General features: G+C 68.6%; 52 protein-coding genes, 1 tRNA gene and 1 pseudogene (1 of these 54 cut by a window edge). 25 read left to right on the forward strand and 29 right to left on the reverse strand.

The features are described 5' to 3' along the window. From MFF24_RS12600 to MFF24_RS12620, 5 genes are all read right to left on the reverse strand, one after another. The coding region (locus tag MFF24_RS12600; protein ID WP_238224744.1) for a GTP-binding protein at positions 1–594 on the reverse strand (594 nt) is incomplete at its 3' end. Between the two features lie 52 nt (positions 595–646). Then, positions 647–2722, reverse strand: a complete 2076-nt coding sequence (gene fusA, locus MFF24_RS12605; protein ID WP_108940084.1) for an elongation factor G — start codon at positions 2720–2722, stop codon at positions 647–649. A gap of 63 nt (positions 2723–2785) precedes the next feature. Then, positions 2786–3256, reverse strand: coding sequence for a 30S ribosomal protein S7 (gene rpsG / locus MFF24_RS12610; RefSeq protein WP_012454023.1), 471 nt, complete (start codon positions 3254–3256; stop codon positions 2786–2788). 106 nt (positions 3257–3362) lie between these two features. Beyond that, positions 3363–3734 (reverse strand): 30S ribosomal protein S12, encoded by a 372-nt coding sequence (gene rpsL, locus MFF24_RS12615; protein WP_004447775.1) that lies wholly within the window; start codon positions 3732–3734, stop codon positions 3363–3365. 389 nt (positions 3735–4123) lie between these two features. Then, complete coding sequence (locus tag MFF24_RS12620) at positions 4124–7591, reverse strand: SbcC/MukB-like Walker B domain-containing protein (protein WP_238224746.1); 3468 nt, start codon at positions 7589–7591, stop codon at positions 4124–4126. 392 nt (positions 7592–7983) lie between these two features. Here MFF24_RS12620 and MFF24_RS12625 point away from each other — a divergent pair, with 392 nt between their 5' ends. After that, a complete protein-coding gene (locus MFF24_RS12625) occupies positions 7984–8133 on the forward strand; it encodes a hypothetical protein (RefSeq protein ID WP_238224748.1) in 150 nt (49 codons plus the stop codon). An 89-nt stretch (positions 8134–8222) separates the two neighbouring features. Here MFF24_RS12625 and MFF24_RS12630 read toward each other — a convergent pair whose 3' ends face one another. After that, positions 8223–8450, reverse strand: a complete 228-nt coding sequence (locus MFF24_RS12630) for a hypothetical protein (protein WP_166059265.1) — start codon at positions 8448–8450, stop codon at positions 8223–8225. A gap of 374 nt (positions 8451–8824) precedes the next feature. Here MFF24_RS12630 and MFF24_RS12635 point away from each other — a divergent pair, with 374 nt between their 5' ends. After that, positions 8825–9766: a bifunctional helix-turn-helix transcriptional regulator/GNAT family N-acetyltransferase gene (locus MFF24_RS12635; RefSeq protein WP_238224750.1), complete on the forward strand. Its 942-nt coding sequence runs from the start codon at positions 8825–8827 to the stop codon at positions 9764–9766. A gap of 22 nt (positions 9767–9788) precedes the next feature. Here MFF24_RS12635 and MFF24_RS12640 read toward each other — a convergent pair whose 3' ends face one another. Together MFF24_RS12640 and MFF24_RS12645 are read right to left on the reverse strand one after the other, a co-directional pair. Next, positions 9789–10418, reverse strand: a complete 630-nt coding sequence (locus MFF24_RS12640; protein WP_238224751.1) for an alpha/beta hydrolase — start codon at positions 10416–10418, stop codon at positions 9789–9791. A 68-nt stretch (positions 10419–10486) separates the two neighbouring features. Beyond that, positions 10487–11416 (reverse strand): ring-cleaving dioxygenase, encoded by a 930-nt coding sequence (locus MFF24_RS12645; protein ID WP_238224752.1) that lies wholly within the window; start codon positions 11414–11416, stop codon positions 10487–10489. A 139-nt stretch (positions 11417–11555) separates the two neighbouring features. On the opposite strand from MFF24_RS12645, the gene MFF24_RS12650 reads away from it, so the two are divergent. Continuing rightward, the gene (locus MFF24_RS12650) at positions 11556–12518 is read left to right on the forward strand and encodes a LysR family transcriptional regulator (RefSeq protein WP_238224753.1); all 963 of its coding nucleotides are present in this window, start codon (positions 11556–11558) and stop codon (positions 12516–12518) included. Here MFF24_RS12650 and MFF24_RS12655 read toward each other — a convergent pair. Next, positions 12473–13108 (reverse strand): DUF4194 domain-containing protein, encoded by a 636-nt coding sequence (locus tag MFF24_RS12655; RefSeq protein ID WP_108940077.1) that lies wholly within the window; start codon positions 13106–13108, stop codon positions 12473–12475. The genes MFF24_RS12650 and MFF24_RS12655 overlap by 46 nt on opposite strands. 13 nt (positions 13109–13121) lie before the next feature. Further along, positions 13122–14534, reverse strand: coding sequence for a Wadjet anti-phage system protein JetA family protein (locus MFF24_RS12660; protein WP_133089526.1), 1413 nt, complete (start codon positions 14532–14534; stop codon positions 13122–13124). Positions 14535–14662: 128 nt separating this feature from the next. Between MFF24_RS12660 and MFF24_RS12665 the strand changes: the two genes are divergently transcribed. Both MFF24_RS12665 and MFF24_RS12670 read left to right on the forward strand, forming a co-directional pair. Further along, on the forward strand, positions 14663–15337 hold the full coding sequence (locus tag MFF24_RS12665) for an HAD family hydrolase (protein WP_238224754.1): 675 nt from the start codon (positions 14663–14665) through the stop codon (positions 15335–15337). 225 nt (positions 15338–15562) lie between these two features. Beyond that, the gene (locus MFF24_RS12670) at positions 15563–15958 is read left to right on the forward strand and encodes a hypothetical protein (protein ID WP_133089385.1); all 396 of its coding nucleotides are present in this window, start codon (positions 15563–15565) and stop codon (positions 15956–15958) included. Between the two features lie 68 nt (positions 15959–16026). Here MFF24_RS12670 and MFF24_RS12675 read toward each other — a convergent pair whose 3' ends face one another. Beyond that, on the reverse strand, positions 16027–16914 hold the full coding sequence (locus MFF24_RS12675; protein WP_238224755.1) for an HpcH/HpaI aldolase/citrate lyase family protein: 888 nt from the start codon (positions 16912–16914) through the stop codon (positions 16027–16029). Between the two features lie 189 nt (positions 16915–17103). On the opposite strand from MFF24_RS12675, the gene MFF24_RS12680 reads away from it, so the two are divergent. Next, entirely contained in the window at positions 17104–17493 is a 390-nt protein-coding gene (locus tag MFF24_RS12680) for a tautomerase family protein (RefSeq protein ID WP_238224756.1), read from the forward strand. Here MFF24_RS12680 and MFF24_RS12685 read toward each other — a convergent pair. Beyond that, the gene (locus tag MFF24_RS12685) at positions 17477–18379 is read right to left on the reverse strand and encodes a LysR substrate-binding domain-containing protein (RefSeq protein WP_238224758.1); all 903 of its coding nucleotides are present in this window, start codon (positions 18377–18379) and stop codon (positions 17477–17479) included. The two genes, MFF24_RS12680 and MFF24_RS12685, sit on opposite strands and share 17 nt — an antisense overlap. 123 nt (positions 18380–18502) lie before the next feature. Between MFF24_RS12685 and MFF24_RS12690 the strand changes: the two genes are divergently transcribed. The 4 genes from MFF24_RS12690 (at position 18503) to MFF24_RS12705 (ending at position 20877) form a co-directional block, all read left to right on the forward strand. Beyond that, on the forward strand, positions 18503–19723 hold the full coding sequence (locus MFF24_RS12690) for an MFS transporter (protein ID WP_238224759.1): 1221 nt from the start codon (positions 18503–18505) through the stop codon (positions 19721–19723). 119 nt (positions 19724–19842) lie between these two features. After that, the gene (locus tag MFF24_RS12695) at positions 19843–20208 is read left to right on the forward strand and encodes a hypothetical protein (protein WP_238224760.1); all 366 of its coding nucleotides are present in this window, start codon (positions 19843–19845) and stop codon (positions 20206–20208) included. A gap of 159 nt (positions 20209–20367) precedes the next feature. Then, the gene (locus tag MFF24_RS12700; protein WP_231346687.1) at positions 20368–20595 is read left to right on the forward strand and encodes a hypothetical protein; all 228 of its coding nucleotides are present in this window, start codon (positions 20368–20370) and stop codon (positions 20593–20595) included. Next, a complete protein-coding gene (locus MFF24_RS12705; RefSeq protein ID WP_108940067.1) occupies positions 20596–20877 on the forward strand; it encodes a hypothetical protein in 282 nt (93 codons plus the stop codon). It abuts the gene before it with no gap. A 207-nt stretch (positions 20878–21084) separates the two neighbouring features. On the opposite strand, the gene MFF24_RS12710 is transcribed toward MFF24_RS12705, so the two are convergent. The 4 genes from MFF24_RS12710 to oxlT all read right to left on the reverse strand — a co-directional run bounded on the left by MFF24_RS12710 (position 21085) and on the right by oxlT (position 25880). Continuing rightward, positions 21085–22665, reverse strand: coding sequence for an acyl--CoA ligase (locus MFF24_RS12710; RefSeq protein ID WP_238224915.1), 1581 nt, complete (start codon positions 22663–22665; stop codon positions 21085–21087). 2 nt (positions 22666–22667) lie between these two features. Continuing rightward, entirely contained in the window at positions 22668–23675 is a 1008-nt protein-coding gene (locus MFF24_RS12715) for a 2-dehydropantoate 2-reductase (RefSeq protein WP_108940066.1), read from the reverse strand. Positions 23676–23793: 118 nt separating this feature from the next. After that, positions 23794–24558, reverse strand: a complete 765-nt coding sequence (locus MFF24_RS12720; RefSeq protein WP_238224761.1) for a fumarylacetoacetate hydrolase family protein — start codon at positions 24556–24558, stop codon at positions 23794–23796. Positions 24559–24569: 11 nt separating this feature from the next. Beyond that, positions 24570–25880 carry an oxalate/formate MFS antiporter gene (oxlT, locus tag MFF24_RS12725; protein ID WP_238224762.1) on the reverse strand — a complete coding sequence of 437 codons (1311 nt, stop codon included), beginning with the start codon at positions 25878–25880 and terminating at the stop codon, positions 24570–24572. 293 nt (positions 25881–26173) lie between these two features. Here oxlT and MFF24_RS12730 point away from each other — a divergent pair, with 293 nt between their 5' ends. Further along, positions 26174–26377, forward strand: coding sequence for a CsbD family protein (locus tag MFF24_RS12730; protein ID WP_108940063.1), 204 nt, complete (start codon positions 26174–26176; stop codon positions 26375–26377). Between the two features lie 132 nt (positions 26378–26509). Then, positions 26510–26926: a CsbD family protein gene (locus MFF24_RS12735; RefSeq protein WP_238224763.1), complete on the forward strand. Its 417-nt coding sequence runs from the start codon at positions 26510–26512 to the stop codon at positions 26924–26926. On the opposite strand, the gene MFF24_RS12740 is transcribed toward MFF24_RS12735, so the two are convergent. Next, a complete protein-coding gene (locus MFF24_RS12740; RefSeq protein ID WP_238224764.1) occupies positions 26910–27854 on the reverse strand; it encodes a sensor domain-containing diguanylate cyclase in 945 nt (314 codons plus the stop codon). The genes MFF24_RS12735 and MFF24_RS12740 overlap by 17 nt on opposite strands. A 196-nt stretch (positions 27855–28050) precedes the next feature. On the opposite strand from MFF24_RS12740, the gene MFF24_RS12745 reads away from it, so the two are divergent. Continuing rightward, positions 28051–28827: a creatininase family protein gene (locus tag MFF24_RS12745; RefSeq protein WP_238224765.1), complete on the forward strand. Its 777-nt coding sequence runs from the start codon at positions 28051–28053 to the stop codon at positions 28825–28827. A 33-nt stretch (positions 28828–28860) separates the two neighbouring features. Here the strand turns inward: MFF24_RS12745 and MFF24_RS12750 are convergent. The 4 genes and pseudogenes from MFF24_RS12750 to MFF24_RS12765 form a co-directional block, all read right to left on the reverse strand. Continuing rightward, positions 28861–30125, reverse strand: a pseudogene (locus MFF24_RS12750) (glycosyltransferase). 50 nt (positions 30126–30175) lie between these two features. Beyond that, complete coding sequence (locus MFF24_RS12755; RefSeq protein WP_238224766.1) at positions 30176–31477, reverse strand: alpha/beta fold hydrolase; 1302 nt, start codon at positions 31475–31477, stop codon at positions 30176–30178. Positions 31478–31733: 256 nt separating this feature from the next. Continuing rightward, positions 31734–31809: transfer RNA gene (locus tag MFF24_RS12760), tRNA-Thr, on the reverse strand. Positions 31810–32060: 251 nt separating this feature from the next. Further along, complete coding sequence (locus MFF24_RS12765) at positions 32061–34163, reverse strand: sensor domain-containing protein (RefSeq protein ID WP_238224767.1); 2103 nt, start codon at positions 34161–34163, stop codon at positions 32061–32063. Between the two features lie 584 nt (positions 34164–34747). Between MFF24_RS12765 and MFF24_RS12770 the strand changes: the two genes are divergently transcribed. After that, positions 34748–35077, forward strand: coding sequence for a DUF167 family protein (locus tag MFF24_RS12770; RefSeq protein WP_238224769.1), 330 nt, complete (start codon positions 34748–34750; stop codon positions 35075–35077). A gap of 31 nt (positions 35078–35108) precedes the next feature. Here the strand turns inward: MFF24_RS12770 and cmk are convergent, their stop codons facing one another. Continuing rightward, positions 35109–35777, reverse strand: a complete 669-nt coding sequence (cmk, locus tag MFF24_RS12775) for a (d)CMP kinase (protein WP_166059248.1) — start codon at positions 35775–35777, stop codon at positions 35109–35111. Beyond that, positions 35774–37135 carry a 3-phosphoshikimate 1-carboxyvinyltransferase gene (gene aroA / locus MFF24_RS12780; RefSeq protein ID WP_238224771.1) on the reverse strand — a complete coding sequence of 454 codons (1362 nt, stop codon included), beginning with the start codon at positions 37133–37135 and terminating at the stop codon, positions 35774–35776. The genes cmk and aroA overlap by 4 nt, the downstream gene beginning before the upstream one ends. Before the next feature lie 417 nt (positions 37136–37552). Here aroA and MFF24_RS12785 point away from each other — a divergent pair, with 417 nt between their 5' ends. Together MFF24_RS12785 and MFF24_RS12790 are read left to right on the forward strand one after the other, a co-directional pair. Next, on the forward strand, positions 37553–37819 hold the full coding sequence (locus MFF24_RS12785) for a hypothetical protein (protein ID WP_108940053.1): 267 nt from the start codon (positions 37553–37555) through the stop codon (positions 37817–37819). A 171-nt stretch (positions 37820–37990) separates the two neighbouring features. Next, on the forward strand, positions 37991–38368 hold the full coding sequence (locus MFF24_RS12790; protein WP_238224773.1) for a TIGR02300 family protein: 378 nt from the start codon (positions 37991–37993) through the stop codon (positions 38366–38368). Between the two features lie 31 nt (positions 38369–38399). Here MFF24_RS12790 and MFF24_RS12795 read toward each other — a convergent pair whose 3' ends face one another. From MFF24_RS12795 to MFF24_RS12810, 4 genes are all read right to left on the reverse strand, one after another. After that, positions 38400–39146, reverse strand: a complete 747-nt coding sequence (locus tag MFF24_RS12795; RefSeq protein WP_238224775.1) for a ferredoxin reductase — start codon at positions 39144–39146, stop codon at positions 38400–38402. A 4-nt stretch (positions 39147–39150) separates the two neighbouring features. Continuing rightward, on the reverse strand, positions 39151–39756 hold the full coding sequence (locus MFF24_RS12800) for a sulfite oxidase-like oxidoreductase (RefSeq protein WP_238224777.1): 606 nt from the start codon (positions 39754–39756) through the stop codon (positions 39151–39153). A gap of 161 nt (positions 39757–39917) precedes the next feature. Beyond that, on the reverse strand, positions 39918–40418 hold the full coding sequence (locus MFF24_RS12805) for a hypothetical protein (protein WP_108940050.1): 501 nt from the start codon (positions 40416–40418) through the stop codon (positions 39918–39920). Between the two features lie 96 nt (positions 40419–40514). Further along, entirely contained in the window at positions 40515–41531 is a 1017-nt protein-coding gene (locus MFF24_RS12810) for a DUF2336 domain-containing protein (protein WP_238224778.1), read from the reverse strand. 960 nt (positions 41532–42491) lie between these two features. On the opposite strand from MFF24_RS12810, the gene MFF24_RS12815 reads away from it, so the two are divergent. The 3 genes from MFF24_RS12815 to MFF24_RS12825 all read left to right on the forward strand — a co-directional run bounded on the left by MFF24_RS12815 (position 42492) and on the right by MFF24_RS12825 (position 46825). Further along, positions 42492–44675, forward strand: a complete 2184-nt coding sequence (locus MFF24_RS12815; RefSeq protein WP_238224779.1) for a TonB-dependent siderophore receptor — start codon at positions 42492–42494, stop codon at positions 44673–44675. A gap of 148 nt (positions 44676–44823) precedes the next feature. Beyond that, a complete protein-coding gene (locus MFF24_RS12820) occupies positions 44824–46014 on the forward strand; it encodes a PepSY-associated TM helix domain-containing protein (protein WP_238224780.1) in 1191 nt (396 codons plus the stop codon). A gap of 82 nt (positions 46015–46096) precedes the next feature. Then, complete coding sequence (locus MFF24_RS12825; protein ID WP_108940046.1) at positions 46097–46825, forward strand: Crp/Fnr family transcriptional regulator; 729 nt, start codon at positions 46097–46099, stop codon at positions 46823–46825. A 129-nt stretch (positions 46826–46954) separates the two neighbouring features. Here the strand turns inward: MFF24_RS12825 and MFF24_RS12830 are convergent, their stop codons facing one another. After that, on the reverse strand, positions 46955–47854 hold the full coding sequence (locus tag MFF24_RS12830) for an AraC family transcriptional regulator (RefSeq protein WP_238224781.1): 900 nt from the start codon (positions 47852–47854) through the stop codon (positions 46955–46957). Between the two features lie 208 nt (positions 47855–48062). On the opposite strand from MFF24_RS12830, the gene MFF24_RS12835 reads away from it, so the two are divergent. Beyond that, entirely contained in the window at positions 48063–48803 is a 741-nt protein-coding gene (locus MFF24_RS12835) for an SDR family NAD(P)-dependent oxidoreductase (RefSeq protein WP_238224782.1), read from the forward strand. Positions 48804–49020: 217 nt separating this feature from the next. Here the strand turns inward: MFF24_RS12835 and MFF24_RS12840 are convergent, their stop codons facing one another. Further along, complete coding sequence (locus MFF24_RS12840; RefSeq protein ID WP_238224783.1) at positions 49021–50847, reverse strand: ATP-binding response regulator; 1827 nt, start codon at positions 50845–50847, stop codon at positions 49021–49023. Between the two features lie 412 nt (positions 50848–51259). Between MFF24_RS12840 and MFF24_RS12845 the strand changes: the two genes are divergently transcribed. The 5 genes from MFF24_RS12845 to MFF24_RS12865 all read left to right on the forward strand — a co-directional run. After that, positions 51260–52015, forward strand: coding sequence for a response regulator (locus tag MFF24_RS12845; RefSeq protein ID WP_238224784.1), 756 nt, complete (start codon positions 51260–51262; stop codon positions 52013–52015). Positions 52016–52188: 173 nt separating this feature from the next. Further along, positions 52189–52428 carry a hypothetical protein gene (locus MFF24_RS12850; protein WP_238224786.1) on the forward strand — a complete coding sequence of 80 codons (240 nt, stop codon included), beginning with the start codon at positions 52189–52191 and terminating at the stop codon, positions 52426–52428. 11 nt (positions 52429–52439) lie between these two features. Beyond that, positions 52440–52643 (forward strand): hypothetical protein, encoded by a 204-nt coding sequence (locus MFF24_RS12855; protein WP_133089410.1) that lies wholly within the window; start codon positions 52440–52442, stop codon positions 52641–52643. Between the two features lie 121 nt (positions 52644–52764). Continuing rightward, complete coding sequence (locus tag MFF24_RS12860; RefSeq protein WP_238224788.1) at positions 52765–55056, forward strand: sensor histidine kinase; 2292 nt, start codon at positions 52765–52767, stop codon at positions 55054–55056. Next, a protein-coding gene (locus MFF24_RS12865) for an ABC transporter substrate-binding protein (RefSeq protein WP_308445601.1) crosses the window boundary here: on the forward strand, positions 55053–56314 show its 5' portion. It continues 364 nt past the right edge of the window; the window shows 1262 of its 1626 coding nt (coding positions 1–1262); it begins with the start codon at positions 55053–55055; its stop codon lies beyond the right edge, outside the window. Before MFF24_RS12860 ends, MFF24_RS12865 begins: the two co-directional genes overlap by 4 nt.

The following is a 56314-nucleotide window of genomic DNA, read 5'->3' on the forward strand; positions in this document are numbered from 1 at the left end:
GACCGTCTCCATCAGCTTCAGCACGGCGTCGCGGCCGATCTTCGGCTCCTTGTCCTCAAGCGCCATCAGGGCCGAGCCCTTGGTGATCGGGATGTCGTCGCCGGGGAAGTCGTACTTCGAGAGCAGCTCGCGCACCTCGAGCTCGACCAGCTCGAGGAGCTCCTCGTCATCGACCATGTCGACCTTGTTGAGGAACACGACGAGCGCCGGCACGCCGACCTGGCGGGCGAGCAGGATGTGCTCGCGGGTCTGCGGCATCGGGCCGTCGGCGGCCGACACGACCAGGATCGCGCCGTCCATCTGGGCGGCACCGGTGATCATGTTCTTCACGTAGTCGGCGTGGCCGGGGCAGTCGACGTGGGCGTAGTGGCGGTTGGTGGTCTCGTACTCGACGTGGGCGGTCGAGATCGTGATGCCGCGCGCCTTCTCCTCGGGGGCCTTGTCGATCTGGTCGTAGGCCGTGAAGGTCGCCCCGCCCGACTCCGCCAGAACCTTCGTGATCGCCGCCGTCAGCGACGTCTTGCCGTGATCGACGTGTCCGATCGTGCCGATGTTGCAGTGCGGCTTGGTACGGGAGAACTTTTCCTTACCCATCAGGGCCTCCTAATCGTCTGTCTCGTGGATCGAAGAAGCTTTCGGGTCGCCGTTAGGCGTACTTGGCGATGACCTTGTCGGCCTCGCCGCGCGGCACTTCCTCGTAATGGTCGAACTGCATCGTGAAGTTGGCGCGTCCCTGCGAGAAGGAGCGCAGCTGGTTCACGTAGCCGAACATGTTGGCCAGCGGCACCATCGCGTTGATGACGTTGGCGTTGCCCCGCATGTCCTGGCCCTGGATCTGGCCGCGGCGGGAGTTGAGGTCGCCGATGACCGAGCCGGTATACTCTTCCGGCGAGACGACTTCGACCTTCATCACCGGCTCGAGCAGGACCGAGCCGCCCTTCTGCAGCGCCTCGCGGAAGGCGGCGCGGGAGGCGATCTCGAAGGCGAGCGCCGAGGAGTCGACGTCGTGGTAGGCGCCGTCGATCAGCTCCACCTTCACGTCGACCACGGGGAAGCCGGCGAGCACGCCCGCGCCGAGAACCGAATTGAGGCCCTTCTCGACGCCGGGGATGTACTCCTTCGGCACCGCACCGCCGACGATCTTCGACTCGAACGCGAAACCGGCGCCCGGCTCGTTCGGCTCGACGATGAACTTCACCCGGGCGAACTGACCGGTACCACCGGTCTGCTTCTTGTGGGTGTAGTCGATCTCCTGACGACGGGTCAGCTTCTCGCGGTAGGCGACCTGCGGCTGGCCGATATTCGCGTCGACCTTGTAGGTGCGGCGCAGGATGTCGACCTTGATGTCGAGGTGGAGCTCGCCCATCCCCTTGAGGATGGTCTGGCCCGATTCCTGGTCGGTCGAAACGCGGAAGGACGGATCCTCGGCGGCGAGCTTCGAGAGCGCGATGCCGAGCTTCTCCTGGTCGGCCTTGGACTTCGGCTCGACGGCGATCTCGATGACGGGCTCGGGGAACTCCATCTTCTCGAGGATCACGGCCTTGTTCGGATCGCACAGGGTGTCACCGGTGCGGGTGTCCTTGAGGCCGGCCAGAGCGACGATGTCGCCGGCGTAAGCCTCCTTGATGTCCTCGCGGTTGTTGGCGTGCATCAGCAGCATGCGGCCGACGCGCTCCTTCTTGTCGCGCGAGGAGTTCAGGACGCTGGTGCCCGACTCGACCTTGCCCGAATAGACACGGCAGAACGTGATCGTGCCGACGTGGGGGTCGTCCATGATCTTGAAGGCGAGCATGGAGAAGGGATCTTCGTCGGTCGGCTCGCGCTTGACCGGCTCCTCGGTCTTGAAGTCGAGACCGTCGACGGCACCGCGATCCACCGGGGACGGCAGGTAATCGACGACGGCGTCGAGGAGCGGCTGCACGCCCTTGTTCTTGAAGGCCGAGCCGCACAGCACCGGATGGAAGGCGCGCAGCTGCACGGCTTTGCGCACGAGGCGGCGCAGACCGTCCTCGTCCGGCTCCACCCCGTCGAGATACGCGGTCATCGCGTCATCATCGAGCTCGACGCAAGCCTCGACCAGCTTGGTGCGGTACTCGACGGCCTGATCCTTCAGATCGGCCGGAATCTCTTCCTCGGCGAAGTTGGCGCCGAGCGCCTCGCCGGACCAAACGATCGCCTTCATCTTGATGAGGTCGATCACGCCCTTGAAGCTCGACTCCGCGCCGATCGGCAGCTGGAGGCAAACCGGCTTGCCGGCGACGCGGCCGATGATGTCGGCGACGCACTTGAAGAAGTCGGCGCCGATCTTGTCCATCTTGTTGACGAACACGACGCGCGGCACGTCGTACTTGTCGGCCTGACGCCACACGGTCTCGGTCTGCGGCTCGACGCCCTGGTTGCCGTCGAGCACGCAGACAGCGCCGTCGAGCACGCGAAGCGAGCGCTCCACCTCGATGGTGAAGTCGACGTGGCCGGGGGTGTCGATGATGTTCAGACGCTTGTCGCGCCAGAAGCAGGTGGTCGCAGCCGAGGTGATCGTGATGCCACGCTCCTGCTCCTGCTCCATCCAGTCCATCGTGGCGGCGCCCTCATGGACTTCGCCGATCTTATGGGACTTGCCGGTGTAGTAGAGGATCCGCTCGGTCGTCGTGGTCTTGCCGGCATCGATGTGGGCCATGATGCCGAAATTGCGGTAGTCCTCGATCGCGTGCGTGCGGGGCATCGGGGTCTCTCCGGGAGAAAGCGGGCTCGGAGCGCGGCCCGGTGGCCGCGCTCTACGGACGAATTACCAGCGGTAGTGCGAGAAGGCGCGGTTGGCCTCGGCCATCCGGTGGGTGTCTTCGCGCTTCTTAACGGCGTTGCCGCGGTTGTTGGCGGCGTCGAGCAGCTCGGCCGACAGGCGCTCGACCATGGTACGGTCGTTGCGGCCGCGAGCGGCCTGGATCAGCCAGCGGATGGCAAGAGCCTGACGGCGCTCGGTGCGGACCTCGACAGGGACCTGGTAGGTCGCGCCGCCGACGCGGCGGGAGCGGACTTCGATCGCCGGGGCGACGTTGTCGAGGGCGGCGCGGAACACCTCGATCGGGTTGGCGCGAGCACGGCTCTCGACGAGATCGAAAGCACCGTAGACGATGCGCTCGGCGGTCGACTTCTTGCCCTCGTACATGATGGAATTCATGAACTTGGTCAGGACGACGTCGCCGTACTTGGCGTCCGGGATGATCTCGCGCTTCTCGGCAGAGTGACGACGGGACATGTTTTCGACTCTCGAAAATATGGTCTTAAGCGCCTCGCGCAGGCCGCCTTAGCTGATCGCCGGCGACATCCTTACGAGGCCGTGGAAATGGCCGTCCGGGTAAGACTTACTTCGGACGCTTCGCACCGTACTTCGAACGGCGCTGCTTGCGGTTCTTGACGCCCTGCGTGTCGAGCACGCCGCGCAGGATGTGGTAGCGCACGCCCGGAAGGTCCTTCACGCGGCCGCCGCGGATCATGACCACGGAGTGCTCCTGAAGATTGTGGCCCTCACCGGGGATGTAGCCGATCACCTCGAAGCCGTTGGTCAGGCGCACCTTGGCGACCTTACGAAGCGCCGAGTTCGGCTTCTTCGGGGTCGTGGTGTAGACGCGCGTGCAGACGCCGCGCTTCTGCGGGCAGGCGTTGAGCGCCGGCACCTTGTTGCGCGCCTTCTGCGCCTTGCGCGGCTGGGCGATCAGCTGGTTGATCGTCGGCATCCTGTGCCCTCTTCATCCGGCCGCGCAGGGCGGCCACCGTCTGAAACCTGTCGAAGCCCCTTGCGGAGCGGTCGGTCCGCGAGCGAGCCCGCGGCAAAACGAATAGCGCCAGAGGCCGATAAAGGCCTTTGGCGATGGTGAGGCAGAGGATCACGCCGTAAAACGACGCGTTCTTACCCGCTGATCTGACGAGAACGTCAGGGTGTGATGCCGGTATCGGTCTGACGACGGTCGCCGAAGCCCCTGGCTTCGACCCGAAAGCGACTCTCGATCCACCGGAGTGGCGCGCTTCTACGCGGGAGGGTCGGCCTCGTCAATGCCCGGAGAGGATAAAGTTCGGTGAACACGTTCTCCATCAGCGGCCAAGCTAATTCTCGGCCGGAGCACCGCTATTCGGCTGCGTCCGAAAGGCGAAACGCCTCGATCCCGCGCCGGTCCGGGTTGATTTCGGCCAGCGCGCGCTTCGCGGTTTCCAGCGGATGTTCGGCGTCGATTCGGACAGATGCGAGATCCGGGCTCTTGTAGACGGTGACGACGGTGTCCATCACCTCAGTCAGCGTCGTGCGCTTGTCCTCCGGGGCGGCGATCAGGAGCTGCAGCCCCCAGGCGCGGAAGAGATCCACCAGCGACTGGCTGTTGCGCACGTCGAGCTTGGAGAAGGCCTCGTCGAGGAGGCACAGGCCGAGGCCGGGTGTCTCGTCACCGGGGCGGTCGCCGGGATAATAGGCCGAAGCCATAGAGGCGGCGATTGCCACGTAGAACGGCGCCTGCGCCTCGCCGCCCGATCCGCGCAGCGCCCGGCTCGACAGGGTGGTGCGGTTGCCCGCCCGGTCGCGCATGCCGATTTCGTAGACGAAGTAGTTGCGGTAATCGGCGAGCCGCGCCGCGCTCTCTTCGCCCTCGATCAAGGCGGTAATCTCGGCGAGCGCCGCCGCGAGCGGGCTTTTGTCCGCCCCTTCCTCCGGCCCCGGAAGAATCGCCTGCGCCGCGTCGGGCGAGCGGGCGACCTCGGTGGCGAGCGCGTGGACGGCGGCGTAGCGCCGGTCCACCTCGGCTTCGAAAGCGTAGGTCTGGCCGGTGAAGGTCTGCGAGGCGAGGCGCTCGTTCAGCGCATCGAGGCGGGCGCGCATCCGCTCGAACTTGTCGGCGAGCCGCGTCAGCAGATCCTCGGTCATAAGGCGGCGCATCTCGGCCTCGGCGCGCAGCGACTGGTCGCGGTAGCGGCGCAGCTCGTGGCCCGCCACCTCGTCGCGCTCGCGCACGGCCCAGGCATAGCCGTAGGAGGCTGGCTGCTCCCCCGAGCCCAGCGGGTTTTCGACCCGCCAGGCGGCGCAGTACTCGGCGAGGTCGCGCTCGGCGGCGCGGCCCTGGTTGCGCACACTGTCGGCGGCCTCGCGGGCGGAGGCGCGGGCTTGCGAAGCCAGCGCGGCGAGCGCCTTGGTGTCGAGTGCCGCCCGGTCGGTCCGCGCCGCGGCGATGCCGGCGGCCGTGCCCGGCATGTCGGCGGGCACGGTGCCTGTGAGGCGGATGCGCACCGTGTCGCCAGTGGTCCAGCGGCGAAGCGCGGTGCGGTAGGCCAGGAACGCGGCGCGCGCCGCCTCCTTGCCCTGCGCGACCCGCGCCTTCAGCCCGGCTTCCTCGGCGAGCAGTGCGTCGCGCTTGGGCTCCAGCACCTGCACCAGTTCGGTGAGATAGGCGGAGCGCTCCTTCTGAAGTTCCTTCAGCTCCGCCTCGATCACGCCGGCATCGGCGCGGGCGACCGTCTCCTGCTCGGTGGCGAGGCTGCGGCGGCGGCCTTCGATGGCATCCGCCTCAGCGCGCAGGGCCTCCAAATCGACCGGCGCCTCAGCAAGGCGGCTGCGCAGCAGGCTCGCGATGCGGGCAGCCTCGCGCATCACCGTGGCTTCGGCCCGCAGAACGCGCGCTTCTTCCCGCGCCTCGTCGAGACGGCGGCGGGTCTCGGCGGTGGGCCCGCGCTGGCCGCGGGTCATCATCAGCGGCACCGGGCGCACCACCGAATAGGCCATGCCCGAGGTCGAACGTCCGCTCGGCGCCACCGCCCGGCTCATGTTGCGTAGCGCCGCGTCGTCGGGTGCGAGGTCGTAGCCGCCGAGCCGCGCGGCGAGGAAAGCCTCGGCGTGGTCGCTGTCGGTCTCGATCAGCCCCATCGGCCCGTCATCGAAGCGCCGCGCGGCGCGCCGGGCCGTGTCGGTGGTCTTCACCAGAAGGCAGCGGAAGAACTGATTCTTTCGCGACTCAAGCAGGGCGAAGGCGCGGTCCAAGCGGTCGGGCTCGACTACCAGGGCCTCGCGGGCGCGGCCGAGCAGTCCTTCCAGCGCCGGGCCCCATTTCGGATCGACGATCTCGGCAAGTTCGCAGATCGGCGCGGCCTCGATGCCGAGCCGGCCCAGTTCCTCGCGAAACGCTTCCGTATCGGAGGACAGGCGCGCGGCCGAGGTGCGGCCGGCATTCACCTGCGTGTCGAGGCCGCGAACCTCGTTCTCACGCTCGCGGGCCTTGAGGGCGAGGTCTTCCGCTTCCTCCTCCAGGGCACTCGCGATGTCGGGCATCTGCGCGAGGCTGTCCAGCAGCCCCTTCAACGGCCCGTCGACCCGTAGGATGTCCTCCGGCGGCGCCTCGCGCCTGAGCCCCGAGCGGGCGCAGGCCTCGACGATGCGTGCCGCCCCCAAATCGATCCGGCGCAGGGGACCGGCAATGGCACTGAGGCGGCCGGCATCCTGCACGAGGCCGACGATGGCGGCGAGGCGGTTGGTCAAGTCGCGCCGGTCGCGGGCGGCCATGGCGAGGCCGGCATGCGAGGCGGCGAGCCGCGCCTCCGCCGCGCTGCCGACGATCAGCGCCTTGCGGGCGGCGATCTCGGTGTCGATCTCGCGCACGAAGCCCTGGCTCGTCGCCACGCTCTCGCGGGCGATGCGCAGGCGCTCCGACGTCTCGGCAAGGACGCGGCGAGCGTCCGTGTGATCGAGGATGCGGCGGCGCAGATCCGCGCTGCCTGCGCGCATCTCGTCGAGCGCGGCCGTGAGGCTCGCCCGCGCCCAGGATTCGTAGCGCTCGCAGATGCGCGAGAGGTGAGCGAGGCGCTTTTCCAGCTCCTCGATGGTCTCCAGAAGCCGCCGCCACGTCTCGATCGACTGCCGAATGCGGGCGACATCGAGCGGCTCGGCCTCCAGCACGAAGCTGCGCACGAAGGCGCTGGTGTCGAAGATCGGCTTGAACGCCACCGCGTTGGAGAAGGTGCGCAGGAACTGGCGCGGATCGGGGGTTGCCGCCCCCTCGCGCAGGGTGGCGAGCACGGCCGCGGTGAAGCGCTCGCCGGAAGTGCGGAACTCCTCGAAGCTGTCGGCCCGGCGCCGCAGGTCCGCAGCGACCTCGGCCCACGGGGCGACGAAGCTGCCCTCGCTCGTCTCGCGTACGTAATCGGCGATCTCGAAGCGGTGGCCGATGGCGACGAAGCGGGAGAGCGTCTCCTCCTTCTGTTCCTCGGAGCGGGCGGCCAGCGCCAGCCCGACGGTGACGACGCGCCCGCTCTGCGGGTTCTCGAACACGAGCGCGATGAGCGTCTCGCAGGCCTCCCGCGTCGGGCGCCCGCCCTCGGCCGGGTCGCTGATCCAGCCGAGGCAGTAGTCGCGCACCGTGCGGGCGGAGCGGCCCGAGGCGGAGGCGTTGAGCGCGAGCCGGCTCGCATTGTTGCCGGCGAGAACGGTCCCGACCGCGTCGAAGATCGTGGACTTGCCCGCCCCCGTGGGACCGACGAGCGCCGCCGCGCCCCGAATCCGGATCTGCTCGCGCCGGATGAGGTACCAATTCGAGATCGCGATATCGGTGAGGCGGTACACCGGCCCGGCCGCTTGTCCCCGAGGTTGAACGAGAGACAGGGCAATGGACGCTCCGCCCCGCTCACGCAAGGGCGGCCTCGCACGGCACGACGCCCCGCTGCCCTCGGCGCAACCGAAGGAGGTCCGACATGCCGGATGCGACCGATCCGAGCCGCCGCCAGCTGGGAAAGGACTCGGTCCCTGACCTCGCCGCGTTCCGAGAACCGGCCATCGCCGTTCGGCAAGAGGCTCTTTCACCGAGCAGTGATTTGACTGCGAGCACCGGGCGCAGATTGTTTCAACGGCAGGTTATGAGGCGCCCTCAATTACTGCATTTCACGGCGCCATACGTAGTCTGACACGCGCGAAAACCATCGATCCTGAAACGAGCCGAACTCGATCCATGCCATAAGATGGCGCGCGTTCTTCATCCGCCCGGAACATCGATCGTCGAGATGCCCGCCCACCGTCCTCGCCTGGTTTACGGGGTTCTGTTCATCGTGGCTTCGATCGTGCTGTGGGGGACGGCATCATGGATGACCGGCAGCATCATCTGGGTCTGAACGCGCTTCAGTGTGCCTCATAAAACTCCCGATCACCGACCGTTCTCGCTCTGGCGAGGGCAGCGCGGCGGGAGTTTTGAGAGAGACACTCAGATGTCCTTCTTGAAGGCGACATAGCCTCCGAAGACGTAACCGCCCTGCAACGCGCAGAGGGAAGCCGCGATCATCAGCAGGTCGGCCAGCACGATATGGCCACTGTGGAGGTGATACAGGACGCGCGCAGCGACGACGAAAAAGCTCGCAATCGCCAGCATTCCCCAGTGATAGAACAGGCCGATCAACACACCGGCGACCGTCAGAAGCAAAATCGCTAGCACTGGATCATGATCCTGCTCTGCCCGTTAGCCACCCACCAGCCTCTTCGTCGAAATGTTTCCTTACGTTATCGCCGTGCCGGAGCGCGGGCAAAGGTACGCTTGGCGTAAAAGTAGGCTAAATCTGCAACTTCCCGGTTATCAGACGACATCGTTAACACATCCGTCACCCTGACAGCCGCGTCACGGACCGCGCGCCAGCGTGGACCTTCAGCGGATGTACGGGGACCGGGGCTTCCGGAAGACAGGCGCGAAAGCAGGTCACGGCCTCCGATAGGACGCCGCACCGATCGCAGAGACAAGGCGCAAGGCGTGTTCCATCGACGCCGGCATCCGTTTTTGTTGACTCCGTCAACTTTCTCGCGCAGCCTCGATCCATGGAAGATGCCGTCACCGCACTGCGCCGCTTCAATCGGTTTTACACCGGGCTGATCGGTGCCCTCGACGAACACTTTCTGGGCTGCGACGTGACGCTGCCCGAGGCCCGCCTGCTTTACGAGATCGCGACCCAGGAACCGGCCACTGCCAGCGCAATCCAGACCGCCCTCGGGATGGATGCGGGCTATGTCAGCCGGATCGTCGCCCGCTTCGAGAAGCAGGGCTGGATCACGCGCGCGCGCGGCGAAACAGATGCCCGCGCCCGGCCGATCCGGCTCACCGAGACGGGACGCGGCGCTTTCGCCGGCCTGGACGGCCGGCAGCGCGCGGCGGTGGCGAACCTCGTCGGTGGACTCGATCCCGTTCAGCGGGCGGATCTGGCGGAGGCGCTGGCGCGGGTACGCCTGTTGCTTCGGCCCGAGACGACGCAGGGCTTCACGATCCGACCGTTCCGAACCGGCGATATGGGCTTGATCGCCGCCCGCCAGTCGCGGCTCTACGCCGAGAGCCACGGCTGGGGCCGCGCGCTGGAGATCGTCGAGGGCGAGGCCACCACCGCGTTCCTGCGTGGTTTCAAGCCGGGGCGTGAGCAGTGCTGGGTGGCGGAGATCGACGGCGTGATGGCCGGCTCCGTGTTCATCACCGACGAGGGCGAGGACATCGCGCGGCTGCGCCTCCTCTACGTCGAGCCCTTCGCCCGATGCCGTGGCATCGGTGACACGCTGGTGGCCACCTGCATCGGCTTCGCCCGCGAGACAGGCTACGCCCGCCTCGACCTGTGGACCCACACGGTTCTGGAAGCGGCCCGGCGCCTCTATGCCCGCCACGGCTTCGCCTGCGTCGAGACCGCGATCCATACCGCCTTCGGCGTGCCGGTCGAGGGCGAGACCTGGAGGCTGAACCTGCGGGGATCGGCGCAGGCGCCGGACCGGGCGGCGTGACGGGGGCACGCCCCCGCCACGCTCAGGTTGCGATGGTGTTCGCGAGCCACGCCCGGGCCGCCGCGAGGTCGGCTTGGGACAGGCCATGCCCGGCCGGGTTGACCGTGTGGGTCACCGAGGCGCCGGCTCGGCCGAGATTCGCGGCAAGCCGCTCGGCGTTGTCGGCGGGCACGATCGGGTCGAGCGCACCCGACAGCAGCAGCACCGGACGGCCGGCGAGATCGGCGGGCGGCGTTTCGGCGAACGGCACCATCGCCCGCAGCAGCACCGCCCCCGCCAGAACCTCCGGATGCAGCAGCAGGGTCGCGGCGGCGATGTTGGCCCCGTTCGAGAAGCCGACCGCCACCGGCGCGGCGAGCCCGTAGGCGTCGCGCGCCTGAGCGATGAAGGCGGCCAGCTCGCCCGCCCGGCGCCGGACATCCGCCTCGTCGAACACGCCCTCCGCGAGGCGGCGGAAGAAGCGCGGCATGCCGTTCTCCAGAACCGGCCCGCGCGGCGAGAGCAGGGCCGAGCCGGGTGACAGGGCGCGGCCGAGGGGAAGCAGGTCGGTCTCGTCGCCACCGGTGCCGTGCAGCAGCAGGAGCGGCGGTGCGCTCGCGTCGGTGCCGGGCTCGAAGCGGTGGACGAAGTCGAAGGTGACGCCGTTCGTCATGGCTGTCTCCGTTCATTACAGGGAAGGTGCGACCGCCCGGAACGATCCGGGCGGTCGCGGGGTGGGGGTCAGGCGACCTTCGGCAGCACCGCCTCGATCCGCTCGCGATGCGGCTCGAGGAACGGCGGCAGCTTCAGCCCGGTCCCGAGTTCCGCCGCCGGCTCGTCGATGGCGAAGCCGGGCGCGTCGGTGGCGATCTCGAACAGCACGCCGCCGGGCTCGCGGAAGTAGACCGAGCGGAAGTACTGCCGGTCGCGCTGCTCGGTGACGGACAGGCCGTACCGCTCGCTCAGCCGCTCCGTCATCGCCGCCTGGGCCGCGTCGTCGGCGGCGCGGAAGGCGATGTGGTGGACCGAGCCCGCCCCCTGCCGCCCCGGCAGGAAGTCGCCGACCGCCCGGAGCGTCACGAACCCGCCCAAGGCCGCCCCGCTCGTCAGCCGGATCTGGCTGCCCTCGCGGGCCGCCTCCTCGAATCCGAGCACGTCGGTGAGGATCGCGGCGGTCGCCTCCGCCTCGCGCAGCAGCAGGGTCGTGCCGTGGAAGCCGCGGATCGCCGCCTCCGGCGCGATGTCGCCGGGGACCCAAGCCGGCTCGGCCTCCGCCCCCTCGACGCCGACGAGGGCCAGAGGCATCCCGTCGGGATCGCGGAAGCGCAGCACCGTCTCGCCGAAGACGCTCACCGGCGCCTCGTGGGCGACGTTCAGCGACACGAAACGGTGTGCCCAGGTGCCGATGGCGGCCCGCGGCACGCGGAAGGCCGTCTCCGAAACCTGCCCGATGCCGACCCGACCGGGGGCGGCTTGAGCGATCGGGAAGAAGGTCAGGATCGTGCCGGGCGCGCCCGCCTCGTCCCCGAAATAGAGGTGGTAGGTGCCCGGATCATCGAAGTTGACGGTCTTCTTCACCAGCCGCAGGCCGAGCACGCGGGTGTAGAAGTCGATGGTGCGGGCGGTGTCGCTCGCAAACGCCGTGACGTGGTGGATGCCGTGTGCGCTCATGATGCGGGTCTCCTGTCGAAAGGATCGCCGCGGGGAGCCGTGTCCGGTCCGGGCTGCGATCGGTGTGAGCGCAATCTGGCCCTTGCGCAGGCCAATGAAAACGGAAACGATTGAAACGTATCGTTTCCGGATTTGACCCATGACGAAGCTCCCCGATTTCGAAGCCTGGGCCGTGTTCGCGGTGGTGGCCGATGCCCTCTCCTTCGCCCGCGCGGCCGAGGAACTCGGGCTGTCGAAGGCCACCGTCTCGAAGGCGGTGGCGCGGCTCGAGACCCGGCTTGGCGCACGGCTGTTCCACCGCACCTCCCGCCGCCTCGCCTTGACCGAGGCCGGGCGGCTCGCACGGGAGGACGCGGCGCGGCTCCTCGCCGCCGGCGAGGCGGCCGAGGCCCGCGCCCTCGATTTCAACGGCGTCCCGCGGGGCCGGGTGCGGCTCGCTGCGCCGATGTCCTTCGGGATCGCGCATCTCGCGCCGGTGCTGCCGGAATTCCTGGCCGCGCATGCGCAAGTCTCGATTGATCTGCACCTGTCGGACGCGGTGATCGATCTCGTCGGCGGCGGGTTCGATCTGGGCCTGCGCATCGCCGCGCTGCCCGATTCCTCGCTCCGGGTGCGGCGGCTCTGCGGGGTGCGCCGCTCGCTCGTGGCGACGCCGGCCTATCTCGAACGGCACGGAGCCCCGAAGCATCCGGAGGATCTGCAGGGCCGCGCCTGCCTCGGCTACGCCTATCTGCCGACGCCGGACCGCTGGCCCTTCACCAACGCCGCCGGCGAGACGGTCACCATCGTCCCCGAGGGGCCGCTCCGGGCCAACAATGCCGACGCCCTGGCGCCGGCTTTGCGGGCCGGGCTCGGGCTGGCGGTGCAGCCGGACTTCACCATCTGGGAGGATCTGAAGTCGGGTCGCCTCGAGCGGGTGATGCCGGACTGGCAGCCGCCGCCCATCGCCCTCAACCTCGTGATGCCGCCCGGCCTGCCGCGGCCGGCACGGGTTTCAGCGCTGCTAACCTTTTTGGAGCGGGCGTTCTCGACCGCCCCCTGGGCGCAGCCCGAGGGTCAGCCTCCCCTCGCCTCTCCGGCCGAGGCCCAGGCGCGGACCTGATCCATCCAGGCATCCGGCGAGAGCACGGTGATGCCCGGCATCACCATCAGCGGCGTCACCCGCTCGGCGCGGTCGCGCTCGCCCAGCCGCAGGGCGCCCTTGCGGGCGAACAGGCGCAGGATCTCGATCAGCCGCGCCTCATCCGGCGGCTCGGTGCGAGCGGCGGAGCGGATCGCGTCGGCGATGTCGTCGGTGGTGCATTCCACCGTGCCGTCGGTCGAGACGCGGTGGTCGCGCAGGCCCTCCTCGTAGGCGAGCCGCAGCGCCAGCAGCACCAGCGTCTCGTCCTTGCGCAGGCGCTCCCCTTGCGCGTCGTGGCGCACGCCGTCGGGCGGCAGGGCGAGAAACACCATCTGGTCGCGGTGGGCGACCTCGAACCGGTAGCCGAGGCAGGCGAAGTAGTCGCGGAAGAACGGCGCGTAGTGCCGGGCGAGTTCGTAGGAGCGACCGATGCCGGTGGTCGCGGCGTAGATGCACTGGCTCTTCAGCATCACCTGGAGCGCGCGGATCAGTTCCTCCTCGCTCGGCGCGGAACTGCCGGGCGGCGGCGTCTCCTCACCGTCGAGGATGGCGCGGAAGGGTTCGAGCATCGCTTCTGTCCGTTCAGCCTGCTTTGCCGGCTCTACGTCGCGCAGCCGGCGCCGGGACACGCTCGATCATGAAGTCCGGGCAGTCGAGCCAGCCGTTGGAGACGCGGCCCTCGATCCGGGCGACGCGGTAGCGCTCACGCAGCACGCCGTCGAACAGCACGTCGATCTCGCGCAGGCGTTGGAATACGACGAAGGCGTCGACGTCGTCGATCGGGATGTCCGAGCCGCGCAGGGACTTCACCTGAGAGAGCCGCGCGTCGAGATAGGCGACGATGCGCTCCGGTGTCACCGTGATCCGGCGGCGGAACGCGTCCTTGGCGGCGATGAAGGCCTCGATCGCCGGATCGATGTCGATCTCGGGCAGCGGTTCGTACTCGATGAGCCGGCGCGGCATGCGCGGGTTGGTGAGCTGCGGCGGGCCGATCGGCGTGCGCAACAGCGAGACCTGCGGCAGGGGCAGGCCAGCGAGGTCGTCCTCGCCCGCGCCGACCGCGCGAAGCGCTGCCGCCGCCCGCTCGATCCGGGCGGAATCGCGCGGATCGCGGTAGCGGAGCGCCGCCGAGATGCGCCGCTCCAGCCGCGTCACCACCTCGGCGACCGCATCGAGATGCGGGTCGAGCCCTTCGAAGATCGAGAGGATCTCGACGAGATCGGTGCGCACCATCCGCTCGGCGGCCGTGATATCGGCGGCGCGGCCCTCGCGCAGGTTCCCGTCGGCGAGCGCCCGGAGCGTCAGCGGATCGCGCAAGGCGCGGCCCGCCTCCCGTACGATGCCCGAGCGGAAGCGGAACGGATTGAAGCGGGTGTGCAGCGTCCGATAGTCGGAGACGAGGTGGCGCTCGACGAATTCCTCGAAATAGAGCCGGAACGCCGCGCTCAGATCGGGCTCGCGCAGGATGCGCTCTTCGAGCTTGCGCATGGCGCCGGCCAGTCCACGCAGATGGCCAAGGAAGGTGCGCGAGGCCTTGGCCGCGTTGCGCAGGGCCTCGGAGCGGTCGGCCGGGCTGGCGATGGCGCTTTCCAGCGCGCTCAGGACCTCGAGCACCGCGCCGCCGTAGGAGCGAGTCTCGCCGCGCTCGATCCGGGCCAGTTCCTCGATCAGCAGGCGCGCATCGGGGTCGAAGTCGACCACCGGCACGTAGCGCTCGCGCCGCTCCACCAGCCAGCCGGCCTCGATCAGCCGCCGGAACACCGCCGAGCGCCGCTCGATCGGATCTACGGGGGTGGCCTCGTCGTCGGCGATCTCGGCTTGGCTCCAGCCGACGGAGAAGTCGCCGATGGCCGCCAGCAGCTCGCTCTTGCGCAGGGGCTCGGCGGCGTCGCCGAACACGCGGGCGTGCAGGTGCAGCAGCAGGGCCGCGTTGAAGGCGCGGCTCGGCGAAGCGAGCGGTCGAAAGAGGTCGTCGGCGAGATGGGTGAACAGCATGACGGGACGGGCGCGACCACAACCCGCTCGGGCGCTGCCGGTCAATGCTCGCACGGCTCTATCCCCGCATGCATCGACCGGAGCACGCATCCGTTGTCTCCAAAGCCGCCACGCGATGGAGTCGCCGAATGCGCATCGAAACCGTCTTCCTGTTCGACCTCGACGGCACCCTGGTCGACAGCGTCTACCAGCACGTGCTCGCCTGGAAGGAGGCACTCGACGCTGAGGGGATCCCGCTCTCGGTCTGGCGCATCCACCGCAAGATCGGGATGAGCGGCGGGCTGTTCACCAACCAGCTCCTGCGCGAGACCGGGCTCGACATCGACCCGGAGCGGATCGACCGGCTGCGGCGGCTGCACGCGGAAGCCTATGGCCGGCTCTCGAAGGGCGTGGTGCCGCTGCCGGGCGCCAAGGAACTGCTCGCAACGCTCACCGAGAACCGCATCCCCTGGGCCATCGCCACAAGCGGCCGGATGGAGACGGCGGGCCACAACCTCGTCGCGCTCGGCGTCGATCCGGATCAGGTGCCGGTGGTGACGCGCGACCTCGTGAAATATGCCAAGCCCGATCCCGACCTGTTCCTCGCCGCTGCCGAGCGGCTGAACGCACCGATCGAGCACGCGGTGATCGTCGGCGATTCGATATGGGACATGCTAGCGGCCCGCCGCTGCCGCGGGCTCGGCGTCGGCCTGCTCTCGGGCGGATACGGCACCGAGGAGCTGGAACGCGCAGGGGCCGTCAGGGTCTACGATGACCCGGCCATGCTTCTGCAACACCTCGATGAGGTCGGCGGGCGCCGCTGAGCGCGACCGGCGCGATACGGCCAAGCTCAGACTGACGCCCGGCTCCTCGGAACCCGAGGCGAGGACCAATGGACCGTTCCTGACAATTGGATGAACGGCCGTGTGCACCTTCATTCATGCGACAAAACGTAATGTGAGCTTCGTCACATCGAGAGTGAACCGAATCCAGACCGTGTTCGTTGGGGTGCCAATGGATCGGCGATCCACCTCTTTCGGAGAGACTTGATGAAGAAGCTTGCGATTCTGTCCGCCGTGGCGGTCCTCGGCGTCGGCGCCCTGTCCTCGACCGATGCCGAGGCTCGTTGGCGCGGCCGTGGCGGCGGTGGCGCGATCGCGGCCGGCGTTATCGGTGGCCTCGCGGCCGGCGCGCTCGTGGGTGCTGCCGCCTCGAACAGCTACGGCTACGGCGGTTACGGCTATGGCCGCCCGGCCTATGGCTATGGCGGCTACGGGTATGCCCGTCCCGCCTACAGCTACGATTACGGCTACGCCCGTCCGGCCTACGGCTATCGCAGCGTCGGCTACTACGACGGCGGCTACAGTGGCTACTACGCCCCGCGCCGCGCCTATGGTGGCTATTCCTGGGGTGGTCCGGCCTACGATTACGGCTACGGCTGGTAAGACGAACCACCGTCACTCAGACGCGTGACGGCCACGGCCGCGCCCCACCGGGCGCGGCCGTTCTACGTTCAGGACGCAGAGGCTGCGTCGCGCGCGGCGATGGTCTCAGACCACACCACGGCGCGGCGGGCCATGCCGATGTGCTGGCGCTCGTACATGCGGCCCTCGACCTTGATCGCCGCGCGCTTGGCGTTCTCCGGCAGGTTGAAGGCTTCGATCACGAGGCGTGCGCGGCGCACCTCCTCCTCCGTCGGAGCGAACGAGGTGTTGGCGGGCTCGATCTGGTTCGGGTGGATCAGCGTCTTGCCGTCAAAGCCGAGGTCGCGCGCTTGCCGGCACTCCTCGCGGCAGCCCTCGGGATCGGCGATGTCGTTCCACACGCCGTCGAGGATGATCAGACCCTCGGCCCGCGCGGCCGCCAGGGTCAGCATCATCCAGGGCAGCATCGGCACGCGCCCGCGCACCAGTTGCGCCCAGGTGTCCTTGGCCAGATCGTTGGTGCCGAGCACGAAGCCGGTCAGCCGGTTGCGACGGTCGCGGCGCGCCTTGGCGATCTCATGGATGTTGAGGATCGCCGCCGGGGTCTCGATCATCGCCCACACCGCGATGGATTCGGGCGCGTCGAGCGCTTCGACCACGCTCTCCAGCACCGCCGGTGACGAGACCTTGGGCATCAGGATCGCGTCGGGCTTGGCCTGGATCGCGGCGCGCAGATCGCCGTCGCCCCAAGGCGTCTGCGGCGCGTTCACCCGGATCACGAGTTCGCGATGGCCGTAGCCTCCGCTCTTCACCGCGGCACAGACCTGCTCGCGGGCTAGCTCCTTTTCCTCCATCGAGACGGCATCCTCGAGATCGAGGATCAGCGAATCGGCGGGCAGCGTCTTCGCCTTCTCAAGCGCGCGCTGGTTCGATCCCGGCATGTAGAGAACGCTGCGGCGCAACCGCAAATCGGACATGTCTCGTCTCCTCCTGGGGGCGGGTCAGGAACGCCGCGCGCCACTTCCACCCTCGTTTGCACCCTTGTTTGAATGCATAATACGAACGATCCCGATCGGTTGGAAGCGGCCGGAAGCGAGGCTACTTAACCGCGAGCGCCCGGTGACCGCCAGAGGGCGCACCCCATCCCGTCTTTTGGAGAGTTTCAGATGCCCTTGATGCGTTTCGACCTGATCGAGGGCCGCAGCGACGCCGAATTGAAGGCCCTGCTCGACGCCGCGCACGAGGCGATGCTCGAAGCCTTCCAAGTCCCGCCCGGCGACCGCTACCAGATCGTGACCGAGCACAAGCCCTCGCGGATGATCGTGGAGGATACCGGTCTCGACATCCCCCGCACGCGCGACGTGGTGGTGGTGCAGATGATCACCCGGCCGCGCGGGCGCGAGAAGAAGGAGCTGTTCTACCGGCTCCTCACGGAAAAACTGCAGGCCGCCTGCGGCATCGCGCCGGCCGACGTGATGATCTCGACGGTCGAGAACACCGACGAGGATTGGTCGTTCGGGTACGGCCGGGCGCAGTTCCTCACCGGGGAATTGTAAGGCCCGGCCGTCCGCCCTCCGCCACCAGCCAGTCGATCAGTGCGGTGAGCGCGGGCGACTTGTCGGCATCGAACGGCGTCAGGGCGAAGTAGGCGGCCCGCTCGACCCGGATCTCCGGAAATGGCACCGCGAGCCGGTCTGCGGCGACCATCCGGTCGAGGATCGGGAACGGCCCGATGCCGAGGCCGGTGCCGTCCTCCAGCGCCTGGAGGGTCACGAAGTAGTGGTCGAACACCCGGCGGCGCACGCCGCCGGGCAAAGCGACGCCGGCCGCGGCGAGCCAGTCGCTCCAGTCACCCGGCCGGGTCTCAGTGCCGAGGAGGACGTGGCTTTCGAGATCGCCCAGCGTCGCGAGCGGCCGGTTCCGCAACAGGGCGGGACTTGCCACAAGGGTATCCGCCTCCGTCAGGAACGGCACCGCACGGTGCTGCGGCCACGGCTCGGGACCGCGCCGGACAGCAAGGTCGAACCCGCCGCGCAGCGCGTCCTGCAGGGTGGTCGTGGTCGTGACCCGGACCTCCGTGTCGGGACGGGCCGCGTGGAAGTCGTCGAGACGCGGGATCAGCCAGCGCATGGCGAAGGTCGCGGGTGCGCTGACCCGCAGGACGCGCGGCGCCTGGGGCCGCCCGCAGGCCTCGCTCGCCGCGGTCAGCCGGTCGAACGACAGGCTGATTTCCTCGGCAAAAACGCGAGCGGCCGGGGTCGGCACCATCCGCCGCCCGACTCGCACGAACAGTCGCTGCCCGAGCCACGCCTCCAAGGCGGCGACCTGACGGCTCACCGCCCCGTGCGTTAGCCCGAGTTCGAGGCCGGCCTGGGCGTAGCTGCCGGCGCGAGCCGCGACCTCGAACACCTGCAATGCGTGGAGCGGCGGCAGCCGACGCATCCCGTCCTCCACCCGTGAGAAAACTGCACGAAACGCGTGCAAAGAGTAGCTCTGATGCCGCGAAACTCACGGGTTTAAGGTCTCTGCGCAAGCGTCCGAGGGGCGCCAAAGGGAATTGTCCGTGTGAACCAGGCCGTTCGACTCGACCGATCAATGGAGGGCGCCGGCCGCGACCTCAAGCGGCGCAGCCTCGGCGGGGCCTGTCTCGCCCACGCGCTGCACGACGGCTACACCGACTTGCTCTACGTGATGCTGCCGGTCTGGCAGGCGGAATTCGGCCTCGGCTATGCCGGGCTCGCCGTCCTGCGCAGCCTCTACTACGCCACCATGGGCGGCCTGCAGGTGCCCGCCGATCGGCTGGCGGCGCGGTGGCCGATCCGCGTCAGCCTCGCCGTCTCGACCCTGGTCGCCGCTGCCGGCTTCTGCGTGATGGGCTTGAGCGGCGGTCTCACCGGGCTCTGCGCCGGGCTGGTGCTCGCCGGGATCGGGGCGAGCATCCAGCATCCCCGCGCCTCGCTCCTCGTGGCCCAGGCCTATGGCGGCGCGGCGCGCGGGCCGCTGGGGATCTACAACTTCGCCGGCGATCTCGGAAAGGCGGTCTTTCCGGTCGCCGTCGCGCTGCTACTCGGCGTGCTGGCTTGGCGGCCGGTCGCCGGGTTGATGGCAGCGATCGGGCTGGCCACGGCTGTGGCGCTCGCCCTCGTCCTGCCGCGGGGAGCGCTCGCCGCGGCGCCGGTGCGCGCCGGCCGGACCGCTGGCGTGGGCCGGGGCTTTGCCCTCCTGATGACGGTCGGCGCCCTCGACACCGCCACGCGGATGGGCACCCTGCTGTTCCTGCCCTTCCTCTTGGAAGCCAAGGGCGGCACCGGCACGACGACCGGGCTCGCGCTGGCCCTGGTCTTTTCCGGCGGCGCCTTCGGCAAGGCCGTGTGCGGCTGGCTCGGCGAGCGCCTGGGCGTGGTGCCATGCGTCGTCGCGACCGAGACGGCCACCGCCGGGCTGGTCGCCGCGCTCCTCGTCCTGCCGCTCGGGCCGACCCTGATCGTGCTGCCGCTCGTCGGCCTTGTCCTCAACGGCACCTCCTCGGTGCTCTATGGGACGGTGCCTGACCTCGCGCCGCGTGGCGATGTCGGCCGGGCGTTTGCCCTCTTCTACACCGCGGTGATCGGCTCGGGCGGGCTGGCGCCGATCGCCTACGGGGCGCTGGGTGATTGGGCTGGCTCGGGTGTCGGCCTGATGGCCGCCGCCGCCACGGCGCTAACCATCGTTCCGCTTGTGCTCGGCTTGCGCCGACCGCTCGCCCGGATCGAACGGGAGAATGCGCAAGAACAAGCGCGACTTTGAGCGCCGGTTTTCTTTGTAAGGCCAAGGTCCGACCAATTACGCAGCCGATTCAGGTCAACCTTTCGTCATGATCGAGGGCCAAGGGCGTCCCCGAACTGCTTTTCGAAGGGACGAACCGGATGCGAAAGACCTGTCTCGGCGCCTGTGCCGGCCTCGCGTTGCTCGCGGGCCTGTCCGGACCGGCCCAGGCCGAGAACCGGACCGCAATGGGTGTCGGCGCCGGGGCCGTCGCCGGGGCACTCGTGGCCGGTCCGGTCGGTGCCGTGGTGGGTGCGGTGGCCGGCGGCGTCATCGGCTCGAACAGCGCCACGCGTCCCCGCTCAGCCCGCAAGCGCCGGGCCGCCCTGCGCCGATCGGCCCGTGCCCCCCGCCGCGCCGCCATGGCCGAGCCGGCGCCCGCCCGCGCCGAGATACCCCGCGTCATGAACACGGGCGGCACCGGCCCCGCCGCGCCGGTCCGCTCGGGCTGGCAGGATCCGCGCTGAGCCGGAACCGGACCGGCTAGGGAGGCCACGGCTTGGGAGAGTGTCGCTTCCAAGCCACAGCCACGGAAATGCGCAAGCGTGACCGGTCCGGTGCCATTTTCATGACGTGATGCGGCGCGCAGGATCAGCCTCGTGCAATCGTCCGAGAGCGAGGAAGCGATGGCTGATCCGAGCGCCGACCCGAACCGAACGGACCGACTGCAGACGGTGTCCCGCCTCGAGCGGCCCACCGTCAGCCGGGTGACCAAGGGGGTCGCCTCCGCCATCGGCAAGCGCCTCTCCGTCGACAAGGACGGCGCCCTGCCCGATCGCCTCGCCTTTCTCGTGGATCGTCTCCAGGCCGGCCCTCTCGGCCGCACCTCCCTCAAGCATCGTCGAGTTGCCTGAATGTCCAAGTTCGAACGCGCCCTCAACGACGCCACCGTGGTTCCCTTCCCCGCCGCCGCCACCGAGGCGGTCGCCGACGAGAACGTCGCCTCGATCATCGAGGTGCTCCAAGATCAGCTCAAGCTCGCCCGTGAGGGCAAGCTGCGCTCGGTCGCGGTGGTCTCCGTGTCGAACGACGGCAGCGCCATCGGCACGCAATGGTCCTGCGCCCACGGCGACGTGGCGAGCCTGATCGGCAAGCTGACCGTGCTGTCCCACGACATGATGGCCGCGCGGAACTGATTCCTTTTTCGGTCACTCCGAACGAAGAAGGGGCCGGCGGTGCATCCGCCGGCCCCTTCTTCGTTCCGGGTGAATTCGTTCTGTTGCGCCATGACGCCGGATCGCCTCGACTTCGCCCTGCGATGAAGGGGAGCGAAAGCCCGTATCGTCATCACGTTTGTCGGCGAAGCGATCCGGGCACGGCAGCGCCCGGATCGTTGAACAACCTCAGGCGAGCCCGAGCTTCTGCGCCAGACCGATGCGCTGGAGCTTGCCGGTCGCGCCCTTGGGGATTTCGTCGAGGATCAGGATCTTGGCTGGCACCTTGAAGGCCGCCAGACGCTCGGAGGCGAAGGCGCGGATCTCCTTCTCCACCGCCTCGGCGTCCTCGCGCAGCACGATCGCGGCGGCGACGTCCTCGCCGAGCTTGTCGTGCGGCACCGCGAAGGTGACGCATTGCGACACCGCCGGGTGGTCCATCAGGACCTCGTCCACCTCGCGCGGCGAGATCTTCTCGCCGCCGCGGTTGATGATCTCCTTCAGGCGCCCGGTGATCGAGAGGTAGCCCTCGGGCGACAGCACGCCCTGGTCGCCGGTGCGGAACCAGCCCTGCCGGGTGAAGGCCTCGGCATTGGCCTTCTCGTTGTTCTCGTAGCCCTTCATCACGTTGTCGCCACGGATGACGATCTCACCGGTCTCGCCCGCGGGCAGCGGCTCGCCGTCGATATCGACCACCGCGATTTCGGGGCCGGCCGCGAGGCCGACGGAGCCCGCATAGTGGGGCTTGGGCGGCAGCGGGTTCGAGGCCATCTGGTGCGCGGCCTCGGTCATGCCGTAGGCCTCGATGACGGGCGCACCGAAGGTCTCCTCCAGCTCATTCATCACCTGCGGCGGCAGGGACGAGGACGAGGAGCGGATGAAGCGCAGCGGGTTGCGCGCGATGATCTCTTTGTTGCGCGCGGCCCGACCCAGGATCGCCTGATGCATGGTCGGCACGCCGGTGTACCAAGTGGGGTTCACCTCATCCATCCAGCCGAAGAACTTCAGCGCATTGAAGCCCGGCGTGCAGGAGACCTGCCCGCCCACCGAGAGCGGGGCGAGGATGCCGGCGATCAGGCCGTGGATGTGGAACAGCGGCATGATGTTGAGGCCGCGATCCTCCGCCGTGAAGGCGAGCGCGGTGCGGATGTTGCGGGCCGAGGCGCAGACATTGCCCTGCGTCAGCGGCACGATCTTCGGCCGCGAGGTGGTGCCGGAGGTGTGCAGCACCAGCGCGATCTCGTCCGAGCTCGCCGGGCCGCCCTTCTCGGTCGGTGCGGCGCTGTCATCGGCGAAGTGCAGCGTGAAGCTGCCCGCGCCCTTCTCCGGGGTCGGCCGCAGGCGGGCCACCGACACGCCGAGCTTTTCCGCGACGGCGACCGCGGGTGAATCCGAGCCTTCGGCCACCAGCAGGAGCTTGGCGCCGAGGTCGCTCATGTAGAATTCGAACTCGTCGGCCTTGTAGCTCGGGTTGAGCGGGGCCGAGGTGGTGCCGGCGGCCACCGCAATGAAGGCCGCCGCCATCTCCGGGCCGTTCGGCAGCACGATCGCCACCCGGTCGCCGCGGCCGATGCCGCGGGCGTTGAGGTCGGCCACCGTCCGTTCGGTCAGCGCGCGCAGCGCCTGGAACGTCAGCGGCACGCCGCCGGGGCTCGACAGGGCGGGGGCCGCATCGGCGCCGGCCTGGATCAGCTCGTGAAGAGTCGTCGCGGCCACGCTGGCCTCCTTGGAGTCGGTGGGGAGAAGGGCGGAAGTCTCGGGCAGAAGCATCGTCATGCTCCCTGGATCGCGAGGCGGCCTTTGGCGCGCTCCAGGCTCTGGGCGAGGAGCCGCATCAGGGCGAAGACGGTGTCGATATGCGGGGTCGGCGTGCCGGTGAGACGGCCGAGCTCGATCACCGAGCCGACGAGCGCCTCCAGCTCGATCGGGCGGCCGGCCTCGACGTCCTGCAGCATCGAGGTCTTGTGCGGGCCGACCTTCTCGGCGCCGGCGATGCGCTTTTCGATGCCGAGGCGGAAGGTGACGCCGAGCTTGTTGGCGATGATCTCGGCCTCGCGCATCATCTCGGCGGCGATCGCCCGCGTGTCGGGGAAGCGGCAGATGTCCTCCAGCGTCGCGTGGGTCAGCGCGGAGATCGGGTTGAAGCTGAGGTTGCCCCACAGCTTGAGCCAGATCTCGGCGCGGATGTCGCTGGTCACCGGCGCGCGGAAGCCCGCCTTGGCGAGGCGCTGGGAGAGAGCGAGCACCCGCTCCGACTTCGAGCCGTCGAGTTCGCCCAGGCCGAAGCGGTTGCCCTCGATCACCTTCACGGTGCCGGGATCGGTGAGCACGGTCGCCGGATAGACCACCGAGCCGATGACGTGCTTGGGGTCGAGATGGTCGGCGATCAGCCCGCCGGGATCGGCGCTTTCCAGCCGCGTGCCGGCATATTCGCCGCCGTAGCCACCCATGAAATACCACCACGGGATGCCGTTCTGCATCGTCACCACGACGGTGTCGGGGCCGATCAGGTGCTTGAGATCGGCAGCGATCGGGCCGACCTGATGCGCCTTCACGGTCAGCAGCACGACCTCGTGTACGCCCGCCTCCTGCATGGAGCGGGTCGCCTTGACGGTCTTCGAGTGGATCTCGGTGCCATCCTCCTCGATCAGGCGCATGCCGTCCGACTTGATCGCGTCCGCGTTCGAGCGGGCGATGAAGGTCACGTCCTCGCCGGCCTCCGCCAGCCTGACTCCGAGATATCCGCCGATGGCGCCGGCGCCGACGATCGCAATGCTCATGTCTCTCACCCGTGCTGCCGTTATCGCTCCGCCGGCCAAGCCTGGTCTCGTCGTTTCCTAGAACGCCGACCCAGCCGTTTTCGTCCGCCTACGGAGCCCTCTTTTGCTTGAGTTTCGCCTACTCGAAACGGTTACTGAGCGTTCCGATACCCTCGATCACCACCTCGACCGTGGCGCCCTTGGGGATCGGCCCCGACCCGACCGAGGTACCGCAGGCGATCACGTCGCCCGGCTCCAGCGTCAGCCCCTGCGAGAGCTGCGACACGAGCCGGGGGACCGGGATCAGCATGTCGCTGATCGGGAAATTCTGCCGCTCGCGCCCATTCACCAGGGTCCGCACGGTCAGCGCCTCCGGATCGAGCCCGGTGGCAATGACGGGCCCGAACGGGCCGAAGCCGTCGAGCCCCTTGGCGCGGGTCCACTGCGTGAAGCTCGCATCCGCCTTGAGGATCGCGGCGGAGGTCACGTCGTTCACGCAGGTGTAGCCAAACACGGCGTCGACGGCCTCCTCCTCGGTGAGATCGCGGGCGGTCTTCCCGATCACAATGCCGAGTTCGCCCTCGTAGAGCCCCCGTCCCGCCGCCTCCGGCACCGCCACCACCGCACCCGAGGGCCGGAAGGTGTTGGCGGGCTTGATCAGGAAGAGCGGCGCCTCGGGCCGGGACAGCCCCTGCTTGTCCATGAGCGCCCCGAAATTGTTCCACAGGGCGATCATCTTCGAGGGCCGGCAGGGCAGGCCGACACTCACGTCCGCGAGCGCCAGCACCTGCCCCGTGGGCTTGGCCTCGCCGAACAGGTCGCCCTCGCAGACCTCGATCCGTTCGCCGTCGAGCCGGCCGAAGCCGGACGCGCCGTTGTGGGTGAAGCCGATCCAGCGGGCCACGGGCTTGCTCCTCACTGGTTGCGGGCGACGAAGCGGGCGCGCATCGGCTTCAGCACGAAGAGCGCGAGGAAGCCGGCAACAAAGGCCATGCCGGAGGCGAGATAGAACACGTTCTGCCAGGAGCCGGTCGCGGTCTGGATCGCCAGGAAGGCGGGCAGCATCAGCGAGGCGGTGCCCTTGGCGGTGTAGAGCAGGCCGGCATTGGCGGTGGCGTTCTTGTCGCCGTAGGTGTCGGCGCAGGTCGAGGGGAACAGCGAGTAGATCTCACCCCAGGCGAAGAACACGAGGCCTGTGAGCAGCACGAAGGCCATCGGCGAGTGGGCGAACATGCCGAGCGCCAGGATGCCCGCGCCCTCGATCATGAAGGCGAAGAACATGGTGTTCTCACGCCCGATCCGGTCGGAGATCCAGCCGAAGACCGGCCGGGTCACGCCGTTGAGCACCCGGTCGATGGTGAGCGCGAAGGTCAGAGCCGGCAGGGTCAGCCCCATCAGCGAGACGGGAATCGAGTCGACCTGGAAGTCCTTGGCGATGGGGGCGAGCGAGGCGGTCGCCATCAGGCCGCCCGCGGCCATCATCACGAACATCGCGTACATCAGCCAGAAGACCGGGGTGCGCACCATCTCGGCCGACGAGTACTGGCGGCGGCTCGTGGCGTTCGGGGAGACGCGACCGGCGAGCATCCGTTCCTTGTAGGCGGCGCTCGGCGAGGAGAGCAGCAGGGCGGCAACCATCACGACGATGCCCTGGCCGAGGCCGAAGGCGAGGAAGGTCTGCTCGTAGCCGCTGTCGCGGATCATCGTGGCGATCGGGATGACGGTCAGCGCCGAGCCGGCGCCGAAGCCCGCGGCGGTGAGGCCGGCGGCGAGACCGCGGCGATCGGGGAACCACTTCAGGGCGTTGCCGACGCAGGTGCCGTAGACCGCGCCCGCGCCGATGCCGCTGATGGCGGCGGCCAGATACAGGAACCACAGCGAGTCGGCGACCGAGTTCATCGCCCAGCCGACGGCGCAGAGCACGCCGCCGAACAGCGTGACGACCTTCGGACCGTACTTGTCGACGAACCAGCCCTCGATCGGCACGAGCCAGGTCTCGGTCAGGACGAAGATCGTGAAGGCGACTTGGATCGCCGGCTTGCCCCACCCGTACTTGTCGTTGATCGGATTGACGAACAGCGTCCAGCCATACTGCAGATTGGCGATCATCGACATGCACAGCACACCGAGGATGAGCTGTCCCCAGCGCCCGCCGAAAGGCGTGTCGGCACGTGATGTCGAATAGGCACCGGTCGTGGGCAATGGATCGGCGGCTTGAACGGCCATGAAGCGTCCCTGATCTCGACTTTTCTTTTGGCGGACCGGGACGGCTGCCCGGCTTACCCGTAGTGGAATTTTGGATACCGCATACGTAACCCCTCGTGACCCGAGCGCTGACAGGAAAATATTTGGCCGTTGCGCAGATATTTTTTGAACGTTCCCGCGGAATGAATGCATTTTACCGGGCGTGTGCGGAGCGGCACACCTTATCATAGGAGTGGAACCAAGGGCCGGGGGGATCCGTTCAGCTTGCCGAGAGCGTCGCGAGACGGCGCGAAACCAACGAACGGAGAGACGCGATGAGCAGCACGACCGACAAGATCAAGGGCGCCGCCAACGAGGTCGCCGGTAACGTGAAGCAGGGCGTCGGCAACCTGACCGGCAACGAGAAGCTGCAGGCCGAGGGCAAGGCGCAGGAAGTCGAGGGCAAGACCCAGCGCACTGTCGGCGAGGCCAAGGAAGGCGTGAAGAACGCCGCCGATGCGGTGAAGAGCAAGCTCTAAGAGCCTCTCGCGTCGGCCTTTTTCAGCAGAATCCGACGGCCGGAGCCGCACCCGACCGGGTGCGGCTTCTTCGTTTCGAGCGACGGCCGCAAGGCGGCTCGGCAAAGCCAATTTGATCGAAGGAAATTCATCATGAACAGGGACCAGTTCGAGGGCGGCCTGCGCAACCTCAAGGGCCGCGGCCGCACCGCGCTCGGCGCCGTGGCTGGCCGCGCCCGTCCGCAGGTCGAAGGCGCCTACGAGCAGGTCGCGGGCGTGGCGCAGGCGGCCTATGGCCGGACCCGCGACCGGGCCGAGGATCTCTACGAGGATGGTTACCGCCTCGCCGACGAGGCCGTCTCCCGCGGCCGGCATCTTCGCGATGAGACCCTGCAGCGCGGACGCCACCTACAGGAGGAGGCCCGTGGCCGTGGGCGCCACCTCCGTCACGAAGCGCGCCAGCGCGGCCGCGAACTCGTCCTGCGCGCCGACGAGAATCGCGGCACGACGCTGGCCCTGGTCGCCGCGACGGCTTTCGGTCTCGGCTGGCTCCTCAGCCGCCGCCGCTGATGCCGGCGCGCCGCGAGGCCTCCTTCGCCACTTCCTTGGCCTCGTAGAGGGCACGGTCGGCCCTGGCCAGCAGGGCCTCGACCGTGTCGTTAGGACCGTTCGCGCGGGCGAAGCCGAAGCTGGCGCTCACCCGCACCGTTCCGGCTTCGAGGACGATGGGTGCGGCAATGGCTTCGCCAAGGATCTCACGAAGGGTCTTGCGAAGCGACTCGGATGGAGCGGGCACACCGTCCGGGCCGATCAGGACGAACTCATCGCCTCCGGGCCGTGCCGCGAACAGGCCGTGCGCGGCCGACATTTCGGCGAGCCGGCGGCCGATCTCTGTCAGAACGCGGTCGCCGGCAGCGTGGCCAAGGCGATCGTTGACCGGTTTGAAGCCGTCGAGATCGAGACTGATCACGCTCGGTCGCTGCCCGGCGGCCAACCCCTCCGCCAAATGCTCGCGCAGATACATCCGGTTCGGCAGGCCGGTGAGGTCGTCGTGGCGCGCGATGTGGCGGAGCCGCTCGTTCGCCACCTCGCGCTCGGTCACATCCCGGTCGATGCCGCGGTAGCCGAGCAACGCACCGTCAGGGCCGAGCAGCGGCACGCCGCTCGTCTCCAGCACCACGAGGCGACCGTCTTTGCGCAGGTTGCGGTTGAGAAGCTGGGCGAAGGGCCGTCGTTCGGCGGCAATGGCGGCGAAGATTCGCCCGACCCGCTCGGCCTCGTCGGGGAGCATGAAGTCGAAAGGTGTGTGCCCCACCACCTCCTCCGGCTCGCGGCCGAGCAAGGCGACACACTGGCGCGAGGCGTAGGTGTAGCGGCCCTGCGCATCCACCTCCCAGATCCAATCCGAGTTCTGCTCCAGCATCTCCCGCAGTCGGGCCAGTTCCCGGCGCATCGCCTCGGCCGAGTCGCTATCCGTCGCGCCCGGCGTGGACGACATCGCAGCGGACCTGTTCGGAGGAAGGGTATTCACGGGCTTCGGCAATGCAATCAGGACAATCCGGCAACCCTTGAGCCATCTTGACTAACGAGCGGTTGATACGGTTTTCGCTCCATCAAAGCCGGAACCGTGTCAGCAGGCCTGCGGACGGCGTCCGCGATCCGGCGTGACCACCCGCAACAACGGAGATGCCAGCATGCCGGCGCGATCCTGGCTCGACCTCACGACCACGGAGATCCGCGCCCGCGACATGGGCCGGACGATCGCGGTGCTTCCGGTCGCTGCGGTGGAGCAGCACGGGCCGCACCTGCCGCTCGGCACCGACACGCTGATCGCGGAGGGGTATCTGCAGCGGGTGGCGCGGCTGGTGCCGGAGGCACTCGACGTGCTGCTCCTGCCGGTGCAGGCGATCGGCAAGTCGGACGAGCACGATTCCTTTCCCGGCACCCTGACCCTGACCGCCGCGACCGCGCTCGCCGCTTGGACCGAGATCGGCGCCAGCCTGCACCGGTCGGGTTGCGGGAAGCTCGTGATCGTCTCCTCGCATGGCGGCAACAGCGCGCTCATCGACCTCGTGGCGGGCGAGCTGCGCGGGCGCTTCGGCATGGTCGCGGTGACGACCTCGTGGAGCCGCCTCGGCCTGCCCGACGGATTGTTTCCGGAAGACGAGATCCGCCACGGCATCCATGCCGGCGGCCTCGAGACCGCGCTGATGCTGGCGCTCCGCCCCGATCTTGTGCGGCGGGACCGCATCGAGCATTTCGAGCCTCGCACGGTGGCGATGGCGCACGACTTCTCGCTCCTGCGCGCGGGCCGTCCGGCGGCGTTCGCCTGGAAGACGGAAGACCTTCACGCCTCCGGCGCCCTGGGTGATGCCCGCCTCGGCACGGCAGAGGCCGGTGAGGCCGCGCTCGACCACGGGGCGCTCACCTTCGTCCGGCTGCTGGAGGAGGTGGACCGGTTCTCGCTGTAGCGAAACGTCGGAGGAATGGACGGGCGGTGGGTTTCAACCGTCCTTCCGGACCGTTCGGATGAAGGCTTCCACCGCATCGCAGGCCTCGGCGACGCCATCCTCCCGCGCCATTCGCGCTTTGGCCGCGCTGCAGGCCTGGGCGACGCGGGGATCGATCAGTAGCCGGCGCAAGGTGGACGCGGCGCGGGCCGGGGTGAAGTGGCGACGACTCAGGGCAGCGCCGACGCCGAGCCGTCGCAGCCAGCGTGCCTCGTCGAAGTGATCGAAGGCGACGGGAACCACCAGTTGCGGGATGCCGGCGGCGAGCGCCTGCGCCACGGTGCCAATCCCCCCGTGATGGACGAGCGCGGCACAGCGGGGCAGCACGCGGCTGAATGGGGCATAGGGGACGTGCAGCACGCTCGCGGGCAGGTCCGTCGGCACCTGCCCACCCTGTGGGGCCAGGAGGATGCCACGGCGTCCGAGCCCGGTGCAGACCCGCAAGGCGGTACGGAAGAAGGCTTGGCTGCGGGACATGGCCGAGCCGTAGGTGAAAGCGAGCGGCGGCGGCCCCTCGTCGAGAAAGCGCGTCTCGGTCGCCGAAGGCTCGGCCACGTCGCCGAAGCGATCCGCGAGCGGGAAGCCGACCTGCACCGCGTGGGGAATCCGGTGCGGCCGCGGCGCGGCGTACCATCTGGGGAAGGTGAACAGGACGTGCTGTGGGCTGCTCCACCAGCGGCGAAGGCGGCGCACCGGTGGCAGGTCCAGCCTCGCGCGAAACCCGTTCAGGGCCGGCAGGGCGGCGGGCCCGATCACAAGGCGGTCCGCGCCGCGTCCGATCCAGTGCCGCAAGCGCGCCGGCACCCGCTCGGGAAGCGGTAGGCCGGGCAGGACCGGGGGATCGGTGCGGCTCCCGGCGAGCAGCGGCATGAGATGCACCGTGACGACGTCGAGCCCAAGCTTCTCCTGCGCGACCCGCGCCCCGAGCGCCAGCGTCGAGGCGAGCACGATGCTCTCGCCGGGCCGCGCAATTCCGGCGAGCCAAGCATAGGTCGGCTCGGTGAGGCCGGAGACGTGTCGGAACAGCGCCTGAACCCCGCGCCAGGGTCGCCAGAGTTCGGTTTCGACCGCGGCGAGGCGATAGTCCTCCTCGGACCCGAGGGCGAAGAACGGCAGGCTCGCCCGGTCCGCCATCGCGGCGAAGGGCGCGGGTGCCGCCAGGGTGACGGCGTGTCCCCGCCGCCGCAGCTCGGTCGCGATGGCGAGGAGCGGCAGGACATCGCCGTGGCTGCCACAACGGCAACGATGAAGACGTGCATCGGCCTCACGCCTGGCTCGCGCGCGTCACCTGCGGCGACGCGCATCCGGATCAGAGGGGAACGGCAGGCTCAGGTTCGCTGTAAGCGTCAGGGGCGAGCACCTGCTCGCGCAGCCGCCGCGGGCCCAGGGTCATCGCGAAGAAGTCGTAGGCGCCGGGCCGCTCGTTCGCGAGGAGGAACTGGAAATGCATCCGGAACGGGCGGAAGCGCACCCGCCGGTAGGTTTCCGGACACAGAAGGTCGCGAAAGCGGGCCGAGCGCACGAGAGGGTTGGCGACCGGCTGGCCGCACAGGCGGAGCTTGAGATCGTGCAGCGGGTTGAAGCCCGGAAAGTTCATCCAGTCCTGCGGCGCGTGGAAATCGCACCAGACGATGCGACGGTCGGTAACGAGGCGCGCGATCTCTCCCCGCAGGCGGGCGGCTGCAGGCTGCATCGCCACGAGCGGCAGCCCGGATCCCAGCGTCGCCAGCGACAGGTTGGCGCCCGAGGTGCCAATCGACGTGTCGCGGGCGAGCACCCGGGCGGCGACCTCGGCCGCGGTCAGCCCGCCGGAGGAATGGCCGACGATCATCACCTCGTCGGTCGAATGGCCGGCCTCGTCCCGCGCCGCGACGGAGGACAGGATGTGCTCGGCGAAGGCATCGAGGCGCCGCTCGTAATCCGGCCGCCGGCCCTGGCCGTGCTGCCAATTGAAGACCCAATCGTTCAGGAGCTGCCAGAAGAAGACGCGGTTCAGAAAGGCCTCGATGGCCTTGATCCAGACGAGGCCCGCGATCACGCCCAGCGGCAGCGAGACCCACAGCGGCAGACCGAGGCTGTGGCCGAACCAATCGCCCAGATGCGCATGCACCAGCGCCGCGATGGCGACGGACAGCGCGGCGAGGAGGATCACCATCACGAACGGATAGAGGATGACGTTCCCGTACTTCCAGCTCAACCGATAGAAGCGGAATAGCAGGCCGCTCAGGATCGTCTGCAGCGTCCCCACGATGAGGAGCGCGACGCTGAGGAAGCGGGATCGGGCGAAGTCGCGCGCGACGATATCGTCCCACAGGAGCACGTCGTAGCGGGTCTCAGCCCCGTCGCCCTGCTCCGGCGCGCTCACGGTCCAGCTCTGGACAAGCCCGTCCTGGCTCAGCTCGGCGCGGGAGATCTCCCGCCGGCCGCCGCCGAAGCGCTTAGTGTAGCGGGTCCATTCCCGCACGAACAGCAATCGATAACGCGTCCGCGCCTCGGGATCGTAACCGGGAATATAGAAGACGATGCGGCGGCGCACCGGTTCGAGCCGCGCCTCCTGCAAATCCGGCGGCGTGAAACTCAAGGAGTTGCGCATACGCCCGAATGCCCCCATCCGGATGACTGCTCTCGTGCAGGTGCCACGCAGGTCCGTTACACGCGCACAGAGGATTAAACTTCCTTCAAGTGCACTATCATTCGTTACGATTTTTTACGAGCGGTGAAAGGCAACAGTGATTTTGCGCGCAAGCCTGCTTCGCGCCGCTGCGCAACGATCGAGGAGTTCGGCGGAATCTCGGGCAGGCCGATCATCGCCGATCGCGATGGGACCCCGCCTTCTGGTCGATTGATGTGTTCGAACGGGAGCCCGATGGTGCCGGTTGCGGGACTCGAACTCGCGACCTACCGCTTACAAGGCGGTTGCTCTACCAACTGAGCTAAACCGGCAGCGCACAATCCGCTATCAGCCTGCCTCGGACGACGCAAGCGCATCCAAGTCCATTCTCCAGGCGCCAACAAGCCATAGGCCGTATATTGCGCACAACTGATCTTCACCTCAAGGACCCAGTTCAAGCATTCGGGCTTGGCCGGCACGAGGTCATTCGAACCTAATCCGGTTAACCGCCCAACGCTCGCAGCAATGGGCCGGGCATCGGCGGCATCCGCTTCGTGCGCGAAGGGATCGGATAGGGATCCGGTCAGGCTGCTTCCGGATGCTCCTGGACCTTCCCCCGTCCCTCTTTCGGAAGCGCAAGCCGCCGTGCGGATCGACGCAGCTTGAGCTGAGGATCGAGGCGTGCCGCGGCCTCCGGGTGGCCGAACAGGTAGCCCTGCAGGTCGAGCCCGCGTTCCTTGGCGAGCAGCCGGCGCTGATCCTCCGTCTCGACGCCCTCCGCCGTCACCGCGAGGCCGAGGCTGCGCGACAGGCCGATGATCGCGCGCACGATCGCCGCCGATTGCGGATCATGCCCGAGCCCTCGGACGAAGCTTCGGTCGATCTTGAGGCGTGTGAGCGGGAAAGTGTGGACGAAGCTCAGCGACGAGTAGCCGGTGCCGAAATCGTCGAGCGCGATCATCACACCGAGCGCCCGCAATCGTCGGAGCAGACTGAGGGCCAGTTCGCGATTCTGAAGCACCGCCGTCTCGGTGATCTCGATCTCCAGCCGGTGCGGCGGCAGACCGCTCTCGGCCAGCGCCCGCTCGACCGCGTCGATGAAGAGGGCGCTGCGCAGTTGTGTCGCCGAGACGTTGACGGCCACGGTGAGATGGGCGGGCCAGGCCGTCGCCTCACGGCACGCCTCGGCCAGAATCCAGGCGCCGATCTCGGGCATCAGGCCCGCTTCCTCGGCTACCGGCACAAAGTCCGCGGGCGACATCGCCACCCCGTCCGGCCGTCGCCAGCGCAGCAGAGCCTCGAAGCCGATGGTCGCGCCGGTGCGGGCGCGCACGATCGGCTGATAATGCAGGACGAATTCGCGTCGCTCCACGGCCCGGTTCAGGTCGGCCTCGAGGGCGGACCGCGCCGCGGCCTTGTCCCCCATCGCCGGGTCGTAGAAGCTGTAGCGGTTCCGACCCTCCTTCTTGGCCTCGTAGAGAGCGAGGTCGGCGTTGCGCAGGAGGATGTCGGGATCGCGCCCGGCCAGCGGCGCGACGGCGATGCCGATGCTGGCGCCGATCCGGATCGGCAGCCGCTTGACCGCGTAGGGCCGGTTGAGGGCGTCGAGGATCGTCCGCGCCGTCTCCGCCACCCGCTGAGGCTCGGCCGGCCTGAGGATCAGCGCGAACTCGTCGCCACCGAGGCGCGCGATGACGTCCTGCCGACCCACCGTCAGCCGCAGGCGCCGGGCGACCTCCTGAAGAAGCTGATCGCCGACGGCGTGACCGAACATGTCGTTGATCGGCTTGAAGCGATCGAGATCGATGTAGAGGACGGCGCAGTCCTCCCAACGCGCCGAGGCGAGGGTTTCGGTGAGGGCCTGACGGAGCGTCGCACGATTGGCGAGATCCGTCAGGGGATCGTGCTGGGCCAGATGTTGGATCTGTGTCTCGAACCGGCGCCGCTCGGTCACGTCGACGAAGGTCGAGACCCACCCGCCGGAGGCCAGTCGCCGCGTCGTCACCGACAGGACCCGCCCCCCATCCACAATCTCGGAAATTTCGGGCCAGTTGAGGTTCAGGTCGCGGCGCAGGTGGTCCTGCAGGAAGCGGAGAGACGCCGCCTCGCTGAGTGTTTCGGCCAGGACTTCTCCGATCGATGCCCCGACCAGCGGCTCGCCGCCCGGCACCGCGAGAATCGCGTGCATCCGCTCGTTGGCGAGCACCACGCGCCCATCGTCATCGATGAGGCACAGGCCCTGAGCCATGTTGGACATGGCGAGGTCGAGATTGTCGAGGGCCGAGTCGAGCTTGAGGGCGTTCGCACGCCGCTCGGTGCAATCGCGCGTGATCTTGGCAAAGCCGAAGAATCGGCCCTCATCGTCGTGGATCGCATCGATCACGACATGCGCCCAGAAGCGGGAGCCGTCCTTGCGCAGGCGCCAGCCCTCCGCCTCGAACCGGCCTTCCTGCCGCGCCGTCCTGAGGCCGCGCTCGGGCCAACCCGCGGCCCGATCTTCCGGACTATAGAAGCAGGCAAAATTGCGCCCCACGATCTCGTCGGCCGTGTAGCCCTTCGCGCGCTGCGCCCCCGCATTCCAGTTCGCGATCGCGCCATCCGGAGACAGCATGTAGATCGCGTAATCGGTTACCCCCTGAACCAGCAGGCGGTACATGAGGTCGGCGTCGTCGCGGCAGCTCGGCATTATCGAATTCTTGCGGTGCGCTTCGCGGCGAAGGAAAAGCTACAAAGGTTAAATGTTGCTGCGCTGCGTGCCCGATCCTCACGCGACCACCACCGGCTCGGCGCAGGATTATCCGCTATGAAGTTGCGCTTTCCGAATGGGGGGCAACTCCGTCTTAGTGTTACTTTCCCAACTCATGGCATCCTCTTCGGCGGAACATCACGATAGTGTGAAGATCGTCTGACGGGAGGATCAAGCAATCCGCTCGAACGACGCAACCAATACGCTTCGACCAGGCCGCTCTCGCCTTTCCGTCGCGAATCGAACTCTTCTCAGTTCCAGGGCGGTTGCCATTTGGGGAAACGGGCATCTGGCACAGCCCGCAGCAAACACGATCCCCACTCACGACTCCCAGCCGCTTCCGTTGGCTCGCGAATGGCACCGGTCGGACACGAACCGTTTCCTGTGTGCGCCGGGCGAACGGAGGCGGCGAGGGCCTCGCACATCGTCACCGAGGGTGATCACCGGCTCTCAGATGACGACGATGCTCAAGCAAAAGGATAGACCCTCGTCCTGGATCCGATAGTGAGGACGATGCTCCGGCGATGCAGAGCCCCTTCACCCTTGACGCGGACGGCCTCGTTCTCGCCGTGCGGCTGACGCCGCGGGCGGGCCGCACCGGACTCGACGGCGTGCGGATGGAGGCGGATGGACGTCCCGTTCTTTCCCTGCGCGTGGCGGCACCACCCGTCGAGGGCGCTGCCAACGCCGCCCTCACCACCTTCGTCGCCAAGAGCCTCGGGCTTCGCAAGGCCGAGGTGACGCTCATCTCCGGCGAGACCTCCCGCACCAAGCGGCTGCATCTCTCAGGCGATCCGCAGGCTCTCGCCGCGCGGGTGGGGGCTTGGCTCACCGGAGAGACGCAGACGCGGTGAGGATACCGGGTTCGGCGCAGAGAGGGATGCCTCAGGCGGCCTTGAGCCGCTCGACGATGGCGACCGCCTCGGCAAAGGCCGCTTCGGCATCGAGTTCGGTGGTGTCGAGCACCACCGCGTCCTCGGCGGCCTTCAGCGGGGCGGCGGCGCGGCTCGAATCGCGGGCGTCGCGGGCGCGGATATCGGCAAGGATCGCGGCGAGCGTCGTCTCCTCGCCGCGTCCGAGCAGCTCGCGATGGCGCCGCCGTGCCCGCTCCTCGGGGGCGGCGATGATGAACAGCTTCACCCGCGCCTCCGGACAGACCACGGTACCGATGTCGCGCCCGTCGAGCACGGCGCCCTCCGCATTGTCGGCGAAGCGCCGCTGCCAGGACAGCAGGGCGGCGCGCACCTCCGGCACCGAGGAGACCCGCGAGGCCGCCTCGCCCATGGCCCGCTCCCGCAGGCGCGGGTCGGAGAGGCGCTCGGCCGACAGGGCCGAAGCCGCCCGCGCCGCCGCGCTCGTATCGTCGAGATCAGTCCCTTCGTCGATCAGGGTCAGCGCCACCGCGCGGTAGAGCAGGCCGGTATCGAGATGCGGCAGCCCGTAATGCAGGGCGAGCCGCTTGGCGAGCGTGCCCTTGCCCGAGGCGGCCGGGCCGTCGATGGCGATGACGAGGGGCGCTTCGTCCCGCTGCACGGCGATGTCGTCCGGGATCATGCGCCGGCCCCGTCCTCGATCCGGGCGCCGAGCGCCAGCATGGTCGGGCGGAAGCTCGGGAAGCTCGTGGCGATCATCGCGCCGTCATCCACGGTGACGGGACTCCGGGCGGCAAGACCCATGACGAGGAAGGCCATGGCGATGCGGTGATCGAGATGGGTCGCCACCGTGCCGCCGCCCGTGGGCGGCGCGCCGTCGCCGGTGACGATCAGGTCGTCCTCCTCGATCGCGTGGGCGACGCCGTTGGCGGCAAGCCCCGCGGCGACCGCCGCGAGCCGGTCGGATTCCTTGACCCGCAATTCGTGCAATCCGTTCATCCGGGTCGTGCCCTCGGCGAAGGAAGCGGCGACAGCGAGGATCGGGTACTCGTCGATCATCGAGGGCGCCCGCTCGGCCGGCACGTCAACGCCGCGCAGGCGGCTCGCGCGCACCCGCAGGTCGGCCACCGTCTCGCCGCCCTCCTCGCGCTCGGCGAGGCGCTCGATGTCGGCGCCCATCTCGATCAGCGTGGTGATGAGGCCGGTGCGCAGCGGGTTCATCATCACGCCGCGCAAGGTCACCTCGGAGCCCGGCACGAGCAGCGCCGCCACCAGCGGGAAGGCGGCCGAGGAAGGATCGGCCGGCACGACCACGTCGGTGCCGCGCAGGGTCGGCTGGCCGGTCAGCGTCACGGTGCGGCCGTGACCGCCCTCGCCGTAAGGCGCCACGGACACCTCGGCGCCGAACAGGCGCAGCATCCGCTCGGTATGGTCGCGGGAGGCGGCCCGCTCGATGACGGTGGTGGTGCCCGGCGCGTTGAGCGCGGCCAGCAGCACCGCCGACTTGATCTGCGCCGAGGCGACCGGAAGCTCGTAACGGATCGGGATCGCCTCGCGCGGGCCCTTGAGCGTCAGCGGCACGCGACCGCCGTCGGCCTCGGACACGACCTGCGCGCCCATCTTCAGGATCGGATCGAGGATGCGCCGCATCGGCCGCTTGCGGAGACTGGCGTCGCCGTCGAAGGTCGCGGTGACGGGCTGGCCGCCGACCACGCCCATCATCAGCCGCGACCCGGTGCCGGCATTGCCGAAATCGAGCACGCCGGCCGGATCCTGCATCCCGCCGATGCCCACGCCGACGATCCGCCAGCGCCCCTCGCCCTCGCGGGTGACCCCGGCGCCCAGTGCCCTCGCGGCGGCGGCGGTGCGCAGCACGTCGTCGCCCTCCAGGAGCCCCTCGACCCACGTCTCGCCGATGGCGAGCAGGCCCAGGATCATCGCCCGGTGGGAGATCGACTTGTCACCCGGCGGCTTCAGCGCCCCATTCAGGGGGCCTCCGGGATGCGCGGTGACGGGCTGCGGTTCGGAATCGTGTGACACGGGGATCTTACGTCTGACTCGATCGCTGCACTGAGGCGTATCGGCTCCCACCGGGCACCGAGGCCGCCCGCCGGACAGGCCCGGCGCGACGGTCGCCCGTTAGCATGAGGACCGGTCCACGTCATCCGAAAGCCGGTCGAGGACGTCGGTACGCTCCTTGAGAGCCGCACGGGGTCTTGAAAGCCGCACGGCATGGCTCGCCCGTTCGTCTCAAGCCTCGACAGCGATCCAGCTGTGCATTATGATTCCAAATCAAATGAAACCCTGCGATAACTCGCATATCTGTAATAAACCAATCCGGTGGCGCGGCTTTTTCGAACGGACGACTTGCTTTCGCCGATCCGATCCTGTGTGGATGGGGGCGCCAGATCCGCTCCGATCCGTCATCCAGCCCTCGACAAACCCCAACATAGGTTTATGTTGACGGCCATGCAGCCCGTGATCCAGTGCCTTCGCAAGGTCGATCATGCATTCACCGTCGCCGATTCGACGGCCGGGGAACGCGTCCTCGAAGCGTTGAACGAGCTGGAAAGCGCCTATCGCCGGCCCAGCGAGCGCATCGTCGCTCTCGAAGCGGTGCTTCACGAGTTCGACCGCCGTGGCCGGGTGGACGGAACGCCCTTCAGCCGCCTCCTGCGCCTCGCCGTCGAGCGGCGGCAGAATAAGTGGTCACGCCACGCATGACGCGGCTGCTCACGCCGTTCACGGGCCATCTGCAGGAGCCCCCTGGCGGAACGGCGCGCGCGGGATGCGCAACGGTGGGCGACATGCCGTTTGACATGGGCGGAGGCTGCGACTAACGGGGCCGCTCTCCCGGACCCTTTCCCCCCTATTCGTCCCCAGAGGTTTGCAGCCGTGGCTAGACCGGAACTCGGCGTCAAACGCCAGTGCATGAATTGCGGTGCCAAGTTCTACGATCTCGACCGTGATCCGGCGACCTGCCCGAAATGCGGAACGATCTACCAAGTCGCGACCTCCCGCGTCGCCCCGCCCGTCGCCAGCCGCTCGACGGATGACGACGAGGACGAGGAGGAGAAGGGCGGTCCGGAGATCGTCTCCCTGGATGAGGCCGAGGCCAGCGAGGACGATACCGATATCAACGTCGATGACGACGAGGGCGGCGACGAGTCCAGCGGGGGTGCGGACGACGACACCTTCCTCGAGGAAGAGGACGGCGACGACGACGTCTCCGACCTGATCGACAACGACTCGGACGGCGACGAGGAGGGCTGACGCCTCCCCCCTGGCGGCTGAGCGAACCCGTTCAGCCGCCGAAGCGCTCGGTGCGGACCACGCCCGGCTTCACGCCGGCCTCCACCAGCAGGTCGGCCACGGTGCCGACGAAGCCGTTGCCGCCGCAGACGAAGGCGTGGCGCGGCATGCCGAGGCACTCGATCGCCGTATCGATCATCACGCGGTCGATGCGCCGCCCTGCGGTCGCCCCCTCGCGGGTGAGGAGCAGGGTCAGGTCGAAGCCGGTCTCGTCGCGGGAGCGGGCGGCAAGCTCCGCCCGGGCGATCGCCTCGGCGGCCTTGCGGGCCGAGTAGATCAGCAGCATCGGCACCTCGGGGGCGCGCAGAGCCCGCTCGCGCACCATGGCCAGCAGCGGCACGACGCCGGAGCCGCCGCCGATCAGCAGAACCGGGCCGCCATCCTGCGCCCCCCAGGTGAAGGTGCCGACAGGGCCGCGCAGCTCGATGTCGTCGCCGACCTCGGCCACCGTGTCGAAGAAGCCCGAGACCTCGCCCGCCTCCAGCCCCTCGATCATCAGCTCGAGGCCGGCGGGATCGCCCGGTGCCGAGGCGATGGAGTAGCTGCGCTGCGCTTGGTAGCCGTCGGGCGCGGTGAGGCGCACATCGACATGCTGCCCGGCCCGGTGCGGCCGGTCGAGGGGATCGAAGCGGAAGCTCTTCACCCGCGGCGTCACGGGGGTGATCGCCCGGATCGTCGCGGCCCGCCAGGGTGACGGCGCGGGCGAAGGGGGGGACGCAACGCCGTTCACGTCGGCCATCCTCTCAATCGCCGCTGAAACGCTGCTCACGCCAGGGATCGCCGTACATGTGGTAGCCCCGCAGCTCCCAGAATCCGGCCTCGTCCTTCTCGGTGAAGCGCAGGCCCTTCACCCACTTGGCACTCTTCCAGAAGTAGAGATGCGGCACGAGCAGGCGCGCCGGCCCGCCATGGTCGGGCGGGATCGGCTTGCCGTCGTAGAGCGTCGCCACCATTGCCTTGCCACCAGTCAGATCGGCGACCGGCACGTTCGTAGTGTAGTCGTCGTGGCTCTCCGCCAGGAGGAAGCCCGTCGGCGCCGCAAGGCCGGCCGCCGCGAGGATGTCGTCGAAGGTCACGCCCTCCCAGGCGGTGTCGAACTTGGACCACTTGGTCACGCAGTGGATGTCGCCGCTCCAGCGGGTGCGGGGCAGTTGCGCGAACTCGTCCCAGCTCCAGCTCGCCAGCGGCCGCGAGCCCTGGCGCAGGGTGAAGCGCCAGCCCTCTGTCGCAACACGCGGCGTCGGCCCGAGCTGGAGCACGGGGAAGTCTTCGGTGAGGTACTGGCCCGGTGGGAGCCGCTCGCGGATCGCCGCGGCAGGGGGCCGCCCGGTAAAGCCTCGCGTCGCCATCACGCTCCTCCGCCGTGTCGCCTTCGTCTCGCCTGCCGGAGGCCGTGCGCCCCCTCGCATCCGGCAGGAGTCCCAGGGGCGGCAACGAGGCTTGGCCCGAAAGCGTTCCGCAAAGCCTCGCTCATCCGCCACCCTCATCCGCGAGGTCGTCGCGGGTGCCGTCAGACAGGCCGGGATAGGTCGGAACGGGGAAGCCGCAGGATGCGCGGCCGCCAGATACCGAGCACGACGTTGAGGATTGCCACGGCGAGGATCACCCACAACGTGTTGCGCTCAGCCGTCAGCGCGCCCGTGAGGGTGGCCGGATCGATCTCGCCCCGGAGCGCGGCGGCGCTGCGCCGTGCCTCCTCCTGCATCGGCCCCTGGATGCCGACGAAGCCGCCCTCGAACACCAGCACGCCGGTGGCGAGCTTGACCCAGGCCCAGCCGGCCTCGCGGAAGCCCGGATGCAGCGCGACCGCCAAAAGCCCGGCGACCAGTGTCAGGGCGAGAGAGGGCAGGAAGATCCACGTCGCGACCGCACCCATCGCCCCGCGCATCAGGGCGTAACCGGCCAGCGAATCCGGCGGCGGAGTGTGGCTCAGGAGGACGACGAGGCAGGCCATCGCGCCCATCAGCCCGACGGCCCCCATCGTGTGGAGGAACTTGAGTAGGCGTCGCATGTCGGTGCGCCCCGCCGTGGCAGCCCTCAGTGGAGTGTAAACGCAACAGAGCCGGCAAAGCGAGGCCGGTCCGATCGCCCCGACCGTCCTGGCGCCTCATGTTTCGGTGATGAAGGCTGGAGAGCCGCTCTGAGCGAGCGCTGCGCGAGCCTGCTCGACCGACATCGCTCTGAACGCGAGAAAAAATCGGCCCAGTCCGCCGCTCGCTTGGTGCCCCTCGACGGTACAGAGGAAGCGAGCCAGCGCCGCGGTTCCGAGACCGGCACAGCGGACGAACAATGTCATGCGCCGGAGATCGGCGGACTCGTGGGCCGCGATGACGTGAGCGGCGGGCAGACCGGTCAAATGGGCGAGGGCGAGGAGGGCTTCCGGGATGCGGCCGTTGCTCAACCAGTGCTGAATGTCGCTCTCGTCGAGGCCGATCTTGATGCGCAGGGCAACGGCCGCCTCGGCTCTCGCGTAGTTGCGAACCTGTTGCTGACCTTTGTTCATGCGCGACCGCGCCTGTTCGTAACGTCGCTCGCGCAGCACCGCCGCCCGGCGCCTTGGATCGAGATCCGTACGGCGCTCCAATCCCGCTGCGAGAACCTCTTCGTCCTCGATGCGCGTCGCCAGCAGCAGCAGGGTCCTGTCCGAGAGCTGCGCACCCGTATTGGCAAGCAGCAGGCCGAGGACGGTCTCGTCCCCTCGGGCCGCGACGACGTCGCAGACCGCCTCGCTCAGCCTCGCCCGTTCCGCGATGGCGGCCAAATGTTCCTGGCCGCGGCTCTGCGCAAGATGAATCAGGGCCGCATCGGGAATCGCGATCCGACTGCGCAAGATCGGTGCGGCGACCGGGCCGGCCTGGTCGGCCGCGAGCTGCCGCACGAGGCCCTGCGGCGCTTCCGTCAGGGCGCCGACATGTTCCGCCACCGCCTGCCGCGCCTCGAGTCCCGCGCCGCTGATGAGGCGTCCGAACACCTCATCGAAGGTTTCCAGATGGGTGTTCGAGAGCGCCGAGGACATGCCGACGAGCAACTCGGTCACCCCCAGGAGCATCCGCTGATGGTGGGATGTGTCGGCCGTCTCCAGAACTTGGTCGATCGTATCGACGAGGTCGGCAAGGCTGCTCAAGGGAGAACCGTTCTTCGATGGGCGACGCCGAGAGCCGTATCCGACCTGATTGCATCAGACCGGCGGCTCTAAGCTTCTGCTTTGGCGCGCTTTCTTCCGACGAACCGGCATCCACTTCGTCGGAAGACGCTCTGGAGCTCGCGCAGGGTTCAACCTCACGCTGCGCGTTGCGCCGGACGTGATGCCGTTGCGTCGTGCACAGGTTGATGGACGGCATTCACCGGATCGCGCCCGGGATGTTGAGGCCAAGGCCGGACAGGAGGGGCGGGCGCCCCCGACGCGGCATCCCAGGCACGGTGCGATCCGTCTCAGCGGAGACGGGCCGCCCGCGCGCGTTCAGGCGGATGGCAATCGGGAGCGTGATCTCGGGGGACATGCTGAATGCTGATCGCGCGAGGCGCCGGTCGTGCCGACAATGCGATCATCAAAGGGCAGCGGGCTTTCCCGCCACCTAAATCCCGAAGCGGAGAACGATCATCCAGGTCACAAAAGATCTCAAATAATGGGATACTTATCTCAAAGAACGAAAACAGGCATTTATATCTCAATCAACACGCTCAATGCCTCATCGGGGCGCGTGTAGCTCGGACAACGACGTCCCCCGATCGCGCTGGCCAATTCGCTCCGCCCATCACCTGCGCGCGGATCCTCCCGCCGCACGATCGCGTCCTGATCGACACATCTCCGACTCCTCGACCAATGGGATCTACCAGTCGGACGACGCCAGAACGGGTCTTTCGGCCAAGCCCATCCGATCCCGAACCGTTGACGAGACAGCATGAGCTGAAGCGGTCTCAGTTCCAACTTAGACTTGGAATAATTTGTTGTTTCTCAGCAACGACTGATCTTATCGTGATCCCTCAACACAAAATATGCGCGCGTATGCTTGCCGCTCTCGCATTATCATACGTAAACGCGCCGTCCCGGCTCCGTGGAGCCTGCTCTCAAATCGGAACGGCCATGAGCAGCGTAGCGCAAGGGAGACCGCATCCCGTCACAGCGGGATCGGCTGCGCTCATCACAGGCTCACGTGCCCTTCTTGGCCTCGCTCTGTCCTGGCCCCTGGGAGCCCATGCACAGACCGTCCCTCCGGAGGGCGCCGAGGCGGTCTTGTCCGAACTCTCGGTCACGGGCAGCGGCGAGCGGGCGGGCGGGCCCGTCGTCGGGTACCGTGCCACGCGCTCGGCCACCGCGACGCGCACCGACACGGCGCTCCGCGACACGCCGCAATCGATCCAGGTCGTGCCGCGCGAGGTTCTGGTCGATCAGCAGAGCGTCCGCCTCACAGACGCGCTCACCAATGTCAGCAACGTCCAGCCCGGCGGCACCATCCAGGGCCGCTCCGACACCTACATCCTACGCGGCTTCCGCACCCAGACCTACGCCATCGACGGGCTGGTGCTGAACCCGGCCAATTCCTTCCAGCCGACGCAGCGCGACCTCGCCAACGTCGAGCGCGTGGAGGTGCTGAAGGGGCCGGCCTCCGTGCTCTATGGCCAGGGCGATCCCGGCGGCCTGATCAACATCGTCACGCGTCAGCCGACCCTCGCCCCGTCCGCCGACCTGACCGTCCAGGGCGGCTCCTTCGCCTTCCGGCGGGTCCAAGGATCGGTCTCGGGCGCGATCCCGAGCGTCGAAGGTCTCGCCGCCCGCTTCAGCTTCGGCACGCAGAACGAAGCCACGTTCCGCAATTTCGGCGGACCGGAAAACTCCCGGCACTTCTTCGCGCCGGCCTTCGTCTGGACCCCCGATCCATCCACCCGCGTCTATCTCAACGCCGAATTCACCCGTCAGCACAGCCAGTACGACGAGGGCCTGATCGCCTTCCGCGGCCGGGTGCCGCTCGACAACGTCCGCCGCTTCTACGGCGAGCCGTGGTCGCGCTATTACGGCGAAGCGAACTCGATCACCCTGCTCGCCGAGCACGACGTGAACGAGAACCTGACCCTGCGGCAGGCGGTCAACGGCCAGTGGGGCGCGTTCAATCTCCTCGCAACCCGGGCGACAGGCGTGAACGCCGCCGGCACCACGGTGACGCGGCGCCTCACCGAGGGCGACTCGATCTACCACTCCATCGACAGCCGCACCGAGGCGGTCGGCCGCTTCATCGATCCGTTCGGCTTCCGCCACACGGCACTGGCCGGCTTCGAGATCGTGGATGGCTTTCGTCATCCCCTGACGAGGCAAGGAGCCGCGACCTCGGTGTCCTTCCTCAACCCGATCCGAGGCTCGGTTCCGCAGGTCGGCACGCTGACGCTGCAGAACGACCTGCGGCAGAAGCTCAGCCTGTTCGGCGCTTACCTGCAGGACCAGATCGAGTTCTTTCCCGGCCTGCAACTCGTGCTCGGTGTGCGGTTCGACACTGCCGACCAGCTCTACTACCAGCGCACACCGGCCAATCCGAACCGGCCGCCTGAGCAGAACCTCACCGGGACATCGCCGCGGGTCGGCCTCGTCTGGCGCCCGGTGGAGCCGCTCACGCTCTACGGCAGCTACACCACCTCCTTCGTGCCGCAGACCGCCAACGTCCTCAACGTGGCAAGTCCGCCTCCGGAGACCGGCGAGCAGGTGGAGGTCGGCGCCCGCTTCGACCTGATCCCCGACCAGCTCACGGTGAGTGCGGCCGCGTTCCGCATCCTGCGGGCGAACGTGGCCGCCTCCGATCCGGTCAATACCGGCTTCTCGATCATTACCGGCGAGCAGCGCGCGCAGGGGTTCGAGGGCGACATCGCCGGTGAGATCCTGCCGGGCTGGAAGATCATCGGCGGCATCGGCTACCTCGATGCGGAGGTCACGCGGGACCGCTTCATCCCGGTCGGCAACCGCCTGCCCGCGGCGCCGGTCTTCAGCACCAGCGTCTGGTCGACCTACCAGTTCCAGGGCGGTCCCCTGCGAGGCTTCGGCTTCGGCGGCGGCCTCACCTATGTCGGCGAGCGCTTCGGCGACATCACCAACACCTACAAGGTCGGCGCCTATGCCCGCCTCGACGCGACCGTGTTCTACGAGATCGACCCGACCTGGCGCTTCGCCGTGAACGGCCGCAACCTCACCGACCGGCGCTACATCGAGCAGCCGTTCAACCAGTTCAACAACCTGCCCGGCGCACCCCTCACGGTGCTCGCCAGCCTGACCGCGCGCTACTGATCCGGTCTCCGCTCGATCAGAGCGGGGAGCGGATCAGCAAGCCCGCGCGGCGCATGAGCGTTGACCCAATCCGCCATCCCGAAGGGATCAACCGGATTGGGTATGAGGCGCGCCGATCGAGAGCCGAACGATCCTATTTTCGAGCGCCATGCCGTCAGCTTTCTCCCCCGTCCGCACCGTTCTGTTTCGCCTGCACTGGGCGCTCGGCCTCACCGCCGGGCTCGTGCTTGCGCTGGTCGGAGCGACGGGTGCGCTGATGAGCTACGAGGAGGCAATCACCACTTTCGCCAACCGCGATCGAGTAGAGATCGCGGCGCCGGAGCGGGCGTCGCTGGCGCCTTCGGCCCTGGCGGCTCGGATCGAGGCGCAGCGTCCGGGGCAGCGCGTCGCCGCGCTGACCCTCTCGGGCGAGACCGGCCGGAGCATCGTTCCGAGCGCCGTGGCGCGCTTCGCCCGCGCACGGGCCGGCGGCGAGCGGCCACCCTCCGTCTACGCCGACCCCTTCGATGGGACCGTGCTCGGACCCGTGCGGTTGGAGGGGTTCTTCGGCACGGTGCGGGCGCTGCACCGCTGGCTGCTGCTCCCCGGCGAGGGCAAGGGCTGGGGCAGCACACTCACCGGCGCCGGCGCCCTCGCGCTGCTCGCTTTCCTCGGCAGCGGACTATACCTGCGCTGGCCCGGACGGCACGGCTGGCGGGTCTGGCTCCGGCCGAACCTTGCCCGGCCCGGCCGCGCCCGCTGGTGGTCGCTGCACGCGGTGGCCGGGACGTGGCTGCTGCCGGTCTACGCGGTGACCGCCCTGTCGGGCCTGTGGTGGTCCTACGATGGGTATCGCGCGGGCGCGACGTGGCTGCTCACGGGACAAGCGCCGAAGGAGCGGTCCGAGCCGCGCCCCGCCCACCGCGTGTCCGAGGATCGCAACTCCGACGGCGTCCCGGCGGTCGATGCGGCCTGGGCCGACTTCTCGGCGACGCGCACGTCCGCCCTCGCGACGCTTACCCTGCCGGGACCGGAGGCGGCGGCGATCCGCATCCGCTGGCACGCCCCGGATGCGATCCTTCGCAACGAGGCCACCTACGACGCTCGCACCGGCGTCCCGCTCAGCGACCAGCGCGCCACCGATACGAGCCTCGGCCAGCGCATCGCCGACAACATGCTCGAAGTCCATCGCGGCCGCTTCTTCGGCGCGCCCGCCGCCCTGCTGTTCTGCCTCGCGGCGCTCGCGCTCCCCGGCTTTTTCGCCACCGGGCTGACGCTCTTCGCCCTGCGCCGCCGGGCCGGGCGGCGACGGACACCCGGCCGTGCGCCCCGGCCGGCCGAGGCGTCGGCGGGCGGATAACGCCTGGGCGCCCGCCGCGATCATCGAACTCGGGTTCCGCGCCGGCGTTCTGGCAGGGAGTCGAGAGAGATCGGATCCGGAAATGGGTGTGTCATCAACGGGAAACCGCCTGCTCCGAGCGCTGCCGCCGGAAGAGCTGGAGCCGCTCCTGCCGCAGTTCGAGCGCGTTCAGGTCCAGAAGGGCGACATCCTCTGGTCCGTCGGGCATCCACTGGATTTCGTCTATTTCCCCGAAGCCGGGCTGTCCTCGAACGTCGCCGTGATGAGCGAGGGGCGGCGAATCGAGGTCGGCTGCTTCGGCCAAGAGGGCATGGTCAGCACCGCCAGCGTGCTGAACGCCGACCGCGCCCCGCACGAGCTGATGGTCCAGGTCGGCGGCCCCTGGCTGCGGATGGCGGTCGGCACGTTCCGCGAGGCTCTGCGGAGGAGTCCAGCCCTGCACGATCTGCTGCTGCGCTACACCCACACGGTGATGATGACCGTGAGCCAGACGGCGATGTCGAACGGCGCCTACACCGTCGAGGAGCGTCTGGCCCGCTGGATCCTCATGGCGCATGACCGGCTGGAGGGCGACGAACTCTCGCTCACCCACGACTTCCTGTCGATCATGCTGGCAACCCAGCGCTCCACCGTGACGCTGGCGATCCAGGCGCTCGAAGGCTACGGCGCGATCCAGGCCAGGCGCGCGCTGATCATCGTGCGCGACCGCGGGATGCTCTGCGATCTCGCGGGAAACAGCTACGGTCCGGCGGAAGCCGCGTACGAGTGCCTGATCGGGCCATTTCGGCGGACGGCGGCCTCCTCCGCCTGAGGGCGCATGACGGCCGCCTCCCAGTGGACCGAACCTGACGCTTGGTATCCTCTGCCAAGGGCTGCTTTCGACTCTTCGCAGGCTGTGGGAAGGTCCGCTTCCAGGCAGCGAATGCGAGCCGCTTCATGTTCAAGAGGAGGTCGGATTGCTGATTGTCTGCCTGATCTGCCGAACATCGCGCGCTGGCGGTGCGCCAAACTGCCGAGAATATTCACGACTGAACTGCGATGCACTTTCGTAGCCGACCGAAAACGCCACATCAGACGCGCGGTGATCGCCGCCGAGCAGCAAATGCCTCGCATTTATCAAACGAATCTGCTTCTGATACTGTAACGGGGTGAGACCTGTCATCGCGAGAAAGTGGCGGTGCAAACTTGCTCGACTCATGCCGGTTGCGTCGCAGAGCGCCCCGATGCGCAAGCGAGCGTTCGAATTGTCCCGTATCCAATCAACAGCCCTGCGTATTTGGCTCAGTGCCCCCTCGGGTCGAGCAATCTGGCGCAGCACTCGTCCCTGTGGCCCCTGCAGGAGACGATAGAGCAGTTCCCTCTCTACCATGGGAGCTAGACCTGGGATGTCGTCCGGGGTGTCGAGCAGCGACAGCAGGCGCAATAAGGTATCGCGCAGCGGCCGTGTGATCGGATTGATCGTAACGCCCTCGCTCGAAGGTGCGGTGCTCGACCCCGGCGGTACGATGGAGGCGACCTCGGCTAGCAGGCCGAGGTCCAGAACCAGGGACGCCACAATGTAGGGTTGGCCACCCCCGGTGTCGACGACTGGTCCGATACGCGGCAATTCGATTGCACTGATGATGTAATGCTCGGCATCGTAGCGACGAGGATCGTCGTTGATCGCCACATACCTCGAACCCTGAAGAATGAAGCAGACCATCGAGCGGTACAGGGGCAAACCCTTGGCGTCGGTCTCGTGGCCCACACGGATTTCCAGCCGTGGGATCGAGGTCAGGGTCAGCCCCGGCGGTGCGTGACGATGCACGATGCCGAGATGGGGCGCGAGAGCGTCAGTCATCGTCGAACTATGACATCGCTTGTCCTCTGGGAATAGAGACTGAGACGATCGGGCAAGAAAGTGAGCCTATCGGGCAGGCAAGGCGCACGCAGGTCGTCTAACCCTTGCTCAACGGACGTAGGTTTTACGGTCTGCCGAAGACCGGCCGGTAACCCGTCCTGAGTGTCTATCCCGCCTCATCAGGCATTACTCTCGGTAAATCACTGATATGTCTGTAAGTCTTTCAGGTAAGACTGCGCTTGTCACAGGCGCTTCGGGGGGCATTGGGCGCGCCATCGCCCAGCACCTTGCTGCTGCGGGCGCGGAGATTGTCGTTCACTATGGAAGTGGTCATGACAGGGCTGAGGAAACGGTCCGTCTCGTCACGACGGCAGGGGGCAAGGCCAGAAGCGTGCAGGCCGATCTGAGCAAGACCAGTGATATCGAGAAGCTGGCGGGCGAATGCGCAGGCGGCCTCGATATCCTCGTCAATAACGCGGGCATCGCGCGCGGCTACACGATCGATCACACCAGCGAGGAGGATTTCGACAGTGTCTTCTCGACCAACGTTAAAGGCATCTTCTTCCTGACCAAGGCAATCCTGCCGCGTCTGAACAGTGGCGCTTCCATCGTCAATATCTCGTCGATGGTGTCCATCGCGGCTTACCCGGCCTACCTCGCCTATGGGATGTCAAAGTCCGCAGTGAACAGCTTCACTCGCTCTCTCGCGGCCGAACTTGGTCCGCGCGGCATCAGGGTCAATGCAATTGCCCCGGGCGCAACGGACACAGAATTCGTGAGCAGCGTCAGGGACAACCCTGAGATTATGGCAGGCATCAATGCTGCAACGGCACTCGGACGAATGGGAACGCCGGACGAGATCGCGCGGGCGGTAACCTGGGTGGCGTCCCCGGAAGGCGGCTGGATCACCGGGCAGGTCATCCAAGTCAGCGGCGGCATGCACCTGTAGAAGTCGATGTTGCAGGCGCTCTGGACCGTAAAAGAGTTATTTTTTCGCTGCCGCGCCTGCGACGCCTTCAACAGAATATCATCCGGTTATTTGAACTGTTGGCCGGTGGTCAAGTTGCTCACACCCATCAGATGTCCGCTTACGAGCGCGGCGTCGAGGGCAGCTCCCCGCCCTCAACCGATCTTACGGGCGTGTCCCAAGCACCGAATTCAGCCCTCTACACCAATCCCACCGTCTCCTTCGGAAACCGCATCGAGAAGACGGCCCCCCGTCCCGGCCCGTCGGAGAACGCCTCGGCGCGGCCGCCGTGGAGTTCAGCGATACGCTTGACGATGGAGAGACCGAGCCCCGTCGAGCCTTCGCCGCCGGTGGGCTTGGCTGAGAGGCGCTGGTAGCGGCCGAACAGGCGGCCAGCATCCTCCGGGGACAGGCCTGGGCCCTGATCGGCCACCGCGCAGACATAGTCGCCGCCCTCCTCCCGCACGCTCACCGTGATCGCGCCGCCGGGATAGGAATACTTGATCGCGTTCGAGACGAGGTTGTCGAACGCCTCGCGCAGCCGCTCGGCATCGCCGCAGAGATGGAGCGGCGCGGCGAGATTCAGGGTCAGGCTCTGGCCCTTCGAATCGGCGATCGGCCGGTTGGCCTCGCAGACCTCGCGGGCGAGACCGGCCAGATCGACGGGCTCGCGTCGCAGGGTGATGTCGAGGGCATCGTTCATGGCATCGGCCATGAGGCTGTCGATCATGTCGATCAGGCGCGTGGCCGAGGTGCGGATGTGATCGACCTGGGTCCGCATCGCGGTGCGTGCCTGCTCCGAGCCGGACGGCTCGCCCGAATCGAGACCGATCAGGTCGGTCAGCATCTCGGAGCGACCGAGGATCACCGAGAGCGGGTTCTTCAGGTCGTGGGCGATGGTGCCCAGGATCTCGGTCTTGAGGCTGTTGGCCCGCCGCAGGTCCGAGCGCTGCATGTCGAGGCGGCGGTTGGCGCGGATCAGCTCGGCGGTGCGCTCGACCACCCGCTGTTCCAGGGTGACGTTGGCGCGCTGCAGCCGCTCGTAGAGGATCACGTTGTCGAAGGCGACCGAGAGGCGTCCTGCCAGCAGGGTAATCAGCGCCCGGTCGGTGTCGGAGAGCGGGCGGTCGGTGTCGATCAGCGCGACGATCTCGCTGCCGCTCGCGGTCTGCACGTAGAGCGTGGAGAGACCGTCGCCGAAGCTGTGGCGGCGCGCGGCGAAGGCCTGCTCGACCAGGGGCTGGATGCCGGGATCGAGCGGCCAGCCGGGATCGCGGCCGACATAGCCGCCGTAGAGCCCCGAGCCGGCGAGCACGCTGAAGCCGCCCTCGCGCTTGTGGTCCCGCTCGTCCTCGCGCAGGACGAGGATGCCGGCGCAATCGACGTTGAGGAGCGAGGCGACCTGGGTCAGCACGCCTTCGGCCAACCGCTGCATCGACTTGTGGTCGAGCAGCATCGGCGCGGCGTCGATGATGATCTCAAGCCCGCGCCGGGTCTCGTCGAGCCGCCGGAGCTGCTGATAGGCCCGGAGCGCCGCGGTGAGGCTGGTGAAGAGCTTGTCGGCGGTGAGTTCGGTCTTCGCCTTGTAGTCGTTGATGTCGTAATCGACGATGACGCGCCGCTCCGGCGCCTGCCCCGGCTGACCCGTGCGCAGGATGATGCGGACGGTTTCCTCCCTCAACTCCCGGCGGATGTAGTCGACGAGCCGCAAGCCAGCATCGTCGGTCTCCATCACCACGTCGAGGAGCACGATGGCGACGTCGCGCCGCTCCGCCAGCAGCGCCCGCGCCTCCTGGGCCGAATGGGCGGAAAGGATGTCGAGGCCCCGCCCGTCGAGGCTGTATCCGGCAAGCGCGTAGCGGGTGCCCTCGTGGACGGCCGGATCGTCGTCGATCACCGCGATCGTCCAGGCGCCGGCGCGGGCCGGAGTCTCCGCCACCTCGTCGGGAATGAGTTCGAGCCAATCGTCGTCGGTCGCGTCGTTCATCGCATGAAGGCCTTTCGCGCTCTTCGAGGCCACCCGCATGCATCTGCCGACCGCACCGGCGTCACGAGCGCTCTCTCGTCGCTCTTGGTGCAGCGGCGCGTGCGATGTTGCCGTTCGAAAGCACACACGTCGATGTTTATCCGGAACTTGCGAAGAAATCTTAGCGAAAGGTCGATGGTCTCAACACATCTCTCACCGGCCTGCGTCGAGCGGCTTCAATGATCGCGCCCGAGGCCGCTGTCACCCGCTCCGTAAGAGCCGTTGATGGCCGCCCCGGTGGCGTCGCCAAGTCCGATTCGATCGGGCATGGTGAGAGCGAAAGCTGTCGAGTCCGGCCGGGCCCACGCTTTTCGATTCGAGGGATCATCGAGGTGACGGCAGGTTTCTCTTCATCCACGCGCATGTCTTCAGTCACGTGCATGTCTTCAATCACGTGCATGGGCGGCCGCCCATGACGCCGACCGGCCCCCACATCGCCGTCGTCGACGACGAGGCAGATGCCCGCGCCATGGTCGGCGAATATCTGCGCCTGCACGGGTTCGACGTGACCCTGTGCGAGGGCGGCCGGGCGCTGCGGGCGCATCTGCAGATCCGCACGCCGGACCTGATCGTGCTCGACCTCAACATGCCCGAAGAGGACGGCCTCTCCATCGTGCGGGACCTCAAGGCGCGAAGCCCAATCCCGATCATCATGCTGACGGCGACCGCGAGCCCGATCGACCGGGTGGTGGGGCTCGAACTTGGCGCGGACGACTACCTGCCCAAGCCCTGCGAGCTGCGCGAACTTGTTGCCCGCGTGCGCTCGGTGCTGCGGCGGGCGCAAGGCACGCCGCCGGCCCCTGCTCCAGCTTCTTCTCCAGCCTCTGCGCCGGCCGCCTCACCGGAGACCCCATCGCGAACGATCCGGTTCGGAACGAAGTGGCTCGAACTCGACGCCCTGCGCCTGCGCGATGATGCCGGCATGGAGCAGCCGCTGACCCGCTCGGAATTCGATCTGCTCAAGGCCTTCGCCGACCATCCGAAGCGGGCGCTGTCTCGCGAGCGGCTGCTCGACCTCGCCGATGCCCGCGATCCGGACGCGTTCGACCGGGCGATCGACGTGCGAATCAACCGCATCCGCAAGAAGGTGGAGCCGGACCCGGCCAATCCGCGCTACATCCGCACCGTGCGCGGCCTGGGCTACATCTTCCGGCCCGAAGGTGACTGACCGCACGGCAGACGCCGAATGTTTCGTCGGCGCCGCACGCGACGCAACAAACGCCCCTTGATCCGGTGATCCTGTGACCGGCACGCAAAACGCCGGACACGCCCCCTCCCTACAATCTTCTCCATCGACGACGGCGAAGCCGCGAGGGGGATGTCATGCAGGGATTGGTCTCAATGATTGCCGTGAGCGCGGTGCTGTCCGCCGGACTCGTCGCCGGCCTGGCTGCGACGGACGCCGCCGCCCGCCCGAAGCCGGCGGTGACCGCGGCGCCGATCGAGGCGCCGGCCCTCAAGGCCCCCGAGAGCCGCCCGTCGACAACGGTCTCGCCCTGTACCGCCGCCTGGCCCTACCAGTCAGCCGCCTGCGCTGCGGACGGGCGCAAGGTGCGCGTCATCGCGCTGACCGGGCGCTGAGGAAGGCCGCCATGCCGCATTTCTCGAAGGAAGGCCTGGAGGCCTCGCCGGAAGCGCTGGCCAAGCTGCGGGAGATCCTGCACGGGCGCCAACAGGGTGGCCGCGACGGCCGGACCGTGCCGTCGACGCCGACCAAGGAGGGCCGCTTCGGCACCTCCGGCGGCCGAGGGGCGCCGGTGCGCCGCCGGCGCCGGACGGATCTGGCGGGGGTGTGAGAGCGCCTTCGGATGCTGTCCCCACCGGGAACGGGGCGAGGCCCTTGTCGGGAGACGCGTTTCCGGCGACGATCCCGCTCCGAGGAAGGACGCTCCCGAGGGAGCCCGCGACGGGGCGAGGATGCGGGTCGGCCGGAAGATTGCCCTGGTCGGCGGTGTCCCGATCCTCGTCGCCGCGGCCATCGCGGCGGCGGGCTGGTTCCTGCTCGCCCAGGGCGAGCGCGCCCGCGCCGGCGCACTGCTCGCTGCCCGCGTCTACCACGACCTGATCCAGGCGCGGTCCGTACGCGACGACTTCGTCGCCGCCCGTCCCGACGAGCGCGACGCGATCGCGACGCGGTTCTTCGACCTGACCGGCGGGGCCGGGAACGGTCTGGAGACACTTCAGGGGCAGGCCCGCACCCGGCGACAGGCCGAGCGGGCCGCCGCGGCGCGCCAATCCCTCGACCTTTACGTGGCGCGGATGCGCGAGTTCTCCGCGGTCGCCCGCGAGAATGACGGCCTCATCGCCGAGATGGGCCGGCGCGCCAGCCGGCTGACCGACCTCGCCGAGCAGGCCCGCCAGCGCCAGCAGGCCTCGAACGTCGATCTCGCCTGGACGCTGACGGGGAAGGTGAACCGGCTGCGCGCCACGCGGGACGCGGTGACGGGGCTCAACGCCGTGCTGGCCGCCGCGTGGCAGCTCGCCCTCGGCCGGTCACGCGGCGCGTCACCGGAGACGGAGCGCGCCGAGCGCACCCGCCTCGTCCATGCCGGCCGCGACCTCGCCGCGGCGCTGCGCGCCACCTCCCGCGAGATCGAGGCCGCGGAGGCCGAGCGCCGGACCGCCCTCGACACGGCGCTCGATTCGGCCGCGGGCGACCGGCTGACCGAATGGGGCGAGCACCTGCTCAAGATCGTGACCTCCGAGCAGCGCACGCTCGACGACGAGGTGGCGCAGCTCCTCGCCTATGCCGGCGAGGCCAACGCGACGGGCCAAGCGACGCAGAACATCGGCATCACGACGCTCAAGCTCGGCCAGCGCACCGCCGAGGCGCTGGCGCGACGGGACGCAGAGGCCGTCTCCGCCATGCTCGGCGAGGGCGAGCGGCTCTCGGCGAGCGCCTCCGCCCTGCCGATCTCGCCGCTGATCCAGTCCGACATGATCGAGGCCATCGACGGCTGGCGGGCGCGGCTCGCCACCACCGTCGACGGGCTCAAGCGGCAGAACGCGATGATCGCCGAGATGGACGGCCTCGCCGCCGGCCTGAGCGAGGCCGCCCGCGCGCTGAACGACGACGCGCTCGAGGATGCCGACCGGTTCGGCACCTTCCTCGGCCAACTCCTCCTCGCCGGGGCGGCCGTCGGCCTGCTGCTCGGCGCGCTCGTCGCGCTGGCGGTGGCCCGTTCGATCCTCGTGCCCCTGCGCCAGCTTCAGGGCGACATGATCGCGCTGGCCGCCGATCCGAAGGCGGAGGGGCTCTCCGGCACGCAGCGCACCGACGAACTCGGCGACATCGCCCGCGCGACGAATTTCTTCGTGACCGAGATCGGCCGGCGCGAACGGGCGCTGCGGCGGGCCAAGGACCAGGCCGACCACGCCCTGCACAACCTCCATCAGGCCCAGGACGACCTGATCCGCGCGGAGAAGCTCGCCTCGCTGGGGCAGCTCGTGGCCGGCGTCGCCCACGAGATCAACACGCCGCTCGGCATCGCGCTCACCACCGCGACGCTGGTGCGCGACGAGACGCGGACCTTCCAGGGCCTCGTCGCCGCGGGCACGCTCTCGCGCTCGCGCCTGACCCATTTCGTCGACCGGGTCGGGGAAGGGACGCAACTGCTCTGCGCCAACCTGACCCGCGCCGCCGACCTCGTCCACGGCTTCAAGCAGGTGGCGGTGGACCGGGCCAGCGACGAGCGCCGCCGCTTCGATCTCGATGTCTGGCTCGGCGAGCTGCTGGCGAGCCTCCAGCCGATGCTGCGCAAGGGCGGCCACAGGATCGAGCGCGACGTCCCGTCGGGCATCGTCGTGGATACCTATCCCGGCGTGCTGGCGCAGATCGTCACCAACCTTGTCGCCAACGCCGTGGTGCACGGTTTCGCCGCGGCCCGGCGGCCCGGCACCATCACGGTGCGGGTCTCGCAGGCCGGATCCCTGGTGCGGCTGGAGGTGGGCGACGACGGAAGCGGCATCGCGCCGGAGCATCTCGGGCGGATCTTCGACCCGTTCTTCACCACCGCCCGCTCCCGCGGCAGCACCGGACTCGGCATGCACATCGTGCACAACCTCGTGACGGCCAAGCTCCAGGGCCGCATCGCCGTCGAGAGCGAGCCGGGCCGGGGCACCCGCGTGCGGCTCGAATTCCCGAGGACGCCCGGCGAGGCCGAGCGGCCGGGCGCGGCCCGCCGGCCCGCCGGGGTGCAGGCGCCGTGAGACGCCGCGCTCGCCCCGCGGCCCTCTTGGCCGCCGTTGTTGCCGCGGCCGCCCTCCTGGCGGGCGCGTCGACGGGACAGGCGCGCACCCTGGTCTACTGCTCCGAGGGCAACCCGGAATCCCTCGATCCCGGCCTCGTCACCACGACGACGGCGATGAGCGCGACGTGGCAGCTGTTCAACAGCCTCGTCGAGTTCGCCCCCGGCACCACCGATCTGCGGCCGGCGCTCGCCGAATCATGGCAGGTCTCCGACGAGGGACGGACCTACGACTTCACCCTGCGGGCGGGCGTGCGCTTCCATGCCCAGCCCGGCTTCACGCCGAGCCGCGCGCTCAACGCCGACGACGTGCTGTTCAGTTTTCTTCGCCAGTGGAAGCCGGACCACCCCTATCACGGGGTCGGCGGCGATTTCGCCTACTTCCGCGATCTCGGCCTCGCCGGCCTGATCAAGGGGATCGAGCGGCTCGACGAGCGCCGGATCCGCTTCCGGCTGAAAGAGCCGGACGCGACCTTCCTGCCCAACCTCGCCCAGGCCTTCGGCGCCATCCTGTCGGCGGAATATGCCGAGCATCTCGCGCGCCGGGGAACGCCGGAGGTGCTCGCCCGCGCGCCGGTCGGCACCGGCCCGTTCCGCTTCGTCGATTACCGCCCCGACGTGGCCCTGCGCTATCGCCGCTTCCCGGACTACTGGCGCCAGCCGGCCGAAGCCGGGGCGGGCGCGGTCGACGCGCTCGTATTCTCGATCACGCCGAACACCGCGGTGCGGCTGACCAAGCTCAAGGCGGGCGAGTGCCACGTGATGGCGTTCCCCGGCACCGCTGATGTCGAGGCGGTGCGGGCCGATCCCGATCTCACGCTGGTCTCGGGTGAGGAACTGAACGTCGCCTATCTCGCCCTCAACACCGCGCGCCCGCCGATGAGCGATCCGCGGGTGCGCCGCGCCGTCAGCCTTGCCATCGACCGCCGCGCCATCGTCGAGGCCGTCTACGGGCCGGCCGGCACGGTGGCGCACAACCCGCTGCCGCCGACGAGCTGGGCCTTCCACCGCGACCTGCCCGAGACCGTCTTCGACCGCGAGGCCGCGGCGCGACTGCTCGCCGAGGCCGGCTTTGCCGAGGGCTTCGAGACCGATCTCTGGTTCCTGCCGGTGAGCCGCCCCTACAATCCCAACGGACGGCGCGTGGCCGATATGATCCGCGCCGACCTTGCCCGCATCGGCATCCGCGCCCGGCTGACCACCCGCGACTGGACCGCCTA

The sequence above is a fragment of the Methylorubrum aminovorans genome (genome assembly GCF_022179725.1).
Taxonomy (GTDB): Bacteria; Pseudomonadota; Alphaproteobacteria; order Rhizobiales; family Beijerinckiaceae; genus Methylobacterium; species Methylobacterium aminovorans.

Coding starts and splice junctions, on each gene's coding strand:
- MFF24_RS12670 (WP_133089385.1), top strand. CDS start 15,563: ATGAAGAAGCTTGCGATTCTGTCCGCCGTGGCGGTCCTCGGCGTCGGC.
- MFF24_RS12675 (WP_238224755.1), bottom strand. CDS start 16,914: ATGTCCGATTTGCGGTTGCGCCGCAGCGTTCTCTACATGCCGGGATCG.
- MFF24_RS12640 (WP_238224751.1), bottom strand. CDS start 10,418: ATGACGAACGGCGTCACCTTCGACTTCGTCCACCGCTTCGAGCCCGGC.
- MFF24_RS12850 (WP_238224786.1), top strand. CDS start 52,189: ATGATTGCCGTGAGCGCGGTGCTGTCCGCCGGACTCGTCGCCGGCCTG.
- MFF24_RS12860 (WP_238224788.1), top strand. CDS start 52,765: ATGCGGGTCGGCCGGAAGATTGCCCTGGTCGGCGGTGTCCCGATCCTC.
- MFF24_RS12735 (WP_238224763.1), top strand. CDS start 26,510: ATGAACAGGGACCAGTTCGAGGGCGGCCTGCGCAACCTCAAGGGCCGC.
- MFF24_RS12765 (WP_238224767.1), bottom strand. CDS start 34,163: ATGCCGAGCTGCCGCGACGACGCCGACCTCATGTACCGCCTGCTGGTT.
- rpsG (WP_012454023.1), bottom strand. CDS start 3,256: ATGTCCCGTCGTCACTCTGCCGAGAAGCGCGAGATCATCCCGGACGCC.
- MFF24_RS12705 (WP_108940067.1), top strand. CDS start 20,596: ATGTCCAAGTTCGAACGCGCCCTCAACGACGCCACCGTGGTTCCCTTC.
- MFF24_RS12660 (WP_133089526.1), bottom strand. CDS start 14,534: ATGCTGTTCACCCATCTCGCCGACGACCTCTTTCGACCGCTCGCTTCG.
- MFF24_RS12795 (WP_238224775.1), bottom strand. CDS start 39,146: ATGGCCGACGTGAACGGCGTTGCGTCCCCCCCTTCGCCCGCGCCGTCA.
- rpsL (WP_004447775.1), bottom strand. CDS start 3,734: ATGCCGACGATCAACCAGCTGATCGCCCAGCCGCGCAAGGCGCAGAAG.
- MFF24_RS12730 (WP_108940063.1), top strand. CDS start 26,174: ATGAGCAGCACGACCGACAAGATCAAGGGCGCCGCCAACGAGGTCGCC.
- MFF24_RS12710 (WP_238224915.1), bottom strand. CDS start 22,665: ATGCTTCTGCCCGAGACTTCCGCCCTTCTCCCCACCGACTCCAAGGAG.
- MFF24_RS12695 (WP_238224760.1), top strand. CDS start 19,843: ATGCGAAAGACCTGTCTCGGCGCCTGTGCCGGCCTCGCGTTGCTCGCG.
- fusA (WP_108940084.1), bottom strand. CDS start 2,722: ATGCCCCGCACGCACGCGATCGAGGACTACCGCAATTTCGGCATCATG.
- MFF24_RS12745 (WP_238224765.1), top strand. CDS start 28,051: ATGCCGGCGCGATCCTGGCTCGACCTCACGACCACGGAGATCCGCGCC.
- MFF24_RS12665 (WP_238224754.1), top strand. CDS start 14,663: ATGCGCATCGAAACCGTCTTCCTGTTCGACCTCGACGGCACCCTGGTC.
- MFF24_RS12770 (WP_238224769.1), top strand. CDS start 34,748: ATGCAGAGCCCCTTCACCCTTGACGCGGACGGCCTCGTTCTCGCCGTG.
- MFF24_RS12805 (WP_108940050.1), bottom strand. CDS start 40,418: ATGCGACGCCTACTCAAGTTCCTCCACACGATGGGGGCCGTCGGGCTG.
- MFF24_RS12835 (WP_238224782.1), top strand. CDS start 48,063: ATGTCTGTAAGTCTTTCAGGTAAGACTGCGCTTGTCACAGGCGCTTCG.
- MFF24_RS12855 (WP_133089410.1), top strand. CDS start 52,440: ATGCCGCATTTCTCGAAGGAAGGCCTGGAGGCCTCGCCGGAAGCGCTG.
- MFF24_RS12825 (WP_108940046.1), top strand. CDS start 46,097: ATGGGTGTGTCATCAACGGGAAACCGCCTGCTCCGAGCGCTGCCGCCG.
- MFF24_RS12785 (WP_108940053.1), top strand. CDS start 37,553: ATGTTGACGGCCATGCAGCCCGTGATCCAGTGCCTTCGCAAGGTCGAT.
- MFF24_RS12815 (WP_238224779.1), top strand. CDS start 42,492: ATGAGCAGCGTAGCGCAAGGGAGACCGCATCCCGTCACAGCGGGATCG.
- MFF24_RS12820 (WP_238224780.1), top strand. CDS start 44,824: ATGCCGTCAGCTTTCTCCCCCGTCCGCACCGTTCTGTTTCGCCTGCAC.
- cmk (WP_166059248.1), bottom strand. CDS start 35,777: ATGATCCCGGACGACATCGCCGTGCAGCGGGACGAAGCGCCCCTCGTC.
- MFF24_RS12625 (WP_238224748.1), top strand. CDS start 7,984: ATGGCGCGCGTTCTTCATCCGCCCGGAACATCGATCGTCGAGATGCCC.
- MFF24_RS12680 (WP_238224756.1), top strand. CDS start 17,104: ATGCCCTTGATGCGTTTCGACCTGATCGAGGGCCGCAGCGACGCCGAA.
- MFF24_RS12700 (WP_231346687.1), top strand. CDS start 20,368: ATGGCTGATCCGAGCGCCGACCCGAACCGAACGGACCGACTGCAGACG.
- MFF24_RS12830 (WP_238224781.1), bottom strand. CDS start 47,854: ATGACTGACGCTCTCGCGCCCCATCTCGGCATCGTGCATCGTCACGCA.
- MFF24_RS12740 (WP_238224764.1), bottom strand. CDS start 27,854: ATGTCGTCCACGCCGGGCGCGACGGATAGCGACTCGGCCGAGGCGATG.
- MFF24_RS12840 (WP_238224783.1), bottom strand. CDS start 50,847: ATGCGGGTGGCCTCGAAGAGCGCGAAAGGCCTTCATGCGATGAACGAC.
- MFF24_RS12755 (WP_238224766.1), bottom strand. CDS start 31,477: ATGGGGGCATTCGGGCGTATGCGCAACTCCTTGAGTTTCACGCCGCCG.
- MFF24_RS12635 (WP_238224750.1), top strand. CDS start 8,825: ATGGAAGATGCCGTCACCGCACTGCGCCGCTTCAATCGGTTTTACACC.
- MFF24_RS12655 (WP_108940077.1), bottom strand. CDS start 13,108: ATGCTCGAACCCTTCCGCGCCATCCTCGACGGTGAGGAGACGCCGCCG.
- MFF24_RS12685 (WP_238224758.1), bottom strand. CDS start 18,379: ATGCGTCGGCTGCCGCCGCTCCACGCATTGCAGGTGTTCGAGGTCGCG.
- MFF24_RS12715 (WP_108940066.1), bottom strand. CDS start 23,675: ATGAGCATTGCGATCGTCGGCGCCGGCGCCATCGGCGGATATCTCGGA.
- oxlT (WP_238224762.1), bottom strand. CDS start 25,880: ATGGCCGTTCAAGCCGCCGATCCATTGCCCACGACCGGTGCCTATTCG.
- MFF24_RS12800 (WP_238224777.1), bottom strand. CDS start 39,756: ATGGCGACGCGAGGCTTTACCGGGCGGCCCCCTGCCGCGGCGATCCGC.
- MFF24_RS12650 (WP_238224753.1), top strand. CDS start 11,556: ATGACGAAGCTCCCCGATTTCGAAGCCTGGGCCGTGTTCGCGGTGGTG.
- MFF24_RS12645 (WP_238224752.1), bottom strand. CDS start 11,416: ATGAGCGCACACGGCATCCACCACGTCACGGCGTTTGCGAGCGACACC.
- MFF24_RS12845 (WP_238224784.1), top strand. CDS start 51,260: ATGACGCCGACCGGCCCCCACATCGCCGTCGTCGACGACGAGGCAGAT.